Here is a 57671-nt window from a genome sequence, read left to right on the forward strand (position 1 = left end):
CAAGGAAGAGTTCGACTTGCGCTCGACGCCTTCTGCCACCCGAAATTCACGTCAAGTCTCACTCGTTCAACCGGAGGGAACAGGCAAAAAGCGCTCATTGAACCCGACTCTGCTCGTTCCGAGGATTAGTAACGACAAACGCGTTTAGCGGCAGTAACTCGCTGGGCCGACCTTGCATGCCAGGACTGCCGCGGTGGAAATGACGTGGAGTGGAAAGCATGGAAAGCCATAAAACCGGCTTCCCACCCTTTCCACTCCTCTTGGAAATCCCTTCGGGATTCCCACATTCCCACCGCATCGACGACGGGATCGAGATTTCAAAACAGTTGCAAAAGCAGGAGATTGATTGGAGTCCCCAACACCGCAAGGGGCTTGTAACGGATGTCTCAGGTCCACAACGTAACGCATGTCCCGGTAGACTCACCCCTGAGCGAAGGTCTGTCTACCTTATTTCTGCGCGTCAGCGCAGGGTATTCTCAGGGGCGGCGTTGCGGGCAGGACACGAGACTGTTAACTCTGAGCTTGGACGCAGTTCATCGCTGGCGCAGATTTGGAAGTGCCAACAGCCCGACTCAAACACGCGATTTGACCTTCAGCCCGTCTGGATACGTGCCAAGCCCTGAACGCGTCAATTGAGATTCTGTTTTGCTCGGCATCATCCTGCACAGGCGAATTGCCCTCACGTCAAGCATCGGCGTCCTGCCGTACTTTGTGAGAACAGCCCGTATTTCAAGCTATTGTTGGTTGCGTTACCGTCATCTTTTTCGCATCAGGGCATACGAAGCCGTCAGCCAGAGAAATGCCAGATGCTACGTTACAAGTTGCTGCCGGTGCACGCGAGATACTATGCGCCGTGGTTTCCGGAGGGGCAGGCCAGCATTCCTAGCCGGTCAGCTGAACCAGGTACTTGAGACGCGCCGGGACCTCCGCAACCTGACACGTCTCTGATTACGAGGTCAGACATTTGCTCGCGCGTGATCATACAAGGCGCTTTCGTGTCTCAGTAAGAATCTCCTGAGCGAACTCGTTATCATTGACAGCTCGGGCAAGAATGAGAGCCCCAACCATCGAGGCAAACATATGGATCGCATCTCCGCGCGCGGAACGACGAGAGCGCCAGGGGAAGCGGGTCGCGAATTTGTGGATGAAAGCTTTTAGGTTGTCCGTGAAGGCGCCTTGAACATGCTTTTCCTGGCGAACCTCAGACGCCAGAGCGGCAACGGGACATCCTCCACCGCAATCCGTTATATGCTTTGTACTCAAGTAGTCGTCCACGTATCGAGCTTTGCCTCGCTGAGTAGGAGGCAATTTATCCAAGTCGCCCCTGGCTCGCTCCATCTCACGTGTGAGAGCTTCCGACATAAGAGATTCTTTGGAGGCGAAGTGGTTGTAAAAGGGACCATGTGTCAAGCCGGCCGCGCTCATCAGCTCGCTGACACTGACTCCTGAAAACCCCCTTTCTAGAAAAAGGCGTATCGACTCATCGAGGATCTGCTGATGTTTTTTTGCGGTATCCGCTGCCGAGTATCCCATGTGCTTCTCCATTTTTTGATCAACGAGATCAACTCAAAGCCGAGTTCTCCGAGATGCACGAAGAATTTCGAGAATTTTGTGAATCCCTGCGTTGCCTATCAGCATGATATATATCATGCTGAATGGAGGAAGACGAGACCTATTATGAAGATTCGTGATTCAGTCGCATTCGTAACCGGCGCAGACCGGGGAATCGGTTTGGTATTTGCACAAGAACTGCTCGCTGCAGGGGCACGAAAAGTCTATGCCGCAGCGCGCAATCAAGAACGTATTCCGGTTGATGGAGTAACGCGGATACACCTGGACGAGACGGATCTCAACACCGTCGCTTCTGCCAAGACTTTGCAAACAGAATCCAGCAAATGCTACGTATCCAAATCCAAGATGCTGCCTGTGCTTGGCGCTCTGATAGTGCTGCTATTTGCGGCCCAGCCGCTTCCCGTATTGGCGCAATCAGCGGGTAAGGTACTTATCATCATGTCGAGCGCACGACAACTCGTCCTGAATGACGGCAAGGTATACAACACAGGCTATTACTTGCCAGAGCTTGCCGATCCCCTCCGCAAACTTCTCGATGCTGGATACACCCCGGTCTTTGCCAATCCGAAGGGGGATGCACCGAATTTCGACCCCGTTTCAAATGACAAGTTCTACTTTGGAAACAGTGATCAAGCTCGCGCGTCCGCTGTTGCTCTGGTCGAGTCGATGCAAGGTCTGAAACATCCCATGACACTTGCCCAGGTACTTGAGGAGGGAACCGATGGCTATGTTGGAATCTTCATCCCAGGTGGGCACGCCCCGATGCAGGACCTGATGCAAGACAAGACTCTGGGACAAATACTGCTCGCATTTCACTCGAATGGTCGCCCGACCGCCCTTATCTGCCATGGTCCAATGGCGCTCTTGTCGACGGTCTCGGACCCAGTGGCGTTCCGGGCCGCACTCGCAAAGAGAGACTACGTCACAGCCGCCACCATCGCCAAGGACTGGCCGTACGCTGGTTATAGGCTGACGGTCTTCTCCTCCGCCGAGGAGCATATGCTGGAGGGTTCTTCCGGTCAGCTTGGTGGCCAAGTGCAATTCTACCCTCCCGATGGTTTAGCCCAGGCTGGCGCGCATGTAGACCATGTTGGCTTGTGGCAACCGAATGTCATTGAGGACCGAGAAGTGATTACCGGCCAACAGCCAGGCTCGTCCGAACTCTTCGGGGATGCCCTCGTAGCTAAGCTCAGAGATGCCCGTCATTGAACGCGAAGGTCCTCGATAACTGTCGGTGCCTGGCACTTATCGCTAGCAAACGCTCGTGCGCCACACAACATAGGCAAATAACGCCCGAAGAAATTGTGACAGGGGCCACTGACACACCAGTGAAGCTTAATAAAAAGGAGATTTACCATGAAAATTCGTGATTCAGTCGTATTCGTAACAGGTGCAAACCGGGGAATCGGTTTGGTATTTGCACAAGAGCTGCTCGCTGCAGGGGCACGAAAAGTCTATGCCGCAGCGCAATCCAGAAAGCATCCCTCTCGATGGAGTGGAACGTCTACGCCTGGATGTAACAGATCCGAAAGCCGTCGCTGCTGCCGCGAGAGAGTATGGGGATGTGAACCTTCTCATCAACAACGCTGGGATTGCGCGTTGGACAGGATTTCTCGAGCCCAATTCCGTGGAAGCCGCCAGGGCAGAAATGGAGACCAACTACTTTGGGCCGCTCTTCCTCAGTCGTGCCTTTGCTCCGGTTCTGGCGAAGAACGGCGGAGGTGCCATCATCAACGTTCTCTCCATCCTGAGTTGGATTGCAGTTCCCAGTGCCGGAACGTATAGCGCGTCCAAGGCCGCCGCCTGGGCGTTGCCATCTACGACAACGGTTGATCCGGTGACAAAATCCGAAGCGCGGGACGCAGAAACACAGCTGCGCCGGCGCATTCGTCTGGATGACCCCAACGACCGGCCGGGGTCCGTGCGACGACCTCCTGGTGCGCAGGCGTGGCCTTCACAACATCGGTCAGGTCGGTTTCAATGAATCCTGGTGCGAGCGCATTCACCTGGATGTTGAAGGGCGCCAGTTCGATTGCCATCGATTTAGTCAGCTGCACCAACGCCCCTTTAGTTGCGCTGTAGGAGGGAGCAAGTGCGGCGCCGAAAATGACATACATGCTGGCGATGTTGATGATTTTTCCTCGTTGCTGCTTGACCATTGACGCCGCCGCAAGCTTCGAGAGCAAAAAGCAGGCATTGAGGTTGGTTTCGATCACCCGATCCCAGTCCTGGCGGGAATGTTTCGAGAACGCCCTTTCCAAAGGCGGCAATTCCGGCGTTGTTGACCAAAACGCTCACCGGCCCGAGCGTCTGCTCGACTTGCTGCAGGGCCGGCTGCAGTTGCCCCTCAGCAGTGACATCGACGCTGAGTGCCAAGGCCGTACTACCTACCGCCTTTAGCTCGCCGAGGACGGTTTTGTTCTTTTCCTCGTTTCGCGCCAGAACTGCAACGGCAGCTCCCGCTTGCGCCAGACCCAGGGCGATGCTACGGCCAATGCCGCCGTTGCCGCCAGTGACCACTGCGACATGCCCGCTCAGGTCAAACAGATTTGCTAGTGACATGGTTTACCTCCTGACAAAAAGCTTTGGATGCGCGCGTAAGCGTTCATCCACGTCGGAGGTCGGTGAGACCCGCTTATTTCTGCCACGATCTCGCTCCCCGAGGCGGATGCCGAGTCATCCGAAGCCGAGTGCAAAAATAGCTTTTGCGACTTCAGCATCGGTTGAATCTGTCGAGGCTCAACGTACTCTTAAAATCTACTCTATCGCGTTCTCCCTACTTTCATGAACAGATAATCGGATCTCGTCCGAAAGCCACCCAGAATCGAGCGACGTTTGATCGGATTGCGGGGGCTTCTGAAAAATAACCCATAATTTGGCCAAATGGCCAGCTTATGGGTTATTTATTCCGCTGCGGTAGATAGTTAGATCAGCGAAATTTAGATTGCCAAATAGTAGCTCATTCGAGAGGGAAGCTCACTCTCCGATTAGCCGGTTTATCGGCCTCTTGGCAAAGAGATAAATAGCTCTAAATAGCTCAATGAGCGCTTTGGCCTGTTATCGCCAACTGAGCGGCGAACGCACGGAAAAACCGACTTTACAGGCAATTTGACAGCCGGTCCTGATAGCCTTCTAAGGCCTGCGGAGTGCTTGTCACGTTGTTGAATTCTGCTCCAACGGACCCGACCGGTAGAAAACTGTCATTAGGGTCTCCAAAGAGTCATGATCAATCCGCCAACGACGATAAAGGCTCCGCCAATGTAAATCGGCTTCGTCGGTGATTGATGAAATTGCAGCTTCGCCATGATTTGAGCGACGAGAAAGAACAGCACAACATAGACGCCAAGGAGTTTTGCGAAACCCACTTTCGAGGTGTTCAGAAATAGGCTGTAGCATACGAGCACTGCCGCGCCTGCAAGAAACCACCCGAAGTGTCTCATTCCTGAGGCATGGTAAAGGCCAGATTGAAAACAGGCATCGCCCTGGACCTCGAGATCTGCTGCGAGGACAAGAGCGGCGAAGATCCCGGCCGGGGTGGAGACAATCTGGGTAAGTTGATTCATTCTGGTCCTTAGAGACCGTACTTCGACGTCTCTCTATTGTCTGCATGCGATCACAGAGACAAACAACTTGCCTTTTTCCATCTCCTGTGGCATCCGAAAGTGTCCCTAAGACTTCTGGTTCGTTAGTCTTCACGGAAGCGATAGCCAATATGGCTCTCGGTCAAGATATAAACGGGGTGAGCAGGGTCGTCTTCAATTTTCTTTCGCAGTTGATTGATGACAACACGTAAGTATTCACGTTCGTTGCTATAAAGCGGTCCCCAAATGGATCGCAGCAGATTTTCGTGCCTCACGGGTCTACCAGCATGTTCCATCAAACAACGGAGGGTCTCGTATTCTTTTGGAGCGAGGCGTACCTGTTCACCCTTTTTCTCTACAAGGCGGCGATTGGCGTCGAGCGTGATGTCGCCCACTATGCTAATCACATCTGGTTCTCCAGTCGGGGCATGGCGACGCCGGATGACTGATCGTAACCTTGCGGTGAGCTCACGGATCTGAAACGGCTTCGTGACATAGTCAAATGCCCCCGCATCTAACGATTCGACGATATCCTCTTCATCGTCACGAACAGTGAGCATAATGATCGGCAATCCGGGGAAGGTTTGACAGATTCGTCGACACGTCTCCTTGCCCCCCATACCCGGCATGTTGATATCGAGAAGGACCGCGTCATAGTTAACCATGCGCAGTTGCACAAGGGCTTCTTCTCCATTGCGAGCCTCCCCTACCGCAAATCCAAGTGCGCCCAATGTCTCGAACAGGCTCTGGCGGATTCCTTCATCATCTTCAACAACCAACACCTTTCTCTTCTGACTCACACTTTCTCCTTTGCAGTGCGGGGTAATGCGATTACGAACGTCGTCCCATTTACTTGATCGCTCTCAACCCACGTTCGCCCGTTGTGCGCTTCAGCGATCCGCCTGACCACCGAGAGACCGATCCCGGTGCCGGAAATCGACTTTACCGATCCAGAGCAACGATAAAAACGTTGAAATACCTTTTCTTTTTCGTCATCTGGAATGAACGAACCTTCGTTTTTGACCCTAATGACCAGTTCCGCGTCTTCCTCCTGAACCGCGATGACAACCTGAGAGCTGGGACGGCTGTACTTTGCAGCATTGTCGAGGACTTGGAAAAGAGCCATTTGAAGGAGCTTTCCATCCGCATATACAGCGTCGTTCGCCGAACTCACTTGGACGTCAATAGAATGCCCATCCAGTTCCTGTGATGATTCCGTAATGGTGCGTTGTATCAACCGAGCCACGTCGACTTGCTCGCGCTTGACTTTCAGATCGCCGCTATCCAGCTTTGCAGTAAGGAGAAGATGATTGGCGAGGTCGCTAAGATGCCCCGCATGGCGATCAATCAAGCCAACTAGCTTTTCTTCAGTGCCCGATAGGGTGTTCATCGCAAGAAGGCCGGAGCTTGAGGCTCTGATCGTCGTAAGTGGGCTCTTGAAAGCGTGTGCGAGGCCGTCCAATATGGCGGAGCGCAGTTGCTCACTTTGTTTTGCCGCTTCCGCATTCGCTTCGGTCGAAAAGGAGCGTGCCCTTTCGATTGCAACTGCAGTAAGCGAGGAGGCTGCATTGATCGAGGCTGAGTCGAGCGAATGCCCGCAGAGGAAGAGAGATCCAATTGGCCGGGTTCCGAGCCGAAGGACACGCCGGGAAACACCCGAGCTCAAGTCATCGTCATTTGTTTCGAGAAAGTATGAGGAGCGTACCTCGTCATCGGAGAAATCACAATCTCCACTCTTGTACTGATGCATCTCATAGGCATTCCAAAGGGCAACCCCTTTCACTCGCAGGCTGGAACGTATGAGATCGACGAGCTGCTGATCGGCCGCCGCTTCCCGATTGAGGAGCAGAATGTGCTGGCTGAGCTCGTAGAGTTTCTGTTGTTGAGCTTGACGTCGCTCTAGCTCGCGAGCGTGGTGACTCACTCGGTCTGAGAGGCTGCTGACGATCAAGGCAGTTGCTTCAAAGACCAGGAGAGCGATCCAATCGTGCGAATCTGTGATGTAGAACTGGAACAAAGGTTGGGTAAAGAAGTAGTCGAGGCAAGCAACAGACAGAATTGAAACGAGGCTCGCTTCGAATAACCCCCAGCGAAGAGCGATGACTACTACCAGAAAGAGGTGGATAGAGGTCGCGGCAGAGAGATTAAAGTGAAGGCGGTAGGAGAGAAGCGTCAACAGCGTTCCAGCGGCACAGCCGCCGGCAATCCTGCGTAGGACCACGTGGATTGGTTTGGCAATCATTCGGATGACCGATGCCAGAACTATAGCGATTTAGGCATAAACAAACCGTTAAGAAGGAGCTTATGCATTGCTAACGGCGTTCGCGATTCACTGAAAGTGTCGGTCTTTTCCGGCATATGAGGCGATTCGACATGAACTTACTTAGAGGCCTTCTTTCACTAGACACAGCAGCACGCACGTCCCTTGTAGAGGATACGGCCGTGTCGCTTCAACAGACGCAGAACCGGCTTCAGCAAACTCATGGGCGGCAAGGGCGGAGCGTTCTGAGACGTATTTTATACAGCGTCGCCTCCGTGATTATTTGCTGTCTGTTGTTTGCCGCGGGGGCGTTCGCCCATGCCCAATCGACGTTTGGGAGCGTCAGAGGCACCATACAGGACGCTAGCGGCTCGGCGATTCCAGGTGCGCAGATTGTGCTGCATAGTACAGATGAAAATACAGAGCGCACAGTCGACGCCGATAGTTCAGGCGCCTTCATCTTTGAAAATGTAAAGGCTGGTAAGTACTCGTTGCGCGCCCATCGCGATGGCTTTGCCGACACCGTTGTATCGGGGATCTCAGTCGAGGCACGACAGGACTTGAGACTTGAGGCTACGCTCAACGTTGCGGCACAGATGACAACCGTGGAAGTATCGGGAGCAGCCGACCAGATCAATACGGAAAATGGAACGATCAGCGATTCGAAGACGAATATCGAAATGACGCAGTTACCCCTGAATAACCGCGCGACCACGACCAGTCCGCTAGGCGCCCTTGGCCTGTCTCCCAACGTTCAGACAGATAGTTCCGGCAATATCGCCCTCGGCGGAGCGAGTTCCTCGATGGTGAATTTCTCCGTCGATGGCATTTCAACTGCCAACGTGCGACAGAATGGAGCGCTGCAGGACGCCTATCCATCGCAGGAGGGAATTGCTGCGGTTAAAGTGACCGCATTCAACAATAGTGCGGAGTTTTCCCAGGTCGGCGATGTGACATTTACAACCAAGAACGGGACAAGCGAGTATCACGGAAGTGTCTTCGAGTATTTGCAAAACCAGGCGCTGGATGCCAATCCGTATGGCTCTAGCGGAAAAGCCCCCAAGAAATTCAATACGTTTGGCTTCTCGTTGAGCGGGCCGATTGTGATTCCACACCTCTATGATGGGCACAACAAGACGTTTTTCTTTGCGGACTATGAGGGCAACCGACGTAGCACTGCGGTGTTCCAGCAATATGTAGTTCCGACCGTGGCGGACAGGAACGGCAACCTTTCTGATATCGGTGGGCCTACGATTCCATCTGCCCAGATCAGCCAGACAGCAAAGGCGCTGCTCGCCTATTACCCATTGCCGAATGTGGCTGGCGCCATTAACCAGACGCAGGCCATCAACTATCAGAATTTTCAAGCAACTCCGGCACGCACCGACGGTGCGGACATCCGGGTCGATCAGACGATCTCGTCCAAGCAATCGGCTTACGCGCGCTTTAGCCGCAAGAACATCACCACGGACTTCGCGAACCTCTTTCTGCCGGATGATTCGGATTCCATTCACAATCGGAGCCTGCTGATTTCGCATACCTACACGATTACCCCAAGGCTGCTGAATGAGTTTCGCTACGGCTTCACGAACGTGACGACCAACGTCAACTTCCCGATTCAAGGTTCCACCGCGTTGAGTCAGTTGAATCTGACTGGTGTCGATATCAGCCAGCATCCGTTAACCCACGCATTCCCCACCTTCAATTTCAGCGCGGGCACCCCGTTCCCAGTCATTGGAAGAGACAAGGCAGGCGTCACCCAGTCGAAGACGACGCAGTTCAGTGATAACCTGACTTACACCTTCGGCAAGCACACGGTGAAGGGCGGGATCGATGTCCGTCGCGTTCGGTACTTCGACCTGGAGAGCTTTGCCCCACAGTTCGCCTCAGACGACTTCGGGGCCTTCATATTTCAACCATCTTACGGAAACGCCCCGGGCGATCAGTTTACGGGCAATGCCTTTGGCGACTTCCTCGAAGGCGCACCCACCACGCTTTACTTCGCTGTCTCCAGCCCAGATGTTGGAGGAACCGCCACGCAATATAGTTTTTTCGCACAGGACGAATTCCAGGTCAACAGTCGTTTGACGCTCAGCTACGGTCTTCGCTGGCAGATTCTCCCCGGCTTTCAGGAGGACGGCGGTAATCTGGCAAACTTCGATCAACGGAATAACTCGATTGTCGTTCCTGATGCTTTGGCGGGATACCTCACCAGCCAGAACATCACTTCTTCCAACGTCGCCTTCCAGCAGTCCTTCAATGCGTGCCCGTCCGGTATGGCTGGCGGATCGAACGTTCACGGGTTACCGTGCACCGGATATATCACGGCCAGCCAGGATGGATTGCCGCAGAGTCTGCGCCAGACTTATAAAGGAGACTTCCAGCCGCGCTTCTCGATTGCCTATCGTCCGTTCAACGACACCAAGACGGTGGTGCGTGCCGGATTTGGCATCTATACGATGACCAACTTGGGACCGCTTTCGTTCAACAACAGCGGCAATCCAACCTCGAATCTGCACACGTATTCCAACTCCAACAGTGCTGGGCCGAACACGCCACAGATCGTCTTTCCGAAAACTTCTCCAGCCACCTCCGGCGGTCCAACCTTCGGTGGTGGCGGACTGGATCAGGGAGTTGATCCCCACTTCTGCGATCCCCAATCAAACCAGTGGAACGTGACCGTAGAGCGCCAGTTCACGAACGCAACATCGCTTCGCGCGAGCTATGTCGGCATGCACACCTACCGGCTGAGCATCACCGAGGATCTAAACCAGATTCCCGCCAGCACGATTCCGTACAACACGGGAGCAACGGCTGGAGTTTTTGTGGATTCTCGCGCGCCATATCAGAACTGGACGACGCTCCTCAGTACGTTCAATGCAGGTGAGGCAAACTATCACGCATTCGAGGTCCAGGCGACGCATCGTTTGGAGCATGGGCTCTACGTGGATGCAAATTACACCTACGCTAAGAGTGTGGCCGACAATCAGGGTGATGCGCCGAGCGCGTTCGCCGGTGAGGTCAATTACGGACTTCCCGTCGCCGATCGGTTTCACATCAAACAAAACCTCGGCAATGTTTCCGGTACTCGTCGCAACCGCATGCTGCTCATGGGGGTATATCAGCTTCCTTTCGGCAAGGGACGTCAGTACATGAATACCAGGACAGCTACGGATATGTTTCTCGGCGGCTGGGATCTGACAACCATCACGCTGCTGGAGACGGGCCCCTGGCTTACCCCCAGCATCAGCGGCTCTGCCGATCAGTCGAACACGAACGTCGTCAATCGTAGTGCCGTGCTGCGTCCGGATATGGTGCCGAAGGGTACTGCCGGAGCTGTAACATACAACAACCTGTCCTTCCTGGCGACACCCGCAGGAGCAGGTCGCTTCGGGAATGCAGGAGTTGGGAACATTCAGGGTCCTGGGACGGCCACAGTGAGCCTTGGTGTGGCAAAGCGGTTCGCTATCACCGAGAAGGTGCATGCACGGTTCGAGACGACCTTTACCAACGTTCTGAACCACACCAACTTTGCGCCTCCTGTGACGGCGATCGACAATTCGCTGTTCGGGCGGCTGACTGGACCGCAAACGGCGGAGAATGCGGGAAATCGGACGGGACAGGCGGCGCTCAGAATCGACTTCTAATTCGATTGCCCGCTTTCGGAAGGCGAGGAGATCTCCTTCTCGCCTCCCTTTTTCCCTATCTCAGTATGCGGGAGCCCCTATGGGTTTTGCGAAAGATGAAATCGAAGGCTGATCGCTTCCTGCTCATTTCTGATAGCGCTGGTTGTACTTGTGACCAGTGTGTTTAGCCATCTTTCAGCTAGTGGAACACGGATCGTCGCCAAAGGGAGTGGGCACTATATCCAGACTGACCGACCGGATGTCGTGATTCAGGCAGTACATGAGATGGTTGAACGGGTGTGGCGGAAGTAATCTCAGGTTTTCGACTATTCACCGGAGTGGCATCGAGATGAGCGATACTTCAGTGTCGCCAAACACTCTCCGCATCAGTGGATCTTCGAGTTGTCGGCGAACGCGAAATCGGCAGTTGTTTTTTCAATTGGCGATAAATCGCCAATTCCCTCATCGACAATGGAATGCGAGCCACATGGCCGAATAGTCGCCAAACCGGAACTTATCCAGTTGGCCGAATAGTCGGCTTGTCGGACAAGTGCCATAATTCCTTCGGCTTGGATCTCTGGCTTATACGAATTATCCCACCCCAACGTGAGAACAGGTGAGCTCACGCTTGAATGCATTGAACGGTTGGTGTAATGTGAGCGCGAGTCTGGGAGGAGTAATGGAACGACCGACCCGAGCACTCACTCAGTCCTCACGGGCCGCGAAGTAGGCACTAGATGCGCCGAACCCCACAACATCCTCGCTCCCCATCTGCTGTGCAAGCTTGAAATCCCAAAACAGAACGTGGGGACAATTCCCAAGACTCGGTTCAAATCCAAGACTGGAGGATAAATATATGTGCTGGTTCTCAGCTGAGCATGCAACGCATATAGAGGAGGCCAAGGCGGGACAGCGTCTTGCCATTAGGACCATGAATTGGCACGCGAACTGGGTAGTTCGAGAGCAAGAACTCGAGGCTCCGAGGCCTTGTCCGGTTTGCCTCGTGGATCAGACCAGAGTCTTATTCCGGCTCTCCGAAAATCAGCAAGCCTCTCTTCACGTCGGCCCAGAGGTCGAGGCGGTTTTCAAAATGCTTAAACAGCCTAAACTGGACATCTTTGAGTTCGCAGACGGCAGGCAAGTCATGTTACGCGAGCTGCCCCCCGGACTAATTTTGGACGTCCTTGTTGTTCCAGGTCGTGAGGAACTCTCAGCCATTCTGGAGAAGGAGCGAACCATTCAAGAGCAAGAGGACGAAAGAGAGAGCGAGCCGTTCTTTACCCGGCTGCTGGCACGTTTGTAAAAGCATCAGCAAAAGCAGGGTTGCTCTTACGCTGCGATTCAAACGTAAGACTGGTCACCTCTTTGTCGTGAGAAGGGGGTGGAGGTCCTCCACCCTCGCCTCCGACAGTGTTCTAGTGGGCCTCAAGTTCCAGTCCACCGACTATTGTTCCGGTGGATTTTGATAACGAGACGTTCTCCCCTTTGGGACCGCCGCCGTCAAACGACAGGCTTGGCATCGAACCCGGGTGAGCTGTTCCGTCCGCAACTGGACGTGTAGCCGGTTTTTCGTCCAAATGGACTGGATTTGTAAAATCCTGAGAAGGGTTATACGGCATCGAATAGACTGGTTGTTTACCAAGATGGAAACTCAGAACACGCGCGATCATCTGCTTCAGATCGGACTTCGTCGCATTCATGCCACGGGCTATGCATCGACGGGCGTGAAAGAGATTTTGGACGACGCCGGCGTGCCAAAGGGATCGTTCTATCACTATTTTCCCAGCAAGGAAGCCTTCGCGATCGAAGTACTGAAACTCTATGTTCAGGGGGAAAATCAACGGGCCGAGCAGACTCTTCGAACCGGCAAAGCTGCGCCCCTGAAACGCCTGAGGCAACATTTTGAGGAATTGATTAAGGTCTACGGACCAAGCGCAACGGTGTCCGGTTGTATGATGGGTAACCTCAGTCTTGAGATGGCAGACCACAGCGACTCGATTCAGTCCCTCCTGCGAAGCTCCTTCGCCAACTGGCAGGCTTCCATTGCCGGCGTTCTCGAAGAAGCGATCGAAGGCGGAGATCTCCCCAAATCAACGAAGCAGGAGAAACTGGCCGCCTTCCTCTTGAATAGCTATGAAGGCGCGCTCCTACGGTCAAAAGCCGATCGGTCGAATGCTCCATTAGAAAACTTCCTCGATATCGCTTTCAACGTTCTGCTCGATCATTAAATCTAATGGGTCAGAAAACAGAGCTGCTGGACCAGCGGACATCAACCTATTACCGTCGCCGAAATCTCCGCTGATGAACATAAGTTTTAAGACGGCTCTCGAAGGCAATAGTCTGGCGCACGAAGTTGGAGAGTTTGGGAGGGAAGCTCTTAATTATTCGCTTGCCGGGCAGGGAGCTAACTTCATAGTTCAGTCGATGGAGTTCGCAAAGCACTCCCCGGTCCCTGGACATCACCTAGAGGTTCACCAATGCAGGCTACCGGCAAATAGCAGAGGGAAGCGCAATAATTCCGACTCATACGGCGACTGGACAATGGCTTCCCGAACTTCAGGATCGCCATGGACGCATCGTTGAGCTGGCTAAAGGGAGCAAGGATGTTCTCGGAAAGCTGGCGAATCTCTCTTCTTTAGTGGTCGCAACGGCGCACATTATCGCTTCCATTGACACGTTACGGCGGTTAAAGCGGATCGAAGGCAAGTTGGATGACCTACTTGCAGGAAGAAAAAACGATCAGCTAGCCATGCTGGAGCGTCTTTATGTGAGATCCGGAGAAGTTCTTCATAGGCTCCCATATGGCGAGACGAGCCCAGAATTGCGTCGCTACCGTGACGAACTCTATGACCTGCGCAGCGGATGGCGTAGGGACATCGAGCGGATTCTCGAAACGGCGAAGGATCCGGCCGTGAACTCGTGGTGGAATCATCAAATTCTAAAATTAGGGTTCAAGTGGAGCCCTGAGCGCTTGGTGATCGATTTCTTTGAAGATAAGGTTCGAGCGTCACGAGAAAAAGAACTCTTGAGCATTTAGTGCCGTTAGCGGACGTTGTTCGATGTATCTGGCTAGCCTTTCTCATCGATGTCTACATCGCTCAATGGTGTGGTTCTCTTGATCTGCTTTTTTCGCATACACTGCGCAATGAAGCCGAGTCGTGGGAAGGCATCGCACAGCAGATCGATGAACTCGTGGAAGAGTTCCAGCACGAAGAAAGTACTTCTCGAAATTCACACGATCACTTCAATCGGCGAGGCCATTCGAGCATACGTAGTTGCGCTTACGGGGCAGGTGGAATACCAAACCGGAAAAATTCCGGCATGAACCATCAGGGCTTAAGGAGTTCGCCCTTGGGATTGTCTGAATTCATGCGAGAGGTGTCGAGGTAGAGGGACTGACGCAGAGAAGGGAAGCGGAGCGGCAGATGTTTGTGGCTGGGTAGGCGCCACCGGGAGACTCTCCAGGTGGCCTTACTGCTGGGGATAGCTAGAGCGTAAGCCAGATTCTCTGCGGAGATGAAGACTCTCACGATCAACGATCTGAAAGTAATGGCGAGGATGCTGGCCTTTAATTTTTTACCCGTAATCCGCTCGTTTCTCAATGAGTTGCAAACTCTTTCATCTAGCCGGGGTACACAGGAGAGAAGCAATGTGTGAGCCGTCTTGTGAGCAGTCTGAAAGGATTCGTAGATGCATTGCGACTTAGCCACCGGACCGCGACCGAGCCTTGAGATCAAACCGAAACCCTATAGAGCTTCACGTACGGAAGCCAAATGAGACAATAACTCGCGAGCGCTTCGGGCGGACAGTCGTGAAATGCCTCTTTTCCAAACAGGAGCAAGCGATTTGTCGAGTCTCGCTAAGCACTGGAGCCCTGCTTTGGTAATCAAACATATGACCTTCCTCCTATCGCCGTCGGGACGCTTTCGCATCACGAGCCCCTTCTTCTCCAATTTGTCCAAGAGGCGAGTGATGCCCGGTTCACGACGGATTGTTCTCTTGGGGATTTCCAGAGTCGGCAGTCCGTGTTCGCCCGCCCCTCGCAGGATTCGTAGGACGTTATATTGCTCCATGTTGAGCCCCTCGACCTTGGCGACAGCATTGACTGCTCGGTAAAGTGCATCCGCCGTTCTCAGAAGCGCTACGGTGACCTCCTGTTCGATTGCCGGGAAGGGGCGGTTCTGTTTGAGCTCCTGCTCGAGTTTTGGCATAGAAACCATTCTATCTATGCCTATGCGGAGCGGGATTTCGGACTCAGGTGAGGTGTCGCGGCAAGGTTAGCGAGCTCGCTAGAGCCCTTCAATTCCATGATTGGTTGTCGCCTTTGGCGTTTGCTTGCAAACTCGGTTGCGAATCAATGAGACCATCAACCTTTGATCAATGTGCTGTGGTTACGCTGAGCTTTGTGGACGACTGGTTAATCTCGTATGTTGCGAAATTTCGAGGAACTGTCAGAGTGTTCAGCGATCGGTACATAAGGTGTTCGGAGCGGCCCCGCCTGAAGCGCATGCGACGATGTCATTCTCGTCCTACACCTCGTCGGGCTTCGCCTGATTGCCTCTTCCTCCAATATCCCTACTTGGCTATTAGCCTGACCGAGATCCCGCAAGGATCGGTGCAAGTTGCGATCTCGTCCGACACTTTTTGAGGATTCCAGTCTCCCCGCTGTAAGCTTTGGAAGGCGTCCGCCATCGCGGTTCGGTTTGGCAGCTCCAGCTCCCAATAGAGCAAGCGAGCTTCGTACGGAGAGGCAATAGGGGAGCCTGCGGCCCAATTGTTGAGCCCGAGCTGGTGATGGTAGCCTCCGACGGATGTAAACAACGCTCCTGGGTAGTTCCAGGTCATGATCGTGAAGCCAAGACTCTCGTGATAGAAGCGCTTCGCCTGTCGCAGATCGCCAATGTAGAAATGCACGTGGCCAACGCGAGTCTCGGCAGGGACTCCGTACCAGTCCGGAGTCCCTGATCTGGCCAACCCGACCAGATCGACGGGATCTGTAGCGCTCATCAACTCACCGTTGCGATACGTCCACGTGTCGCGGGGTCGATCCGCATACACTTCGACCGTGAGCCCGTCAGGATCTGCCAGATATAGTGCCTCGCTGTAAAGGTGATCCCCAGCTCCGAAGGGAATCTGGCGTCGATTGAGGTACTGTAGGAAACTCCCAAGCGCTTGGCGATGGGGGAGGAGAAACGCGGTGTGATAAAGCCCGAGGCGCGTCTTTTTCGCGATCGGATGTAACCCCGGCTGCTCTTGCAGTTCTAGAAGAACAACGCCATTTGCTCCCAAGCGTGCGAGGTTCCCCTGTTGAGAGAGAATATTCAACCCAACGACAGAGTTGTAGAACTCAATCGACCGGCCCAGGTTTGAAACAGCCAAGCGAACACATCGTATGCGTGCGGAATCAGGTAACCGGTATGCGGGTGGCTGGATTCCTGCGAGATGATGCGAAGAGTTTGTCAACAATTTGACTCCGGGTTGAAGGGCTCTCTCGTACTGGATTCCAGAGATACTTGACACAACAATACTTGACATCACAACTATTCACAAACTACTATTAAAAACCGACCGGTCTACTCTAAGAAGTGTGAGGGTTTATTTCGCAAGTTATCCCAATAATGAATGGAGCGCGTTCATGACAGCGACGAAAAGTGCAGGTCCCCGGATTGTTGTTGAAGGTGGTTACAAGATAACCCCAGGGAGGGAAACAGATTTTCTGGCTTTCTATGAAAAATTTGCGCCTGTTGCGATACAGCAGTACGGCTTCGGTGCGGTCTACGGCGGCCCGGTCTTGAACTCAACCTGGCTGCATTTCGGGGTGCGCTTTGACAGTGAAGAACAAATGAACGCTTGGTACCATCATCCGCAACATCGAGCAGTGCAGAAAGCTGCGTACGAGAAGTGGTGGACTGACCTATACATCAGAAAATGGATTGAGCCGGCTGCAGGTGAAGCGCTTGGCGATCGTCTGATGTCGGAAACACGGCTGTTTGTCGATGCCCCACTCAGCGACGCGCAGATGGAGGTCGTGCAAGAGGCGCTGGATGGCCTCCCCGGGCTCGGAGCGAAGATGTTCGAAACACGTAGTGGTGAATATGAGTCGCAAGCCTATCACTTCGTTGGGCCTCTCGGCATGTTGCCGGCAGCGGACAAAGTGATCTATTCGCTGGTCACGCATTGGTCTTCCGCCGATCGCCTCAATGCATGGAAGGCATCTGGTTCGTATCGCGCGTTGCAAGGGCTGGGCGAGGTATCTAGCGAGCTTTTCATAGCATTGAAGGAGACCCGACCGCGCGAACATCTGCGTGATGACAAACTGCAGAGGGATTGGCACCTCGAGGGTTCTCGCTAGACTGCGGTCGTCGAGAAGTACTCCATTCAGCCAGCGCTCCGAGCACTACGTTGCAGTTGGGTGAATGACGACACTACTGCGAAACACAGAAGGGTGTTTGTCCCGCATATCCACCGTTAAGTTGGCCGTTCATCGAAATACTCCATCGTCCGTCTGCAAAGCCTTTATTTAGTGCCGGGGCGAATCTCCTGGAGCGGTAACTCTTGAACAACTTGCGGTTTGGGCACGAACCAGTGCCTTTCGAACGTACCGCCGGGATTCCAACACGATCTTACGCAGCCGTTTCGCTCTTGTACCCCTTTGGGCCCTGAACCCTCAGGTACCGTTCCGCAATTCTGCTTCTCTGGCACCTTTCGTACGACAGAAACTGCGATCGCAAGACTTCGACCGTCACTGAAAGGCAACCAGACACCACAGCAGAAAGGGATTCCAGGCTGATCGTTGTCGAGTGGTTGTAAGGAGAGGTAGAGATGAGTTCAGTTTCGCTGACGTTGCGGTTCACGGCACGGCTAGGGGCGGCGCTATTGCTGGGCTCCGCTGTGGGGTTGGAGCGTGAGTGGCGGCAGCGCATGGCGGGGACTCGGACCAATGCGCTGGTGTCCGCGGGAGCGGCAGCGTTTGTAATGTCGGCGATACTCGGAGACGGTGACCCTGCGGCGCCAGGACGGATCGCCTCATATGTCGTCTCGGGTGTCGGATTCCTGGGTGCGGGCGTCATCTTCAAGGATGGCGCGAATATACGTGGGCTAAATACGGCGGCGACCGTCTGGTGTTCAGCGGCGATTGGGGTTCTGGCTGGATATGGAGCGCCGCATCTGTCTTTACTGCTCGCGGTAGCGGTGTTGCTTACGAATACTGCGCTGCGTCCGTTGGCCTATCGTCTGCATCCAGTGCTTCCGGAAGCGACACCGGTCGAAACTGTGTACGAGATCAGCCTTACCTGCCGTATCAACGACGAGGCGCAGCTTCGGACATTGCTATTGACTACCATCACCCAGTCCGCCATGGCGTTACAGTCGATTCACAGCCAGGATATTGAATCCATCGACAGAATGCTGATTCGCGCTCTGCTGAGTACATACGGGCGACGCAATGAGGTAGCCGAGGAAATTGTCCGGCGGCTGTTGTTTGAACCGGGAGTTTCGGCGGTCAGTTGGAGGGTTGCGACTGCAAATGTTGAAAGCGAAATCGACGAACATCTGCTCGATCAGTAAAAAACTTCAAACATGTTGTGTAAATTCTGCAACTATAGACCGACCGGTCGACTCTAAGAAAGTGGGAGTTTTTGTTTCGCAAGCTATCTCAAATCAGGAGCCATGCAATGAGCAACCCAGCCTACGTTCAGGAATACAACGCCATCGTTGAAGTGATGAACAAGTACAACGAAGGCCTCGCAAAGGCCGACAGCGCCATCATGAAACCGGCCTTCAGCGAGAAAGCCAGCATGTTCAGTGTCGACGGCAACAGCAAATTGACTGGCGAGCCGGTTCAGCAGGGCCTGTTCGACGTCGTCGACAGCAAGTTCCGTCCTTCTCCGGAGGCGAAGGCGGTGTTCGCCTTTATTGATATCGTAGGCACGGCCGCCAGCGTGCGTATTGACACCAATGACCTCTCGGGCTTCTGCTTCACCGATTTCTTCCATCTACTGAAGGTAGAGGGGAAATGGACCGTGGTCAGCAAGATCTTCTACACCCACGTGGCTGCCTGAGCCATTGCCGCGTCGGGGCTGGCGATGGCTAAATCGTGCCATCCCCGACGGCATGCAGTTACTCGATGGCGTCTTCGTCTGCTGGGTGGCTTTCCACTTGGGCGAATAGTCGGCAAATCGTCCATTTGCCTTGGAGGAAAGCCGGTTTATCGGCCTCTTGGCAAAGAGATAAATCGCTCTGAATAGCTCAATGACCGCTTTGGCCTGAAGTAATCAATTGAAAGCGAAGCTTCCCGTTTGCCGGTCATACGACTAGAATCCGGCCGAGACCTCGTTGCAGAGGTTCATCCGCGCAAACGTCCGATTGCGTCGTGTGACGAAAAATTTCGAGAGCCTCCGCCGTATCTCAGGCTCCCTCGCACAGGGAGGACACATGAGATTCACCAAAAAACCCGGCCGATTCGCGGGCTTGCTATACGTACTCACGTCAATAGTTGGCTTCTTCGCCATGGGCTATGTCCCCGACAAGCTGATCGTCCACGGAGACTCAGCCGCGACGGCCAACAACATCACGGCCTCCGAGACGCTCTTTCGGCTCGGCATCGCGGGCGAACTCGTTGGCATGGCTGGTTTCATCTTCGTCGCCCTGGCTCTGTACGATCTGCTCAAGGGGGTCAACCGGCGGCAAGCCGCGCTCATGGTGATATTGATTGTGGTCTCGATCCCGATAGCATTTCTGAATGAGCTGAACTCATTCGCTGCCCTCACTCTCGTGCGAGGAACTGACTTCCTGTCCATATTCGACAAGCCCGAGCGGGATGCTCTGGCTATGCTGTTCCTGAATCTGCATGGTCGGGGATTTGTCGTCGCCGAAATCTTCTGGGGTCTTTGCCTGTTTCCACTCGCGCTGCTTGTGTACAAGTCGCGATTCCTGCCGCGGTTCCTGGGCGTTTGGCTCGCCCTCGCAGGCCTCGCCTGGGTGATCCTGAGCCTTACGGGCATACTGTTGCCGCAGTATCAGGACAAGGTGAATACCTATCTTCAGCCCGCTTTCTTCGGGGAGATTGTGTTCATGTTGTGGCTGCTGATCAAGGGCGCCAAGCCGCAAGCGGCGGACGCCAGAGCGCCATCGTCCGCAATTGCCTAGGCTGCATTCCTGACGCTTGCTCGAATCAAGCTGCTCAGCGAGTGCGAAATCGCCGATGCTTGAATCCACCCGGTCCCGTTCTGGAAACGCGCTAAGCCCTGTTAGCGAGTTGAAATTACTTCGGTTTGACCGTCATCCGGGAGGAAATAACGAAGAATGGAAGGTACAGCCAGTCATTCTGGCAGCACGTCGGCAAACACAAATCCGTCGCGCTCGACCACCTCCCCCACACGTACTGCGATCGGGCGTGAGAACACCGGCGCATCACAAGCGAACGTGTGAAATTCCCCATTTTCGCCGCACGGGTCGATTTCGGGGGGCAGGTCCTCGAGCAGGCGCAGGTCATAATCACGACCGGCAAAGGATCTCGCGAGCTTCGAGGGGTCGACGCAGGTAATCTTTGCTTTCACGCCCGCTGCGATCATCTCCCGGCCCAATTGTTCCGTGGGCATTTGCCAGACCGGAAACAGCGGTTCGAGCCCGCTCCCCTGTAATAGCCGTATCCGGTAGTCGCGAATGTCGTGAAGAAACAGGTCTCCGAATGAGATAGCGGTGATTCCCTCCGTCGTTGCCCGTTGGCACACAGCGCGCATCCGCTCTTCGTATTCCAGGTTAGAACAGGGCCATGGCAGTTCCGCTGCCCAGAGCGGGAGCCCAGTTCGCTCCGCCTGTGCTTCCACCAACGCACGCCGGACTGCATGCATCGCCACGCGGTCCGCTGCGGAGTTAAAAGTTGTGAGCAGCGCGGCCACCTGGATGTCCGGCTGTTGCCGAAGGAGATGCAGCGTCCAGGCGCTGTCTTTGCCGCTGCTCCACGATAAGAGAACCTTCCTCAAGTCCGGCTCACGAGAATCTGCGGCACGTCGCTCGCCGCCTGCCCTTCGATCCATCGCCAATGCACTCCCGCAGTTCCGAATGAGACACCATGGAGGATTTCGGTGATGATCTCTGCCGTTTGAGAGATCGTCATTCCGGAACGGTTGAAGAATAGATTACCGTCCGCAAATGCGACGTTGCCTTTGCGTACTGCCTGAAGCTCCCGCCACCATGGATATTGTTCCAGTATGGCTAGTTCGCGCAGGCTCCGCTCCAGGTTGTATCCGCAGGGCGCGACAATCAGGTATTCCGGATCCGCAGCACGAAGCTGCTCGCCAGAAATGGTGACGGAGTATTCTCCTTTTCGTCCAAGTAGAAGCTTGCTGTTCGCGATTTCCACCAGCTCCGGACCCCAGTTTCCCATCGCAAATACGGGATCCGTCCACTCAAGCATGACCACGGTTGGCGGGGTGAAACGCGCAACCTCCTTCCTGACCGTGTCGAGGCGCTGTCGTTCGCGGCGGACAAGGACCTCTCCCTGCTCCTCGAGATCCAGCGCTTGCGAGATCCGTCGAATACTTTGAAAGATTTCTTCCAAAGACGCGGCGGACAACGCCATTTGCTGCGCTGTGAGCGAACAAGCACTACTTCGCTGCACATCGCCGGGGGCCACAGCGCACACTTCGCAGTGCGCTTGCGTGATCAGCAGATCGGGACGTAACTCTCGAATCAATTCTCCGTGGACGTGATACAGCGGTTCTCCTGACCGGAGCCGGCGACGAACCTCTGTATCGATTTCTCTGCTCGAAACAGACACGTCAAAGGCGGGTTCGCTGCAGGCAGGGAGGCGTCGCACCCAGTCCGGGTTATCGCACTCATGCGACCGTCCTACCAGCATTTCGCCAGCCCCTAAGGCACAGACGATTTCCGTGGCACTCGCGAGGAGAGAAACTATGCGCATGCTATGCATGCCTGATCCATCGGTTGGCAATAACGGCTGAGAGCCGCATAGCCACCGAGTACCGCACCGATGGCCGTCACCGGAGCGAAGTTCCACGGATGGGGAAGTAGCCGCGCACATGCACCCAGGAACACCATCCCTATCCATATGCGTCTCTGAATTCCCATCGTTGATCCCTGCCGTTATTCTAGCGCGCTGTTCGCATAGGTGGGCGTACTCGGCATTTCGGGTCGAGCCACCACGCGATGAACTTCAGGATGGTCGGCAAGCCCGAAGTTATGCTCAGTGGATCATTCTGAGCTGACGCAAAATCGCCAAGTATTAAATCCGGCGGCAGCTGGAAGAGTGGCTCGCTCTGCTATCGCCAGTCGACTCTAGAGCGCTGATCCGCCCGAAATCGGAAGCAGGCAAAGACAGTGCATCTAAGAGTTGTTATGCTTCGCGGAGTTGTTATGCTTCGCGACTCTAGGTGTTACCGTTCTCCGGCAGGGTGAACCTATGGAAGAGCAGGTTCTCAGGATGCTTCGCGACCAGGTTGGCACCATTATGTTGGGGACGGTGTTTCTGTTCCTCGGCTTGGTTGCGTGTGGTATCTCTGCCATCCGGGGTCGCAGGGAAGGTCGCATCCTCGTATGGTTTGGCCTGCTGAACGTGATGTGGGGCGCACGCATCCTGGCCTATGCGCCCGCGGTGTTTAGCGTGCTGCCGCGATCCTTCCGGGCCAGCCGCCTTGACGTGATAGCAATTCTCTCCTACATAACCGTCGTTCCCCGACTACTTTTCTTTCTGGAAATGAGCCGTGGAATCCTGCGCCGATTCTTGCAAGTCATATTGATCGCGCAGCTGGCGATCTGCGCAGCCGGAGTTGGTGCAGTTCTCTTTACTGAATCGCCGTACAGATTCATACACATTAAGCAATGTGGTGGTGATTTTATTCGTTCTGCTTGTCGCGCTCGTGGTTGCCCTTCCCGCCACTGCGAAGAGATTTGGGATCCAGCGCCACCGGATTTCCACGATCGGCTTACTGGTTGCGGGGGTTGCGTCCCTCTATGCCAATCTCAGGGAGTTCTTCGGCTTTCCCGAATATCGTGTACTCGAGCCGCTAGCCTTTGCCGTGTTGATCTTCTCCTTTGGATACGTCGTGGCAGAGAGAATCTTCAGCGATGGGCGTCGCTTGATCGCCATTGAAAACGAGCTTGCCATAGCCCGCGAGATACAAACGTCCATTCTTCCCAACGGCATTCCGGAGATCAATGGTCTACACATCAGCGCCGCCTATTGTCCGATGACCGCTGTTGCCGGCGACTTTTATGAATTCATCCCCGTCGATCAGCACCGGGTAGGCCTCCTCGTGGCCGACGTCTCCGGGCATGGCGTCCCGGCCGCACTCATCGCTGCCATGATAAAGGTGGCGATGCAGTCGCTGGTGCACTGCGCCCATCAGCCGGCCGAGCTACTGAGCGGCTTGAACCGCATTCTGTCCGGTCAACTGCGGACTCAGCTCGTTTCTGCCGCCTACCTGTGGCTCGACATGGAAAGTGCTCGCGCGCTGTACTCGGGTGCCGGCCATCCACCCCTTCTCTGTTGGCGGCAGGGGAGGCTGGACCGTATCGAAAGCAATGGCCTCCTGATCGGTCATGCCGGATTCCAACTATCCAGTTTGCGAGATACCTCTCAGTTTGGGAGACAGATTCCTGCTCTACACCGACGGTCTCGTTGAACCCGAGAACGCCTCAGGCGATCCATTTGGCGATTACGAGCTTGAAGACATTGTCCGCAGGAATCAGTCGCGGTCACCCTCGGATCTGTCGGACGACCTGCTCACAAACGTCCGCCGCTGGCAACCGGCATCAGTGACTCAGCAGGATGACATCACGCTCCTCGTCATCGACATTGCCCAGTCTCCCTGGAATGCGGGTCCCAAGATCGTGGAAACAAGCCAGGCGTCGTTCCGACGATAATCAGTGTGTTTTCAGCGGACCCGGAAGTTACCGGTTTTCAATTGATGCATTATCGCCAATTCACTCATCGACAATGGAATGCGAGCCACATGGCCGAATAGTCGGCATCTCGGACAAGTGGCCCTCTCTTTTCAACTGCTGCTAACAGATCGATGCGCTCACCGAAGGGAACGCGAGGTCTTTCAGGTAGCTCTGCGAGCGAATGTTCAAACCCAAAACGAGTAACTAAAGAAGGAAGGGAATTGGCGCTAGATTGCGGTAGATTCATACTGCAATTGCAGTACTGGACGGATGTAAAAACGCAACGACTTCGGTCCGTGCTCCCTCTCTCTCACGAAGGACGTTTGCAATTGCTGTTCAGAGGACAATTCCATTTACCTTTGGATATTCTCGCCCAATCAAATAAGGGCCGTAAGCTCTGCGCATTTAGTCGATACCGCCTATACCGACCGTGTTTTAGGACCGCCACAATACCGACCTTGTGCAGCACTCGAAGGGGCATCGTAAACTTAACGGCGATCGGTGCAGCATCAGTGCAGGAAAGCAGAGAGCGGCTTACATGGCCAGCTATGGAAGGAGAGCCGCGATGGCGGTCTTGTTCCAGAGGTGAAACGCTTGCTTGAGTAGCCGCCGATGGCGGGCTGCGGAGAGGAGATGTCGGCGCAAGCGAAAGGGGGCGTTGATCGACTCGAACACACAGAGAAAACGTTGAGCGTGCTCTGAAGATTGAAAGCGCTTCACCTGCCTTTCTCGCATGCGAGTCGGCTGATGCGAGTTCTCGGCCCGATTATTCAGATAACGGCTCCGCCGGTGTTCCACGTCAGGTAAAATCAACTTTTGCTGCAGCATAGCTCCGTAGCTTGTCTGTGATGATGACGCGCGGTGCTCTCTCTGCCGTATGGAGTAACTTGCGAAAGAAACGCAAAGCCGCCCAACGGTCCTGGCGGGGCTGCACCAAGATATCGATGACCGCTCCGTTCTGGTCCACGGCCCGCCACAAGTAATGCTGGATCCCATTCATCTTGATAAAGACTTCGTCCAGGTGCCACTTCGCTCCGAACCGAGCTCGCTTCGTTTTCAGCCGGGCAGCATAGGCGGAGCCGAACTTGTGGCACCATTCCCGGACTGTTTCATACGTCACCGGGACACCTCGCTTCGCCATCATCTCCTCGATGTTCCGATAGCTTAAGGCAAAGCGAAAGTACAGCCATACGCATTGCTCCACCACTTCGATTGGGAAACGGTGCCGACGGTATCTGCTCTCACGCGTATCGATTCATCGCAATCGAGCTGACCGTCCATGGGAGTTGAAGCAGAATGATGCCAGGGTGGTGGAACACCTGGCGAGAGCTAGTTCCGTCGACTAGAGGTTGCCCAAGAGTCGGGCATCCTGCTTCCGCTCTAGTGGTGTGGAGAGCACCATGCTCGTCGTAGGATTTCCATACGGAAGGAGCTTCTCTATCAAGTCTTCCAGTTGCCCGACTGAAGAGAGGACTATTTTCAGGAGGAAAGCGTCGCCTCCAGTCAGGTGGTGACATTCCTGTACTGCATCAAGAGTGGGTAGAAATTTCAGAAAAGGTCTGTAATGGTTACCGTCGCAGGTGAGCCGCACAAATGCCGTGATCGGGAACCCGAGCGCTTGCAGGTTTATCTCTGCCCGGTAACCTCTGATGAGTTCAAGGCTTTCGAGCTGACGGACGCGTTCGGCGGCTGCAGACGGAGAGAGTCCGACTCTCCGGCCCAACTCTGCGAATGGGATGCGCGCGTCGGATGTGAGTTCCTGAAGTATTTTCTTGTCGATGAGATCAATTTCGCTGGATTGAACCATTTGCTCACCTCCGATTTTGCTGCCGATGGGCTAAATACTATGGCTTGCACTGTGGGGAGGTATTTGCCGTGGTTTCGCCGAGTATAGACGAAAAGTACCATCGATCCAAGCGCGGATAGCATTAACAACAGTGGAATGTGCATTCTCTTAGTGAATCATTTTCCTTACCATCGGCACATGGTTTATCTGGATGGTGCTGGCCTCACGATTGAAGATGTTGTTGTAGTAGCCAAAAGAGCAGAGCCGGTGCAAATCTCTGCTGCCGCCGTTGAAAGAATGAACGTTTCGCGTGAGAGAGTTGATGGTGCACTGGGTGGGGCAAAGCCTGTGTACGCGCTCAATACGGGTGTCGGCCTGTTGGCAAACATTCGACTCGACGAGTCCGAGATCGAAGCAATGCAGGTAAACCTGATTCGTTCGCACTGTTGCGGTGTAGGTCCTCCCTTGTCCGTGCCTGTCGTGCGGGGCATGATGCTGATCCGCGCCAACGTTCTGGCGAAGGGGCTTTCCGGTATACGGCCCATCGTTGGTGAGCGTATTTGCGATTTACTCAATCATAAGATCACTCCGATCATCCCATCGCGTGGGAGCGTTGGCGCAAGCGGTGATCTGGCTCCTCTTGCTCATATGGCACTTGTGCTGCTAGGCGAGGGTCATGCGGAGTATCAGGGTGAGGTGCTGCCTGGCGGAGTCTGCCTTGAGCGCGCCGGATTGAAGCCATTAGCGCTTATGGGCAAAGAGGGCATATCACTCCTGAATGGCACGCAGGCAATGCTTTCTATGGGCTGTTTGCGAATGAGTGAACTTGAAAGCCTGTTCTATTCTGCCCAGACTACGGCAGCATTCACCATAGAAGCCCTTCGTGGAACCGCCGCAGCACTCGACCCGCGCTTGCATGCGGCGCGGCCTCATCCGGGGCAGATGTTGAGCGCGGCCCATCTTGCCAATCTGCTGAGGGGTAGTTCGATCCCAAGGACGCATGGAGAGGGCAGTCGAATTCAGGACGCATACTGCCTCCGTTGCATCCCTCAGGTGCATGGGGCTGTCTGGGATACGTTGGCGGAGGCTCGCAGAGTCTTCGAGATTGAACTGAACAGTGCCACGGACAATCCACTGGTATTCGAGGATGCGATTGTCTCCGGCGGAAACTTTCACGGCGCTCCGTTGGCGCTCGCTCTGGACTATCTGGCGATTGCCCTGTGCCAGCTTGCGGGCATATCGGAACGAAGGACGGAGCGACTGCTGAATCCTAGTCTGAACGAGGGCCTTCCCGCATTTCTCGCATCGAGCCCTGGTATCGAGTCCGGATTGATGATGGCCCAGGTAACCGCTGCGGCGCTGGTTGCGGAGTTAAGAGTGCTGGCCTCTCCGGCATCGACGGGGTCTATTCCTACAAGCGGCAATCAAGAGGACTTTGTCAGCATGGGCATGACTTCGGCGCTCAAACTGGAGCAGGCGGTAACGCTCGCTAGGATGGTCGTTGCGATAGAGCTGTTGGCAGCAACTCGCGCGCTCGACCTCCGCGCGGACACCAGTACCCCGGCACTCGAAGATGCGCGCGCACGCTTCCGAGCGCGTATTCCAGCGTGGCGTGATGACTGCGTCCTCTCTGTCTGGATGGAAGAAGCGTCGAGTTTTTTGGCAGATGCTGCACTGCAGAACATCGAAAGCGTCGAGACCGTGGAGGCGATGAAGTGACAAAAGCCTATTCGCCAATCCGGGCTCCCCGCGGCAATACCAGAACGGCTCATGGTTGGATTCAGGAAGCAGCCAAACGGATGCTGATGAACAATCTTGATCCGGATGTGGCCGAAAAGCCTGAAGAATTAATCGTTTATGGAGGACGAGGTAAGGCGGCGCGCAACTGGGAGTGCTATCACAAGATCGTTGAAACACTCGACCGGCTCGAGAATAACCAGACACTGCTGGTGCAGTCCGGGAAAGCTGTCGCCGTGCTCGAGACACACCGGCTGGCACCGCGGATCTTGATTGCAAACTCCAATCTAGTGCCGCGTTGGGCGACGTGGGAAGAGTTCGATAAGCTGGATGCCGCCGGGCTGATGATGTATGGTCAGATGACTGCCGGTTCGTGGATCTACATTGGTACTCAGGGCATTCTGCAGGGTACTTACGAGACATTTCGAGGGGCGGCACAACGCCATTTCAACGACACCCTTGCAGGAACCATCACTGTCACCGCCGGCCTTGGTGGCATGGGAGGTGCCCAGCCACTTGCCATCAAGCTGGCTGGAGGTGTGAGCATCTGCATTGAAGTTGATCCGACTCGCATTCAGCGCCGCTTGGAGACGCGCTATCTCGACAAGACGACCAACTCCCTGGATGAAGCGATCCAGTTGGCCCAACTGGCCAAGCGGCGACGCGAGGCGGTGTCTATCGGCCTGATGGGCAATGCGGCGGAGTTGCTGCCTAAGATGGTGCAGCTTGGATTCACTCCTGACCTCGTTACGGACCAGACGAGCTCCCACGATCCGATGTGGGGCTATCTGCCATCGGCTCGTGCGGACGAGGATCTGAACTCGCTGCGGGCCCAGAACCCCAAAGTGTACATCGAGCGCGTACAGTCCTCGATTGCACAGCATGTACAGGCGATTCTGGAGATGCAGCGGCGAGGTTCCGTTGCATTCGACTACGGGAACAACTTACGCACACAGGCGGAGCTTGCCGGTGTAAGCGACGCTTTTTCTTATCCAGGATTCGTCCCGGCCTTCATCCGTGATTCTTTTTGCGAGGGGCGTGGACCTTTCCGCTGGGTTGCGCTGTCCGGCGATCCATCCGATATTGCAAAGACAGATCAGGCGCTGCTGGATCTCTTCCCGGAAGATAAGAGATTGAATGATTGGCTGACCTTCGCATCGACCCAAATTGTCTTTCAAGGACTACCGGCGCGCATCTGTTGGCTCGGCTATCGCGAGCGTGATCGCGCTGGATTGCTCTTCAATCAAATGGTGCGTGATGGACGGCTGAAGGCGCCTATCGTGATTGGGCGAGATCATCTTGATGCAGGTTCCGTAGCCAGTCCTTTCCGTGAGACGGAGGGAATGCTGGATGGTTCGGATGTGGTCTCCGATTGGGCATTGCTCAACTTCGCGACCGGAATTGCAAGCGGAGCAGCGTGGATGAGCTTTCATCACGGTGGGGGAGTTGGTATGGGGTACAGCCAGCACGCGGGATTGGTTGCAGTTGCCGACGGGAGCGATGAGGCTGACGAACGCCTAAGATTGTGCCTGAGGAATGACCCCGCAATGGGAGTCATCCGCCATGCCGATGCTGGATACGAAAAAGCCTTGACCACAGCAAAAGACCGCGGCCTAGATCTACCGAGCATTCCATGAACGCTGACCTGCTGATCACCGGAATCTCGCAACTCGTCACGGCTAAAGGAAGTGGTGCAAAGCACGGGCCAGCTATGCGTGAGTTGCATATAACGGAACGCGCCGCGATCGCCATTTGTAATGGCGGAATCATCTGGACGGGAAAAGAGCACGACTGGAGTGGTGTGGCTCAAGCGTCGGTCAATGTAGGAAATCGGGCGGTTGTCCCTGGATTGATTGATCCCCATACCCATGCAGTATGGGCTGGAGACAGGCTGGCTGACTTCGATGCACGGACATCGGGTGAAACCTACGAAACAATCCTGGCTGCTGGTGGTGGGATACGGAGAACAATCCGTGCCACGGCCGCGGCCACGAAGGACGAGCTGTTCTCGCTTGCAGAAATACGCATTCATGCGCTGCTGCGATCCGGTGCGACCATCATCGAGGTGAAGTCCGGTTATGGATTCACCCCTGCGGCTGAGATTGCGATGCTCGAAGTGATCCAGGCACTTGCTGCAAGGACTCCTGCTCGCCTTCTGCCAACCCTATTGATTCACATCCCCCCGTCGGATACGGAAGACCGCACCAGATATATCGCCGAGATCTGCACCGAGCTCATCCCTGAAGTTGCGAGGCGAAAGCTGGCTACGGCAGTCGACATCTTTGTTGAAAGAGAAGCGTGGCATGTGGACGAAGCAGCCTTGGTCGTGCAAAGTGCAAAGCAGCATGACCTCGCGATAAAGTTGCACACGGAGCAGTTTCAGCGCATCGGAGGGTTGGAGCTTGGCGTACGGATGCGTGCGTTGAGTGTCGATCACCTTGAAGCATGCGGCCCAGATCAGCTTGCGATGCTCGCTGCCAGTTCTACGATCGCAACGATTCTTCCCGGGGTCTCTCTACATCTTGGGATTCCTGCAGCACCAGGACGGCAGTTGGTAGACGCTGGTGCTGCGGTAGCAATTGGGACTGACCTGAACCCCGGATCGAGTCCGTTATTCTCTACTGCAGCAGCTCTTGCCCTTGCGGTGCGTTTAAATGGTCTGACTGCTCAGGAGGCTCTGGTTGCCGGTACAGTAAATGCCGCTTGTGCACTCGGACTTGCGGATGCCGGTCGGCTTGAGGTGGGATTGCAGGCTGACTTTCTAGTGTTGGAGGGAAGTGACTGGCGGAATCTGGCTTACGCGCTCGGAAGTAATCCTGTGCGTGAAGTGTGGATTCGTGGAGAAAGGCTCCAGGCATGACCGCCAGCACTCAAAAGAGCTTTCGTGACCTTGGTAGAGTGCGTTGAACCAGATTCCGACGAGGATGCTCGATGAATACCTTTTACCTTCCGCAGTTGCTCTATTCCGACGGCACATTCATCTCGAATAGAGGGCTTCTGGTGGATGAATCCGGCAAGGTAATAAAACTGGCCGCAAACCCGGACAGCCCTCTCGACAAGGTGATTGAGTTGCCCGGTAAAGCGCTCATGCCGGGCTTCGTGAATACTCACTCTCATTCCTTCCAACGCCTCATCCGCGGCAAGTCCGAATCACGGATAGTGAGCGGAAAGGACTTCTGGAGCTGGCGGGGGACGATGTACTATGCTGCAGCCCAACTGAATCCCCAAGAAATCTACGATGTGGCAAGGATGGCATTTCTTGAGATGGTGCTTGCAGGGACCACAACAGTTGGGGAGTTTCACTACCTCCATACCAGTGCAGACGGTCGGCCATATGAAGACCCCAATCTGCTCAGTAAGCAGGTGATCGCGGCGGCACAATCTGTAGGAGTGCGCATCGTTCTGCTTCGGACCGCATACTTGAGATCAGGATATGAGCTGCCCCGTGATCCAGGTCAGACGCGATTCCTTGAATCGACGCGCGACTTCCTGCTCAACATGGACGCTCTCGTGGAAGGGTTTCCGGCGAACTCAGCGGAGGTTCGTTTTGGTGTCGCTCCTCACAGCATTCGGGCTGTGCCGCTACCTGATCTGGAGGAGATTGTCGCGTGGACCCGTGCAAGAACGCTGCCTCTCCATATGCATGTAGCAGAACAGATTGCGGAGAATACGGCATGTGTCCGCGAATACGGCTACACCCCGGTAGAACTCCTAAGCCGGAACCGCGTTCTCGGGCCCGACTTTACTGCAGTGCATTCGATTCACATCAGCTCCAGTGAGATTGAGATGCTCTCTCAGGCAGAGGCCACCATCTGCTCCTGTCCCACGACCGAACGCAATCTTGGGGATGGTGTGATTGCTGCCGACCTCGTGATGAGAGCAGGCATTCGCGTAGCGCTCGGGTCAGATAGCCAGGCGCAGATCGACCCGCTGGAGGACGCACGCGAGCTTGACTATCATCTGCGGCTCCGCGATCAAGAGCGTGCAATCCTGGATCAGATAAAGGGAGAGACTCTCGCATCGCACCTCTTTAGGTGTGCCACCGTGAACGGTGCCCGCGCGCTATCTGTCCCAACTGGAGAGTTTAGCCCCGGCTCATTCGCTGATTGCTTTACCGTCGATCTTGATGATCTGTCCATAGCTGGACACTCCGCCGATGATCTGTTGCCCCTTACCGTGTTTTCCCTCAATCGATCCGCGGTTCGGGACGTAATCGTGAATGGCAAATTCATAGTTTGCAATGAACGGCATCCACTCCAGAACGAAATCGTTGCTCGTTACAAAGAGATTCATGGGAAGGTCTGGCAGAACAACGCAGTTGAAAGCGCGCACCGATGACAACAGTCGTTGAGCACTTGGAAAATCTAATTCGTATTCCGTCAGTTTCCTCCCTCTCTAATCGTCCAGTCGCGGAGTATGCGGTCCGGGTCCTGAACGATGCTCACTGGAACACTCGATTGATGACGTACGTAGACCCGGCGGGCCTGGAAAAGGTCAATCTGATTGCGGCTCCTCACAGACAAGATCCCGAAGATCCGGAAGCGGATCTGGTCTTCATGTGCCACACCGACACGGTTCCGTACGCAGCGGACTGGGCGAGAGCTCTTGACCCATTTGTTCTGGATGGCCTTTTATATGGCTGTGGCGCCTGCGACGTGAAGGGGTTTCTCGCTTGTCTCCTGACGGCTATCAGCGAAAGTCACATGGCAGAGTTGGGGAGCGGATTGCGTTTAGTCTTGACGGCGGACGAGGAGATCGGCTGTCTAGGCGTCAAACGCTTCATTGCTGCCGATCTCATTAAGCCAAGGCGCGTCGTCATTGGCGAGCCCACTTCGTTACACCCTGCGCGGGCAGGGAAGGGATACTGTTTAGCTGAGGTGACCATTTTGGGAGAGGAAGCACACAGCGCACATCCTCACCAGGGCAAGTCGGCTATCTACGGTGCAGCTCGATTCATCACCGCAATTGAGGAGCATTCCACGCAACTTGCAGCAGAACAGAATGATTTTTTCATACCTGGATATACCACTATCAATGTCGGAACGATCATGGGCGGTACTGCGAAAAATATCGTTCCAGGGCAATGTAAGTTTCAGGTTGAATGGCGACCGCTTCCAGGAGCATCCGGCAATTCCGTTCTTCAATCGATCACAAGAATCGCTGAACGGATGAAAGTTGCTGATCCGAGCTTCAAGTCTGAGATCAAGGTATTGCGTCAGCAAGCTGGCTTCGAGACCGCCGAAGACTCTCACCTCGTGCGATCCATTGAGACGCTTACTCAGAGATCGGCCACATCGATTCCATTCGGTTCAGAAGCTAGCGTGCTCGCATCAGTTGCGAACGAGGTTGTCGTGTTTGGCCCGGGAGATATGCGTACCGCGCATAGCCGGCGAGAATGCGTCCCGCTGTCTGAGTTGCACGAAGCTGTCTGTTGCATCAAGTCGCTGATGCAGAACGTGTATGAGATCCGATAACGAGAGTTCGGATGGTCGCCGCCCCCCTTGGCAACCGGAGTTCGCTTCTTCGAGCAAGTGCAGCATGCGTTCTGCATATTGCGAACAAAATATAGTGAGATTTCCGCCTAACGGTATGTAACGTTGATCGGCTGTGAGTTAGGAGAGATCAACAAATTATGCTTGACGAAGTCCAAGGTTGAGTTACCGTGTGTGCTTGGAGGGAGCGGATGATGATGAAGACTTCTGTTCGTCGTGGGTGCATATTGATCTGCTTCTTGCTATTTGTCGCTAATCGATGTGTGCCTCATGCACTCCAAGGAGCCGGGAAGCCACGAGGACCCGATATAGTCGCCCTCACAGGTGGTCGTGAATATTGGCCCAAACTGCGCGATATCTCCTGCCACGAATCGCGTGGAATTCGCTACCCGATTTGGATGAATTTGAAAGGTTCTGCCCGGGCCATTGATGTTTTTGCCGAGACTAGTATCAGCACAACTTGTGAGGTTCCAGCATGAATGACATCGCAACCCGCATTGAATCAAAACCAGGGCATAATGTGTGGCAGTGAATATGAACACGTGTCGAGAATTCTTAGATGCCCCACCGAATGAAATACCCGTTCGTGGGTTTTTGCATCCCTTTTGTTCCAAAGGTGAACTGCAGCCACTGTTGATATTCCACATCGATCAGACGGATTTTCAGATTGTCGCCGAGCATAAGATCCATCCCTGCGCCCGGCGCGATAACGAAGTACCGTCCTCGTGCCGTGCCGTAGGGAAACTCGAAGTGGCTTAGACCGACTAGTGTCTTGACGTAGGGGGTGTAGGGCCCACGATGAAATTGGACTCGAGGTCCGATCACGTAAGTCGGATATAGGGTGACTGGCTTTGTTTCATCCATCGTCCCTCCGCTTCAAGACCAGCCCGTCGGATCGGATTGATGTCGATGTACACTCCTGTACCTAGGACCTTTTGTTGCCAGTAGCCGGAATCAAAGAGGGAGTAAGTACCTACTGAGATATAGGCGCCAAGTGCGGTTGCGGTGGGCGCCGCCTGGGCGTTGCTGTGTCGGCAGCAGCCGAAAAGGCACGCGAAGGTGGCGAGAATGATGTACTTCGCTTTGTGCATTGGACCGGGCGCTCATTAGCCTTGGTTTAATCGACACGCCGGAGAAGGCACTTGATGCAGCCCATCGGTGCAGGCGGGAAGATGTTGACGGTTCGAGTCCGGATAATAGAGATTCGCAATCCCACCGCCGGGCAAGATCGCCGCCGATGCCCGAGTAGTTGAACTGCCGCGAAGACATCATTCAGCGCAGGCAAGTTGAAGGCAGCATTGAGGCACGTCTGGCGGAATTTGAGCGTTCCCTCCGGCAACAAACTAAGTCCGAATATGAAATGGCTGTTGCAGGAGATTAAGCAGGACTCCTTCTGTTGCTAGCTGAGCCTCCGGAAGAGTTGCTTGGCGACGGTTTCGATGTGTTCTGTAAATGGCTCACTTATCTAATTCAGATGCAGAATCCATATCAAGGTAGAGAGTCACATTGGGATGGGTGCGGAGAATTGTTGCCGGACAATCGGTTGAGATTGGTTCTTCGAGAGCGCGTCGACTAATGTTAGCTTTGCGGGGGCCGGGTACAGTCGCAATCAGTTTTGGCACTCGAAGCAGGGTTGGAATGGTCAGTGTCATCGCCCGCTCTGGAACGTCTTGATAGGTCGTGAACCACCCCTCGGCTGCTTGCTGTTGCCGGCAGACGGTATCCGAGTTCACGATCTTCATATCCAAAGGATCATTGAAATCGGCTTCGGCGGGATCGTTGAAGGCCAAATGTCCGTTTTCCCCCACCCCTAGCAAACATAATTGCGGATCAGCAGAGCGGAGCTTCTCGGCATAGTTTCGGCATACCTGCAGCGGGTCTGGGGCAGTTCCATCGATCGCAGAGAATTCCTTCATTCGCGTTTGTTGCGGCAGGTTCTCCCACAGATAGTGGTGGAACGACGACGGATGATCGGCCAGGTATGCCGATATATTCGTCCATGTGAAAGCCGCGGACTTTATGCCAGGGTAGATCCTCGATCGCGCTCAGTGCATGAAGAGTATCCAGCTGTGAAGCTCCCGTTGCGAAGATAACCCCGATTGTCTCCCGTAAAGCGGCTAACTGCTGTAGCGCTTGGGCCGCTGCTTGCGCTGCCGCTTGTCCTGCGGCCTTGCCGTTGGGAGATAATTTTCCCATTTGACAAGAAAATATCCTGACTAACGGCTTGTCGTCCAAAAACACGAAGAAAATGTTGAACACCGAATCGTGTAGTTAATGTTATCCAGATGTAGACCCTACCTGTTTCCAAGATATTATCGGTCGCAAAATGCGTCATGTTGGCATCCGCAACACAGCCCTTCTCCTGTAGGGAGAATCCTTCGCATTTGTGAGAGAAAATCTTGAAATTTGTGAAATTTTTCTGTTGACAGCCATTCGTTCGGGGAACTACTGTGACCCGTAAGTCTTCAGAACAAGTTCACAAATTTCAAGCAGGCGGATTTCCCCGTGAGCTTAGGAAAGGAAATTTTGTCAAGCAATTCGCCACAGTCAAGCGTGAACCTCCCCGTACAATCTCGGAAATCCGGGCGGACTCGGTGGTGGATTGTGTGGACACTCTTTTTTTCAACCGCCATCAACTACATTAGCCGGCAGACATTCTCAGTTTTGTCGCCGGTGATTGCAGCGCAGTCTCACCTCAGCCACGCGGATCTCTCTAAGATCTTTAGTGCGTTTCAGATCTCCTATGCACTTACTTGGCTTCTGGGGGGGATTTTCCTGGACGCTGTTGGAACTCGGATCGGGTTGACCGTTGCGGTGATCTTCTGGTCCGCGGTGAACATCTTAACGGGCCTCGCTAGCTCCGTGTTAGGGTTTGCCATATTTCGATTCATGTTGGGGATTGGAGAAGGCTTCAACTGGCCAGGAGCTAGTAAAGCAGTAGCAGAGTGGTTTCCAAAGCAAGAGCGCGGCCTTGCTGTGGGGATCTTCGACAGCGGTTCAAGTGTGGGCGGGGCTCTGGCTGCTTTGGCCATTCCCTGGATTGCGCTGGCTTTCGGCTGGCGCTGGGCATTTGTCTTTTCAGGAATGCTTGGATTTCTTTGGTTAATCGCGTGGTTGCGCATCTACCATCCGCTCCACCGTCACCCGCGAGTGACACCGGGGGAGGTTGCTCTTATCCAAGCAGGTAGCACGACCTCAAAGTCTGAAAAACAAGGACTTCAGCGGTGGCTTGATCTGGCCAAAAATCGGAACGTGTGGGGTATCGCGCTCGGCCGCGCACTCACGGATCCTATTTGGTGGTTCTACGTATTCTGGCTGCCGCAGTATCTAAGCGATGCTCGAGGATTCAGCCTGCAGCGAATTGCTTTATTTGCCTGGATACCCTTTGTTGCCGCTGATCTCGGCAACATAACCGGTGGTCTTATTTCTGGCTATTGCATTCGGAAAGGGATTGCAGTGATCCGAGCCAGGAAATGGGTGTGCGCGATTAGCTGTCTGCCTATCCTCGCCGGCATCCCCGCCGCTCGAGTGCATAGCCCTTCCTTAGCGCTCGCCCTGATTTGCGTGGCCTTGTGGGGCTACGCTAACTGGGCCACCATGGGGCTCACTTTGCCCTCCGACCTCTTCCCGAATGATGTAGTTGCCACTGTCACGGGATTCAGTGGACTAGCGGCGGGTCTTGCGGGCGCAGCGTTTACGTTCGCAGTCGGGATATCAGTCGATTGGTTTTCATACCGGCCCGCGTTTCTGGCTGCCGGGCTGCTCCCCCTCTTGGCGACTGCTTGCGTATTTCTGTTGATCCGTCCGCCGACGGAAAACCCGGAGAAGATGCCGTCGCCGAAATTCATTGGCGTCTCCACCGGAGACTGATCAGGAAAAGAATCGAGCCGTTTCTGTCCTAGCCCATCTTCAAAGATGCAAGAAGGAGTGTTGCATGCATTTGGTTATAGCCCGAACCAATCTCACTGCGCGGCTGAAGCGCTATGCGGTCAGTAGCATATTTCTCCTGTTCTTTTTCGCATTCGGCCTGGCAAGAGGATGGTCGCAGCTTGACACGGGGACAATTATAGGTGCCGTGCACGATGGACAAGGTGCCGCAGTTGTCGGAGCCTCTGTCACTATCCGCAATGTTGCCACAGGCGTGGCCGCCACAACGAGGACGAACAACGACGGAACGTATCAAGTACTATCGCTTATCCCGGGTACCTACTCTGTCGTAGCAACGGCGCAAGGGTTCACTCCGGCGAGAAATCCGTCGGTCGAGATCCATGTTCAGAGCCGCGCCCAGGTCGATTTCACGCTGGGCGTTGTCGCTGTGCAAGAGCAGATTGAGGTAAATGCCAGTGGGGTCGAATTGCAGACGCAGTCGGCTGAGGCAGGTCTTGTCGTTGGAGCGCAACAAATAAACGACCTCCCTCTGAACAGTCGGCGCTATGCGGATCTTGCGCTGTTGTCGCCGGGCATCTTCAAGAATCCGTCGGTGGCGAATTCAGCCCCGGACCGCTTCAGCTCGAATGGTAATTCAGAGACGCAGAACTATTTTGCACTGGATGGTGTGGACAACAACTCTGGGTCGACAAATCTGCAGGAGGGATCAGTGCAGAACGTGCAGCCTCCGCCGGATGCGATTCAGGAGTTCCGGCTGCAGACGAGGACGTATTCCACGGAGTTTGGAACGTCGGCCGGTGCAGTAGTGAACGCTTCGGTGAAGAGCGGCACAAACCAGTTCCATGGGGATGTGTTTGAGTTTGCGCGAAACAGCGTGTTGGATTCGAACACATATTTCAATCGTCAAAAGGGAATTCGTAAGGGAACGTTCAGCCAGAATCAGTTTGGCGGCACGATCGGTGGGCCCATCTTCCGTGACCATACCTTCTTCTTCGGCGACTACCAGGGGCTTCGAAGTTCCACTGATGTAACAGCGTTTTCCGTGGTGCCTTCGGCGAAGATGAAGACGGGCGATTTCACGGAGCTTGCGGTGGACAGCAATGGCAAGCCAACGAATGACCCCAACAAATACGCCTACAAACTTCAGAGTCTCGCAACTGGCCAAACAGGTTGCATTGACTATCACGTCAGCATGGTGATCTCACCATCGTGCCTTGATCCGGTAGGAGTGAAACTCGCCTCTCTCTATCCTGATCCAAACGATCCGAATGTTCCAGTGTGGACAGGGGCCCCGAATTACAACTACGTATTTCGCTCACCGGCTCAAAACAACTCCGCCGATCTTCGTATCGATCACAAACTCCGCGAGAACGATATGATTTTCGGTCGCTACAGCTTTCTGCAGCAACATCGACAGAATCCATTGTGGACTTCAAATCCAATTGCCGGTAACGGAAATTCCGGAGCAGACTATGCCATCCGAAACCAGGGGCTTGCGCTAGGATGGACCCATGTCCTTTCCGCGACCGCGGTCAACCAGGCTCGTTTCGGCTTTCTTCGCGACAATGCCCATAGCAATCCCATAGGGCTCACCTTAGGAGCCTCCAACGCGCCCGACTATGGGTTGACTGGAATCCCCGCATCGCCCTATACAGCCGGGGTCCCGCCAATCTGGATCTCTGACTTCGTCAACCTTGGTGTATCCCGTTACCGGCCTCAGTTCCAGGTGTCGCAGGTCTTTCAATTCATCGACAACTTTACCAAGCTGATTGGCCAACATAGCCTAATGTTCGGCTATCAATATCACCGCAATTCGGACAACTTCCTGGATCTGCAGGCACCACAGGGCTTTATGCAGTCCACTGGAATCTATGCCAATAAGCAAGGGTTCGGATTTGCCGACTTTCTGCTGGGTGATATCGCCTCAACCATCTACAACACGCCGCTTGATGTGCATCAGTTTTTGCCCGGTCATTCTTTTTTCGCGGAAGACACATGGCGTGTTGCAAAAAACCTGACCGTAAACTACGGCCTGCGATATGAACTCTATGCACCAATGTTGAATCGGACAAATGCGGTTGCCAATTTTTCTCCGGCGAACGGAGGGTCTCTCGTTACCGCGGCAGCCGGAGCTCAGAGTTGGCAGGACCGCTCGCTTATCAAGCCTGACAAAAATAGTTTTGCCCCACGGTTTGGATTTAGCTACCAGCCGGCCGGGAATATTGTTTTCCGTGGCGGATACGGTGTGTTCTATCAGTTCATCAACCGTATCGGCTCTGAAGCTCAGCTGTCGCTAAATCAACCGTTCCTGAAGGCGGTACAAGTAACGCAGAGCAGTGGCAGTGTGACGCCGGTCTTTCAGTTGAAGAACGGTTTTCCGGGAGCGACATATGCAGGCTCGGTGGTTCCTCTGTATCTGCAGAAGAACAACTGGCAGGATCCGAACCAGCGGACCAGCTACGTGCAGCAGGCTAGCTTCGGACCACAAGTGCAGGTGTCCTCGAATACGGTGATGGAACTGACTTGGGTCGGAAACTGGGGCAGGAAGATGAATCGCCTGCGTAACGCCAATCAGGGCCAGGTGATCGGATATAACTCCCCGAAGCAGGCGATCGTTCAGTTTCCATATGCGAATCTCAACACGGCGACGACTGTGATCGCCGGGGCCGGGCAGCATTCGTTCCTGGAGTACGCCACCAACGATGGCAATACGAGCTATCACGCGCTGGAGGCGAGCCTGAGGCGCCAGTATATGAGGGGGTTGGGCTATCAGATCAGTTACACGTGGGCCCACAATATGTCTGACTTTGTCGACAACCTGACGGGAAATTCGACTCCGCAGAATGCTTATGACTATGCGCATGAGAAGAGCAATTCGCCCTTTGACCAGAAGCACCGCTTTGTTGCGAGCGGGCTGTGGAAACTGCCGTTCGGCAAGGATGGGCTGATTATGGCGAATGACTCGAAAGCTGCGCGCTTGCTGGGGAACTGGCAGTTGAATGGGATTCTGACACTCCAGACCGGACTTCCGATGAACATTACAGCTCCCGATAGCAGCCAAACCGGAGGCAATCATGCTGCCTATGCCAATTGTGTTGCGAATCCTTTTGCCGGGACGACGACGAATCGCGCAGCGATCTCGACGCCGTCGCCCGCTCCGGGTGTATTCATCAGTCCCAGCGGTTTTTCTATCCCGACTGCGGGGACGTTTGGAACATGCCGCCCTCGGCTTTTCCATGGACCAGGGGCTAGGAACGTCGATCTCAGCTTGTTCAAGCAGTTTCCGCTGGGAGACGAGCGGAAGTTCGAGTTGCGTTTTGAGTTCTTCAACGCATTCAACCATGCCAACTTTGCCAATCCCGCGACGAACATGAGCAACACAGCGACTTTCGGGAAGGTGACCTCGACGATCAACGATCCGCGTCAGATTCAGCTTGCGGGCAAGTTTTACTTCTAACAAACCCAACGAAATACCCTGATCGTGTAGAAGCGGGAGGGCCCGCAGGAGAGGACGAACAATGTTCTTTCGTTTAAGTACCTTACTGAAGGTCGAAATAGCACTTACGGTTCTTAGTGTCTCGTGTTTTGGCCAGGTTGCTGCAACTACGAAGCCAATAGCAGATGGGCGTCTGGAGTCGTGGGAGCTTAGAGAGGAAGCTCCAGCCGACGCGAACCCGCTTCCTGTCGATCGCGGAGCTGCGGCTTTGTGGCAATCTCTTCGCAAGCTGCACACGCGCGCGAGCATGCTGATGGTTACCGCACATCCGGACGATGAGGACGGGGCGACGCTCACGTACGAATCACGTGGCGAAGGCGCACGCGTAGCGCTGCTCACGCTGAATCGTGGCGAGAGCGGCGCCAACGTGATGTCGCCGGATCTCTTCGACGCGCTCGGCCTGGTACGAACAGAGGAATTGTTGGCGGCCGATCGTTACTACGGTGTCGATCAATATTGGACGCGTGTCATCAACGACGGATTCTCCAAGACCAAAGAGGAGTCGATGAGCCATTGGACACGCGACCGCGTGCTTGCCGATGCCGTACGAGTCGTACGTTTGACCCGCCCGCTTGTGATCTCCTCCGTCTTCATCGGTGGGCCAAGCGATGGACATGGCAATCACCAGGTGGCCGGAGAGATGGCGCAGGAGGTGTTCCGTTATGCCGGAGATCCAAAGATGTTTCCGGAACAGATTCGAGCCGGTTTGCGCCCATGGTCGCCTCTAAAAGAATACGCAGAGGTACCGCGAGCTCGTGTCACCGAACAAGGTGTCTATGATTACGCTACACACCATTGGGCGCCCGCACGAGCGTTCGACTACATCCATGAGCAATGGCAGCCCTGGCCACTGGACGCGAATGTCATCGTTCCTACAGGTCGGCAGGATCCTATACTCGGTGTTTCATACGCGCAGTTATCTCGCGAGGGTCTTGGCTTCCAAAGATCACAGAATGGTGGGTCGAGCATTCCAGCCTCTGGCGAAATGTTTAGCAAGTACCATCGTTTCGCTTCTTTGTCTCCTGCTGGAGACAAAGAAGGTTCTTTCTTCGATGGCATCGATATATCCCTCATGGGAATTGCTAGCCTGGTGAAGAAGGGTGATCCTACTTTCCTGCGCCAGCATCTGCTGGAGATTAACGAATTTGTCGAACAAGCTATGAAAGAGTTTGACTCTCGTCATCCGGAGAAGACGGCGCCGCTACTGGCTTCCGGGTTGAAGGCTACAACGGCGCTCATCGCAGAGGTCAGCGCGAGCAATCTCTCCGATGACGAGAAATACGATGTAAACCATGAACTGCGTGTCAAAGAAGCGCAGTTCGAGAAAGCGCTGGGGGAATCGTTTGAGCTATCCATTATGCCCACAGTCGCGTCGAATCACGAATCTGACCCACCCATAGCCGGATTCGGTGAAACTCCAGAATCATTCCTGATGGCTATCCCAGGCCAGCAGTTTGCCGTTAATGTTCATATCGATAATCCGAACTCTACACCTGTCGAATTGGAAAAGGTTGAGTTGTTGACGCGCGAGGATGAGCGCTGGAACGTAACACCGACAGAGATCGCCTCATCTATCCTGGTCAACAACAAGCCGGAGAATCACCGTTTTCAGGTAACGGTGCCTCAGGATGCATCCTTTACACGCCCTTATTTCAGCCGCACGAATGTGGAACAGCCCTACTATGACATTGATGATCAGCAATTTCTGAACCGACCCCTGGCCCCCTATCCACTAACCGCCTGGGCCACGTTCCGCTATCAAAATGTGGTCTTTAACCTGGGCCGTGTAGTGCAATCCGTCCACCGCATCACGGGGCTCGGAACTGTGATGGAGCCGCTCGTTACCGGTCCGGCGCTCTCGGTTTCAGTAAGTTCATCCAGAGGCATTCTGCCGCTTACGGCGCAATCCTTTCCTATTGAGGCCAACATACACAGCAATGTGAAGGGTCCGGCGAAAGGAACTGTGCGGTTGGAATTACCACCAGGATGGACGAGTTCGCCCGCATCGACCGAGTTCTCCACTGACAAAGATGGAGATGATCGATTGGTGCTGTTCAGCGTCACCCCCTCGCATGTTCGCGAGGAGCCGTACGACGTGACTGTCGTGGCTGAATACAATGGTCATCAGTATCGAGAGGGCTATCAGACTGCAGGGTATCGCGGGCTACGCCCCTACAACTTGTACCGGCCTTCGACGTACCGCGTTACCGGCGTCGATGTAAAGATCGCTCCCAAGTTGAATGTTGGTTACGTTATGGGCAGCGGAGATAAAGTGCCGCAGGCTCTCGAAAGCCTCGGGGTCAACCTTACGTTCCTTGCTGCGCCCGATCTGGCAAGCGGCAACCTTAGTAAATACGACGTGATTCTCTTGGGCGTTCGTACCTATGCGGTGCGAGATGATCTGAGAGCCAATAACAGCCGGCTGCTGGATTACGTGAAAGATGGCGGCGTTGTAGTCGTCCAATACAACACTCCAGAGTTCGACAAGAACTACGGGCCGTATCCGTACACTATGACGAATGACCCCGAAGAGGTGACTGATGAGGCCTCGAAAGTAGAGATTCTGGATCCGGATAATCCAGTTTTTCAATGGCCCAATAAGATCGGAGCAAAAGACTTCGAAGGTTGGGTAGCAGAGCGCGGATCGAAATTTATGAGTAAATGGGATCCGCGCTATCAGCCACTCCTCGAAACCCACGACCCGGAACAGGATCCGCAAAAAGGAGGTCTGCTCTATGCGCGTTATGGCAAGGGCGCATATGTCTATAACGCGTATGCGTTTTACCGGCAGTTACCGGAAGGCGTGCCCGGAGCTTTTCGCATTTTGGCAAATCTTGTTTCATTGTCGAAGAATCCGCAATTCAACTCTTCGATGCGCAGTATGAACACCACTAAAGGACAGTGACAATGATGGATCGACGCAGCTTTGTGAAAGCAATGGCGGGGACCTCCGCGCTCGCGATGAACGCCCGCGCCTACGCTAAAATTCTCGGCGCCAATGACCGTATACGTATAGGTCAGCTCGGTTGCGGAGCCCGTAGTCACGGCCATGTCCATATGGTGCAACTTGCTTCGGCGCGTACGCAAGTAGAAACAGTCGCGGTTTGCGATTTATGGAGCCATGCGCGTGAGCGTCGTGCCGAACAGGTTCGCAACGTGTTCGGTGGTCAGCCACTTACTTACAAATACTCCGAAGAAATGTTGATGCGAAAAGATATCGACGGCGTGATGATCGCGACCGGCGATTTCCAGCATGCGAAGCTTTGTGCCGAGGTGGTCCGTGCGGGTAAGGATTGTTATGTCGAAAAGCCATTCGCAAATACGCTTGAAGACGCCAAGGAAGCCCGGGCCGCGGTTAAGGCCTCGAAGCAGGTTGTGCAGATGGGGACACAGCATCGCAGCCAACCCTATCAACGTGAAGTTCGCGACATCATTCGCTCCGGTCGCATCGGAAAAGTCGTCAAGATTGCCCAAGAATGGAATGTCAACATGCAGCGATGGGGGAAACGCCCGGAGGTAAATGAACTGCGCCAAGAGGATACCGACTGGCAACGCTGGCTGCTCGGAAAACCGTATCAGCCTTTCGATCCGCGCGTGTATCTGGAGTTTCGCTTGTATCGCAAGTTTTCTTCAGGCATCTTCGATCAGTGGATGAGCCACGCCAGCGACCTTGTGCATCTTTGGACGGACGAAACGCACCCAACCAGCGCAGCGTCGAATGGCGGTATCTATGTCTGGAATGATGGCCGCGAGAATCCGGACACCTGCACGGTAGCATTTAACTATCCGCAAGGATTTCTACACACTTTTGCCACTACGTTCGGGAACAGCTATCGCAGTTTCACGCGTATTCAAGGGACCAAAGGCACCATCGATAATTTCGGTGGAGAAGGTGCATCCCTTTTCATGGTGACCCGCGAAGGCGGGCCTCACGAACCCGACCCCGCGGGCGATGTGGCGCAGCCGCGGTATACAACCCCTCCAGGTATGGGACCGGCAAGCGATGGTGCCGAGATTGTGCGGGTAACCGGAGCGCCTCAAGCCGATTCAATTGGACCGGACGACGACGATTCGTATCACGTGGAAAACTGGCTGCAGGCAATGCGTTCTCGCGGCGAGACAAATGCCAATGTAGACCACGGGTTCTCCCATTCTGTCGCGTGCATGATGGCCTCGCGCTCCTACTGGAGCGGCAAGCGCGTCTACTGGGATCCGCAGCGAGAGGAAATTGTCGATGAGCCGGTATGAAGGCGACGGGTTTGCTTTACAACGCTACAGGCCGTTGCGTGCTTTTCTTGAGTCGCCACAGAGACTAGGAAAAAGAGGGAACCAGCCCGCAACAAAGGTGCATCTACCGCTCACGGACGTCGTGAGGGCGGAGCGATGGTGAATCATAAGCGGTATTGAAATCAATTACTGGCGCCAGATGAACGCGTAGCCGTAGAAGAAATTTCGGCTTATGCGTCAACCCACAGTTCCTGACACCGGAATGAGTCTCATGATTCCAGGGAGAACACCTTTCCTCCAATGCGCAATTACTTATGACGCTGAGATAGGTAACAGGACGCGCTTCCGTCCATTGTATTTTCCGCGGATCGTCAACGAGCGCATCATCGCCAATGCGCTCACCGACAATGGAACGCGAGCCACATGTCTGTATAGTCGGCATTCCGGACAGATGTTTTCCCGCGGGTTCGTTGAATGTAGTTTTGGCCAAGTTGTGCTTCATTTTCGTAGTTTTGGCCACATTATGCTTCAGGAGTCTAGCCAATGTCTTCACATGCAGACTGAAAGCAAAGCTGTTACCGCGACCATTCTATGCTTCATTTGGTCAGACTATGGTTCAACTGACAACTTCAACGCAGGACCTGTCTCGGATGCTAGGTCACAAGTCGCTGCGGGTGCCCGAGAAGCACTATGCGCCGTGGGTTGCTGAGAGGCAGGCCCAGCATTCCTAGCCGGTTAGCTGATCCAAGTACATGAGGCGTGCCTGGACCAGCTTTGACTTTGCCGGCTCAATGACACGGATGACGTTCGCACCTTTCGAGATAAGGATGCGATATGGTTGGTGCAGGCGCCCGGTCGCGCCAAGCGAAGAAATCAAGACGTTTTGCCCGTTCAAGAAATCCTCGCAGAGCTTTCAATCCGTTCACTGCTTGAAGCGGGTTCGTACCGAATCATCCTCTAGGCGAATACAAAGCGAATGTGCCACAATGGCGGAGACACTGTTTTGAGGGAGTCCCGCGGTGGTTCGTTTTTCAGAGGCAGCCTTTGAAGAGATTCTCGACTCGTTATGGACAGCCGAAGACGACCCTCCCTGTTCAGAAGGCACACGGCTCCTCCACGCATTCGCCGAGGCTCGATTTACGGACTTTGGGTTCCTGAAACCCCAAGACAAGGTCGATCTCCGAAACTGCGCATTCATCGGCATTCCCGAGTGGGACGCATTCGCGGATCATTTCTCCATCTGTCCAGACTGCAATGAGCGTAATGAAGTGTCATGAGCGTGCCGATCTCAACCTCGGCGAACCCTGTCGCGAGTTCTGCCCAGCTTCGCAAGATTGTTCACGTTGATATGGACGCGTTCTATGCCTCCGTCGAACAGAGAGACGATCCGACGCTTCGCGGTAAACCGGTTGTTGTAGCTTGGCCAGGCAAACGTTCCGTCGTCTGTGCCGCATCCTACGAAGCCCGACGTTTTGGAGTGCGTTCGGCGCTTCCGGCTTTGACTGCAGAACGTCTGTGCCCGGAGGCAACCTTCGTCAAACCGGACTTCGTTCGCTACAAGGCGGTCTCTCTCGCTGTGCGTGAGATCTTCCAGCGTCATACCGATTTGATTGAACCGCTGTCTCTCGACGAAGCCTATCTGGACGTGACCCAGAACAAGATGCAACTCCCGACAGCGACGCGCGTCGCGAAGATGATCCGTGAGCAGATACGCGAGGAGTTGAACCTCACGGCCTCCGCCGGCGTAGCGCCGAACAAATTCCTGGCGAAGATCGCTTCCGATTGGAAGAAGCCGAACGGCCTGTTTGTCATTCAGCCGCACGAAGTACAGAGCTTTCTTCTCCCGCTGCCGGTGGGTCGCATTCCCGGAGTGGGACAAGTCACGGAGAGCCGCATGAAGGCAGTCGGAATTGCAACGGTCGGCGATCTCTATACGCTGGAGTTGTCCACCCTTGAAAGTCACTTCGGAAGCTATGGCCTGCGCCTCTATCAACTCGCCCGCGGTATCGACCACAATCCCGTCGTGCCGAACCGAGTCAGCAAGTCCATCTCAGCCGAAGATACCTTTCGCGAAGACGTTCCGCTAGCGGAGACTGAGTTACAGATTCGTCACCTAGCTGAGAAAGTTTGGAAATCCTCGCATGGCAATGCGCGGGCTGCGAAGACGGTGGTTCTGAAGCTCAAGACGAAAGAGTTTAGTAGTCTCACACGAAGTCTCACGCTTCCGGCTCCGCCCACATCGTGCGACGAGCTTACAGGTATCGCACTCGCTCTACGCGAACGGGTTGAGATGGGGCCGAAACAGTTGTTCCGTTTGGTGGGGGTCGGCCTCAGCAACTTTCAAGCCGCCGAGGAGCGAGCTTCGCCTCTATTTGATGAGGAGCCTGTCGAAGAGCTATGAGCAAGCAGGATTTTAATGCGCGATTCGATTCCGACTCAAATGTGTCTAATTCGCTAGCGTGATGCGCGTTTTCGGTACTAATCGATCTAGCAGAAGGAGAACGAGCGAGGTTCAATCCGAAAGTCGAAGCGTGTTGATCAGGGCGGCAAGAGCAGCAGGCTGATTCCGACGGCTTGGATAGTAAAGAAAATAGCCGGGGAAGGTTGGACACCAGTCCCTCAGGACCTGGACCAAGCGCCCTTTTGCGATCATCTCCGATAGAGGTTGTTCCACTGTCGTTGCGATACCTACACCGTTCAACACTGCTTGGACAACCAAGTCTGGATCGTCGAACGTCACTGGACCCTGCGGATTGACGGTTAGTGCCTTACGGCCTTTCTCAAACTCCCATCGGTAGATGCCACTGCTAAAGCGAAAGCCTATGCAGGCATGATCTTTCAGATCTCGAGGCGTTCGGGGAATCTTGCGGGTCTTGAAATATTCCGGCGAGCCGACAACTGCGAGGCGCAGGTCCTTGCTGACACGGACTGCGATCATGTCACGTTGGATGAACTCACCGATCTGCACGCCAGCATCGTACTCTCCGGCTACGAGATCGACCGGGTCATTCGAGGACGTGACCTCCAAGACGATTTCAGGGTAGGTGCGTGCAAGCCGGGCCAATTTCGGTAGAAGCACCATATACGTGGCTGTTCGCGGAATGATCAGACGAATCCGGCCTGTCGGACTCTTTCTTCGTTTTCGTGCTTCGGCCAACGATCGCTCGATACGTTCCAGAGCGGGGGTGAGATCTTGAAGGAGTGCGGTACCGGCGGCTGTGGGTGATACGCTTCGCGTCGTTCGGGCGAGGAGCTGGAGACCTAACCTCTTTTCCAAGCCTCGCATGGAATGGCTGAGTGCGGATTGAGAGATACCAAGCCGGGCGGCGGCGCGGGTAAAGCTTCGTTCTTCAGCAACAACCGCGAATGCGGCAAGTTCGCCAAGACCATTCTTCATGATTCATGAATTTCACTCATAACTGCATCCGATACCAATGGTCTAGTCTCATAAACGATTCGAGCCTAGGCATAAGTTCAGTCACGGCGGCTCCATCGCGTGGCGACGGAAGCGTCTTCCAACGTGGGTTCGATCGGTATAGACGGTGCTGGCAGCCGAGCACGGACAGTCGGCACGATTTCGGAAAGGACAACAATGCAAAAACGCATATTAGGAAAGACCGGACTTGAGGTATCAACGTTGGGCTTTGGCTGCATGGGGTTGAGCTTCGGCCTTGGTCCAGCGACGGAGAAAGAAGAAGCTATCAAGGTAATTCGCGCTGCGGTAGAGGGTGGTGTCACCTTTTTCGATACGGCCGAGGTCTATGGTCCTCTGGTGAATGAAGAACTGGTCGGCGAAGCTCTAGCACCGTTTCGTGGTCAGGTTGTGATCGCGACCAAGTTTGGCTTCAAGGCCAATCCAGCCGACGGCGGCAAGTGGAATGCCCTCGACAGCCGCCCCGAGCACATCAAGGAGGTGGCCGAGGCATCGCTCAAGCGTTTGAAAGTCGATGCTCTGGATCTCTTCTATCAGCATCGCGTTGACCTGGAAGTTCCAATCGAAGACGTTGCCGGCGCGGTAAAGGAACTTATCCGGAAAGGCAAGGTCAAGCACTTTGGTATGTCCGAGGCGGGTGCGAAGACGAGCCGCCGTGCCCATGCAGTTCAACCCGTCGCCGCACTCCAGAGCGAGTATTCCCTGTGGTGGCGAGAACCGGAGAAGGAAATTCTGCCAACGCTGGAGGAACTTGGGATTGGCTTTGTTCCGTTCAGCCCACTGGGCAAAGGTTTCCTTACCGGCGCGATTAATGAGAGCACAACTTTCCCAGGCAACGACATTCGGAACAGCGTTCCACGTTTCAATGCCGAAGCGCGCAAGGCGAACAAGCAGGTGGTTGACACTCTAGGCAAGATCGCGGAGTCGAAGAAAGCGACGCGGGCACAGATTGCCCTGGCATGGTTGCTCGCGCAGAAGCCGTGGATTGTGCCGATCCCAGGCACGACCAAGCTTCATCGTCTGGAAGAGAACCTCGGAGCGACGGATGTGGAACTCTCTGCAGAGAATCTCAAGGAGATCGAGAGCGCTTTTTCCGGCATTGAGGTCCAGGGGGAGCGATATCCAGAAGCGCTGCAAAGACTGGTCGGTCGATAAACCTTGGCGTAAAAAGGGGTGTCCTCATGAGGACACCCCTTTTTATACGGAGGATGGTTTGGCAGCGATGGAGCGGCTTTCGGAAGCTGACTTGGTCCAGACAAAGGGTTTGGGGTCATTGTTATGCTCTTTGATGTAACGGGTGATGGCGTTTTGGAGGTCGGAGACGGACTTGAAGGCACCGCGGCGGATATCGACGTATTGAAGAAGACTAAAAGACGGCCTCGTCATTCGGAGTGATCTGAGTGGCAGATCGAAGCATGTCGAGTATTTTCTCTCCGATTCGCTGGGCTTCGCCGTATTGCATCTGATCAGCGCAGCAGGGAGCATCTACCCTACGGAACCAACACGCCAGATTAGCTACCTCTCTCCGAAGCCAAGGGGGTTTGTATCGAGGTCGTATCCTGATGAGCGTACGGCCAATATCCTCGATCACAGCTGTTCTTCGAACTTGCTTCTATTCGGTGTGATCTCTCGATGTGCTAGAAATCTTCCGAGTCTGGAAGAATGGCTGCGGCTTTGATTCTAAAGAGAAGGCGCGGAATCCTAACTGATGAAAAGTGCAGGTAAACAGTTAGGAAGATAGCTTACATTTCCAGTAAAGAGACAAATTACCGAGGAGACAATTCCTATGAAACTAACATGGCACGGCAACAAAGGATGGAGCGGCTACCTTGCAGGCAAGAACTCGACACAGGGAGGTGACCGATGAAGGCGATCGTGGTGACTGATCAGGCTGCGGGAACGGCCGGGGTGAAGCTGGTGGAGCGGCCCGAGCCGCAGGCAGCGATAAACGACGTCGTTGTTCAGATTCATGCGTCGGGATTCACCGGGGATGAGCTGTCGTGGCCCTCGACCTGGACCGATCGCCTCGGCCGTGACCGGACGCCTTCAATCCCCGGACACGAGCTGGCCGGAGTGGTCACCGCTCTCGGCTATGGCACGACGGGGCTGTCGATTGGACAGCGGGTGTTCGGCCTCACGGACTGGTATCGCGACGGCACGCTGGCGGAGTATGTGGCCGTCGAGGCACGCAACCTTGCGCCGCTGCCGGGCGACGTTGACTTCACGGCGGGCGCGGCCCTCGTGATGCCGGGCCTGACCGCGTGGCAGGGGCTATTCGAGCACGGCCGCCTTCAGGCGGGGCAGAGCGTCCTCGTGCACGGTGCGGCCGGCATAGTCGGTTCGATGGCGACGCAGCTCGCACGTGAGTTCGGCGCGCACGTCATCGCCACCGGCCGCGCGGCCGGCCGTCAGACGGCTCTCGACTTCGGCGCGCAGGAGTTCGTCGACCTCGACAACGACGCCCTGGAAGACGTCGGCGAAGTCGATCTGGTGTTCGATGTCATCGGCGGCGACATCGCGAAGCGGTCTGCGGGCGTGATTCGCGCCGGGGGAACGCTGGTGACCATCACCGGCCCGACCGAGGCGCGGCCCGCCGACGGCCTGGCGGTCGACTTTGTTGTCGTGTCCGATCGCGCCCAACTGAGTGAGATCGTCCGGCGGGTGCGCGACGGACGGCTGCGGACGAACATCGGCAACGTCTCGACCCTCGACGACGCCGTCGCCGCCTTCAATCGGACCGAGCGACGCAAGGGGAAGACGATCATCCGCGTTCGTCCGTGAGGACTCGGGGATTGCCCAACGCCCACGCCGTATACTTTCCATAGCTTCGCGAATGGTGCTTGAGCATCGACGATGCTTAAGCACCGCGCTTCAGTGGGCCCAGCCGAGCTTCAGTGGGCAGCACCCTCATTCAGGAAACGCCAGGTGTCCGCCAATCCTATTCTTGTGTTGCGCTCCGGCGGCCACTGCTTATCGGTGATATGTAAGACACACAACATGTCTACTGTTCGCCTCTATCTATGGCTGCCTTTCTCGGCTGGCTCGAATCCCTGCGCTAAAGCAGCCGAAATTCAGGGCGGTGTCTACCCGGGGACATGTTGATCTGCTAATTGGCCCCGGAATTCCCTTCATTGTGGAGTTTAAAATTCAGACCCCCCTAGAAAAAGTGATCATTCTGTGCGTTACCGCACAGACAACTCCATCGCGTTCTTTTTATCTTATGCCCCAAATATGTAAAACGTGGCCCGACGCGATCGTGGCGACGGATCAGGCCGCGGGAACGGCCAGGATGAAGCTTGGTGGAGCGGCCCGAGCCGCAGGGTTCGGGCGAGAACTACGGCGATGTCGTTGTTCAGGTTCATGCGTCGGGATTCACGGGGATGAGCTGTCGTGTCCCTCGACCATCTCTTTTACTTAGTTCGTGAATTCTCCCCTATACTTGCTGCACTTTAATCCCCATCTCTCATCGGATTCCGCCGTGTATCGTGCGTACTCGGAGGAAGTCACCAAAACTCCACGACGAGATTGTAGCAACGACGTTTTGCAAGGTCTAAAAGGAGGAACACCATGATGGACTTTCGCTTGGCGATGGTCTCTCTGATGTTTGTCGCACTGACCACCGCCCATTTACAAACGGAACCGCAGAGCAAAAGTACGTTCAACGGATTTGATCTTGTCGATAAGGCTGGCAATATCGGCAAGCCCAAGGACTTCCGAGACAGGTATCCGACCCTTGGAACTTACACGGTCCTCGATCCAAAAGGAAATCAGATGCACATCACGTACTCTTCGCCTGGCGCAGCTGAATACTATCGCAAGAACGGCAAGTTCGCTGACGGCACAGTTTTGGTGAAGGAGGTCTTCGGAACTGAACATGCCCAGATGACAACCGGAGATGCGAATTGGGCTTCGGGAACAAAAGTGTGGTTCGTCATGGTGAAGGACGAAAAAGGGCACTTCCCCGGTAACCCTCTTTGGGGCAATGGTTGGGGCTGGGCTCTTTATAAATCTGATGCGCCAGACAAGCAAGTGGCCACCGACTTCAAGAAGGACTGCTTAGGTTGCCACATCCCCGCTAAAGGCACGGACTGGATCTACGTCCAAGGATATCCAGTTCTAGGCGCAAAGTAACAGGGCTTCTCGCTCCGCATGATGTTGAGCGTAAACCGAAAGGAAAACGGCAATGAAGAAATACCTGATCGTACTCGCTGTGAGTGTTTTGATCGCCGGATATACCGCCTTTGTTCGTGGAAAGGTATTTGCTCACCAAGCGCCACAACAATCAAGCGCGGAGTTTACTTCCGACGGCAAGCTCAAACTGCCCGTCGGATTTCGCAAATGGGTCTTCGTTGGTGCTCCCCTGACGCCGAATGCGCTTAATGGCGGAGCGGCCAATTTTCCGGAATTCCATCATGTATACGTTGAGGCAAAGAATCTTGATGCTTATATGAAGACAGGCACATTTCCCGAAGGCACGGTATTTGTGAAAGAACTGACACGCGTACTCAATCCGACCTTCCCTGACGGTTCGCGAACTGAGCCCTCCGGAAGAGGCTTCTTCAACGGCGAACTCAATGGTATCGACGCAACTGTAAAGGACAGCAAGCGCTTTGCCAAAACTAACAACTGGGGATTTTTCACATTCGGACATCATCCCATGCCTTATGCGGAGACGGCAGCAGAATCTTCAGTCTCTGAGTGTGCATGGTGCCACATTGCTAATGTCGCCAAGACCGACATGACCTGGGTCCAGTTTTACCCAATACTTCGCGACAAAGTGAAGTGAAACACTGCAGTGTGCGGAACGCCCGTGGGTCGATCGGACGGGAAGACCTCAATTCTGCGAAGGCAAGGATAAAGGGTGGATAAGTCATGACTGCTATGGCGAAGTTAGCAATCGCAGCACTATTGATCACGACCATTGCCGCGGATCCACAGCCAGACAAAAAGGGTGGGGCGGCATTTACGAAAGATGGGGATTTAGTTCTGCCGACCGGCTATCGGTCCTGGGTCTTTATAGGAGGGCCAATCACGCCCAATGGCCTCAATGACGGCAAGGCACAGTTCCCCGAGTTCCACAGTGTCTACGTCCAAAAGGAGAACTTTCAGTATTACCAGAAGAACGGTAAATTCCCCGACGGAACCGTAATGGTGAAGGAGCTATCACTGGTGCAAACCGGCGGCCACGCGGACGGATCCTTGGACTCGGCATCAGGGCGAGGTTATTTCCAGAGTTCGCTAAGCGGTCTTGATGTGATGGTGAAAGACGCTAAACGCTTTGGCAATACAAACGACTGGGGGTTCTTCACATTCGGTCATCATGCCCCACCGTACGAACCTGTGGCCAAAGAGCGTTCGAGCAAAGAATGCGCCTCTTGTCATATTGCGTTTGTTTCCAAAACGGATATGGTCTGGGTCCAGTATTACCCACTACTTAAGGCGAACATCGAGTGAGTTCTTCAGCGAAAGCTCGTCTCCGGCGCTCTTGATTGGAACGGACGACTGAAGGCGGGTTGCTTAAGCTTTGTATAGGTCGAGACCTAAACATTTCTGTAGGGAGTCGCGTGTTATCGCGGCTTATTCTCTTGAAGGTGCGATTCACGCGCCGAAGGAGAGTTTGGATGTCGAACACAATCAGGCCGACCGTTTTCTATCGCACGCTTAACGTGGAGGGGCTGGAAATCTTCTATCGCGAAGCCGGTCCCCGGGATGCTCCCACCGTTTTGCTCTTGCACGGCTTTCCGTCGTCTTCTCATATGTTCCGCAATCTGATTCCCATGCTTGCGGATAAATATCATGTCATTGCCCCAGACTTCCCTGGATATGGCGAAAGCTCAGCACCGTCGGTCAAAGATTTCGACTATTCCTTCGAGCGGTTCGCGACTGTGACCGAAAAGTTCACCGAAAAGCTGAATCTTTCTTCATATGCGCTATACCTCTCGGACATAGGTGCATCGGTTGGCTTCCATTTAGCTGTCATGCATCCCGAACGCGTGACCGCTATGATCATCCAAAACGCGGACGCCCATGTTGAAGCCATAAATAAGGAGTTCTTAAAAACGGGATTATCTGACTATTGGGAAGATCGGACCGAAAAGAACACTCAAGTTCTACTCGACTGGCTTCTGACGATTGAAGGAACCAAATGGCATTATCTGCATGGTGTCAGCGATCCGTCGAAGATCAGCCCTGACAATTGGGTGATCGACCAGGCTTATCAGGACCGACCGGGAAACAAGGATATTCAACTTTCACTCCTCTTCAACGCAAAAAGGAATCTGGATGCCTATGCCGTTTGGCAGGAGTATTTCCGTAAACAACAGCCCCCCACGCTGATCACTTGGGGCAAAAACGATGGAATCTTTACGGTCGAGGGCGCTGAGCTATATAAACGAGAGCTTCCCAACGCAGAGCTCCATCTTCTTGACACGGGCCACTTCGCGTTGGAAGAAGAAGTGGATCGGATTGGATCGTTGATGCGTGAGTTTCTCGGCCGAACAATAAACAAGAAATAAGTATTGAAAGGGCGTTGCCAAGAGATCTCTTTTGATTTCGGGTCCTCTCCATTGGATATGCAATGGAAGGACCCGGAATCGAAAGTTAGACCTTTGACGAAGGCGACCTTGGGTGTGTCTGCCGAAAAGAACGGACCTTTTCGTCCAACCCGTAACCTCCTCTTGTCTTCGATCTAGAGGGTTGGAGGCGCTGGTATGCGGCCGCCCTCGCTGGCCCAGTCCGGAGCGACTGATTGCGCAATCGCTGTGCATGTTGTACGACCCATCCAAGATCGAGAGCGTTGAATTGAAGATTGAACCTATAGTCCGCATATCCCAAACTGACCTCAACAGTCTCATGAGCACGTTGGAGGTCAACGTAGTAGCACTATCGGAGTGCCTTGTAAGCCGCGGCAGCCGACTAGAAATGGGTGCGGCTACCGTCACCGGACTGCATTACAACCTCAAAGGCTTCGGCAAAATGTTCGTCCCTGGATTTCCGCCGATTGAACTCAAGCCCCATACGCTCATCATTCTTCCCGCGAATATGCCGTTCCGAATCGAGACATCGGCCTTCCCCGGAAAGTCGATGCTGCCTCCCGATCCAAACCGGTTCAGCACGGAATCGTCCGGCCCAATTCGCCGTTTTGTCGCTGGGGATAGCGAGCCTGAAGTAGTTCTGATCTGCGGATTCTTTAATGCGTTCTACGGATCATCAACCGATGTGTTTTCTTCTCTGAGCGAGCCTATTGTGGAGCAATTCGACGAAACCGACCGGCTTGATGGAACTCTCAAACTCGCTATCTCAGAGTTGATCAAAGAGGAAGTAGGTTCCGCCGCGATGAGTGCCGCCGTGCTCAAGCAGGTCATTATCAATATCCTTCGCCGATCCCTGACCTCCGTGAATCTTTGGGTTGAACGATTTGCAATGCTTAGTGATCCGCAGATATGTAGAGCATTTGCAGAGATGGCTGCGCATCCCGGGTCGAATCATACAGTTGTTTCGCTTGCGGACACGGCATGTCTGAGTCGCTCCAGCTTTATGGCCCGTTTTGCGGAGATTGTAGGCGAGTCTCCGATGACCATCCTCCGTCATCTGCGTATGAGACAGGCCGGCAAACAGTTGGCCTCCAGCCAGATGTCGGTCGATCAGATCGCTCGTTCTGCCGGCTATGACAGTAGGAGCAGCTTTATCAAGGCATTCCGAAAGTCCTTCGAATGCGATCCGACTGAGTATCGCATCCAGGCGAAAACCGATGCCTTCTTGAAACGGCCGTCCAGCCAGTGTCTTGCTACGACGTCGAAAGCGGAAGCAGACGAGTAGCTCATTCCCGATCATCTTGCGGAGAACTCGATACAAAAGTCACGTTGCAAGCCGTTTTGAATATTGCATCCACTGAACCCCAAGATCATGTCTACAAGATCACCGTGCCGGCACTTTACGTTGTCAACGAAGGCAACCCCTTCAATGTCGCCCCAGATGTCCATCGCAAAGTCCTCGATCGCATGGGGGAAGAACGCCGAATTCGAGTTGATCAATCGCGTGCCCAGTGGAGATCGCGGGAACGGTTGGCGGTTGGCGTGGGGTATCAGATCGGCTGGTTGAAGAAGATTCTCTAGTCAGAGCCCCAAAAGCAAAGGCCCTGAAGTTCAACTTTAGGGCCTTCGCGCTTTCGCGTGTGTTCCGGGCTGTCACATGCCAGATACGTCGGGAATGTCGATCTCGACGTCAGCCATATTGTTCAAAAAGTTGGTCAGGGTGTACCGGGCCGCCAATGCTGTGAGTTCGACGATCTGCCCATCGGAATACCCGGCTGCCCGGACCGCCGCGAGATCAGCATCGCTCACCTTTCCATGTGTGTCGATGATTCGTTTTGCGAATGCAGCAGCAGCCGCTCTCTTCGGATCACTGGACTTTCCTTCGAGATTGAGTGTGATCTCGTCGGGCGCTGTTTGAGAATTGGCACGAGTGATGAAGCAGTGGGTGGCAACGCAGTAATTGCAACCGTTGGCCCTCGAAACAGCCAGCGCGACCGCTTCTTGCGTCTTCGAGTCGAGTGCATGCGACATCGCGGTCTGGAGACCAACGAAAGCCTGCAAGGCACTCGGGCTCAAGGAGAGCAACCGAAGTCCATTTGGAAGGAATCCCAAACGCTGTTGCATTGCGTCGAGAATTTCGTGGGTTTCGGCGGGAGCCTGCTCTCGCGTGGGAAGTTCGATTCGTGCCATGGCTCGGAAATCTCCTGTGAGGTCAATGTATGGCGCTAAGAGCTCGCCATATGTAGCCTAGAAACCCACGAGGGACCTGGAGTCCGTGTGTTGCGTCCTAAAGTCTTCTTCGGTCCTCACTGATCCGCCTCAGGATCGATTAGCTTCGAATCGACGACCGCGCAGCTTCCCGAGGTTGGAGCCTTCCATCGCTCCAGATAAGTTGAGATCGGTTCAACATGGATAATTTCTGGTTGCGCAACAAACCTCCAGGCCCCGCCGGTGCCCTCTTTCTATAGAACACATCAGGTTGTGAAGAGAAGACCTAAAGAAAAAGTCAGGCACTAGGCTGACAACATTGACGGTGTATCGCGTTGGCATAAATCGAACAATACGATGGACGCCGTGACACACAAACCGGACTTTCGGGTGAATCCCTTCGATAGGTTGGAAGTGCCGTGAGGGATCACGACACACCAGCTATCGCATGACTGCCCTGAACCCTCAATTCGTTGCCGACAATCCCGAGACGAAAGCTCGGAACCCGAAGATTTCAAGAAGGCTACGTTCGAGATTTCGAAGACCACACCAGCGGGCACCTTGGTCAGCAGTCGAAGAGCTCTTCCCGATCAACCTGAAAGGGCGAATATACCCATGCCTAAGACTCAAGCATTTAGGGCACTTCATTCAAAAGCGGATCAACCTTTGCTCCTTCCGAATGTCTGGGATGTTGGAGGAGCCAGGCTTGCTGAGTTACTCGGAGCGAAGGCCGTCGCAACGACAAGCGCGGGTGTGGCCTGGTCCTTGGGCTATCCCGATGGCAACAAGTTGCCGCTCGAGCGACAGGCCCAACTGGCAAGCGATTTGGTCAAGGCTGTAAAGGTGCCGGTGTCCATCGATATGGAAGCAGGCTACTCAGACGATCCCGAACTCGTTAGCGAAAATCTCAAACGCGTCCTGGATGC

General features: G+C 54.5%; 43 protein-coding genes and 5 pseudogenes (1 of these 48 running past the window's edge). 30 read left to right on the forward strand and 18 right to left on the reverse strand.

Annotation, left to right across the window (positions count from 1 at the left end; translation table 11 throughout):
- Positions 1-978 precede the first annotated feature (978 nt).
- Positions 979-1533, reverse strand: coding sequence for a TetR/AcrR family transcriptional regulator (locus OHL16_RS19110; RefSeq protein ID WP_263368808.1), 555 nt, complete (start codon positions 1531-1533; stop codon positions 979-981).
- Positions 1534-1677: 144 nt separating this feature from the next.
- On the opposite strand from OHL16_RS19110, the gene OHL16_RS19115 reads away from it, so the two are divergent.
- Together OHL16_RS19115 and OHL16_RS19120 are read left to right on the forward strand one after the other, a co-directional pair.
- Positions 1678-2781 carry a DJ-1/PfpI family protein gene (locus OHL16_RS19115; protein ID WP_263368809.1) on the forward strand — a complete coding sequence of 368 codons (1104 nt, stop codon included), beginning with the start codon at positions 1678-1680 and terminating at the stop codon, positions 2779-2781.
- Positions 2782-3028: 247 nt separating this feature from the next.
- On the forward strand, positions 3029-3556 hold the full coding sequence (locus OHL16_RS19120) for an SDR family NAD(P)-dependent oxidoreductase (protein WP_263368810.1): 528 nt from the start codon (positions 3029-3031) through the stop codon (positions 3554-3556).
- Here the strand turns inward: OHL16_RS19120 and OHL16_RS20430 are convergent.
- The 5 genes and pseudogenes from OHL16_RS20430 to OHL16_RS19140 all read right to left on the reverse strand — a co-directional run.
- A pseudogene (locus tag OHL16_RS20430) lies at positions 3495-3788 on the reverse strand (SDR family NAD(P)-dependent oxidoreductase); the annotation flags it as partial. The gene OHL16_RS19120 and the pseudogene OHL16_RS20430 sit on opposite strands and share 62 nt — an antisense overlap.
- Positions 3789-3825: 37 nt before the next feature.
- Positions 3826-4134 (reverse strand): annotated as a pseudogene (locus tag OHL16_RS20435) (SDR family NAD(P)-dependent oxidoreductase); the annotation flags it as partial.
- Positions 4135-4775: 641 nt separating this feature from the next.
- The gene (locus OHL16_RS19130) at positions 4776-5135 is read right to left on the reverse strand and encodes a hypothetical protein (RefSeq protein ID WP_263368812.1); all 360 of its coding nucleotides are present in this window, start codon (positions 5133-5135) and stop codon (positions 4776-4778) included.
- A gap of 122 nt (positions 5136-5257) precedes the next feature.
- Positions 5258-5953, reverse strand: a complete 696-nt coding sequence (locus tag OHL16_RS19135) for a response regulator transcription factor (RefSeq protein WP_263368813.1) — start codon at positions 5951-5953, stop codon at positions 5258-5260.
- On the reverse strand, positions 5950-7395 hold the full coding sequence (locus OHL16_RS19140; RefSeq protein WP_263368814.1) for a sensor histidine kinase: 1446 nt from the start codon (positions 7393-7395) through the stop codon (positions 5950-5952). Before OHL16_RS19140 ends, OHL16_RS19135 begins: the two co-directional genes overlap by 4 nt.
- A gap of 131 nt (positions 7396-7526) precedes the next feature.
- Between OHL16_RS19140 and OHL16_RS19145 the strand changes: the two genes are divergently transcribed.
- From OHL16_RS19145 to OHL16_RS19160, 4 genes are all read left to right on the forward strand, one after another.
- Positions 7527-11060 (forward strand): carboxypeptidase regulatory-like domain-containing protein, encoded by a 3534-nt coding sequence (locus OHL16_RS19145; RefSeq protein WP_263368815.1) that lies wholly within the window; start codon positions 7527-7529, stop codon positions 11058-11060.
- Between the two features lie 835 nt (positions 11061-11895).
- The gene (locus tag OHL16_RS19150) at positions 11896-12342 is read left to right on the forward strand and encodes a hypothetical protein (protein ID WP_263368816.1); all 447 of its coding nucleotides are present in this window, start codon (positions 11896-11898) and stop codon (positions 12340-12342) included.
- A 328-nt stretch (positions 12343-12670) separates the two neighbouring features.
- Entirely contained in the window at positions 12671-13267 is a 597-nt protein-coding gene (locus OHL16_RS19155) for a TetR/AcrR family transcriptional regulator (protein ID WP_263368817.1), read from the forward strand.
- Between the two features lie 479 nt (positions 13268-13746).
- A complete protein-coding gene (locus tag OHL16_RS19160) occupies positions 13747-14076 on the forward strand; it encodes a hypothetical protein (RefSeq protein WP_263368818.1) in 330 nt (109 codons plus the stop codon).
- Positions 14077-14108: 32 nt separating this feature from the next.
- Here OHL16_RS19160 and OHL16_RS19165 read toward each other — a convergent pair whose 3' ends face one another.
- The 3 genes from OHL16_RS19165 to OHL16_RS19175 all read right to left on the reverse strand — a co-directional run bounded on the left by OHL16_RS19165 (position 14109) and on the right by OHL16_RS19175 (position 16418).
- On the reverse strand, positions 14109-14249 hold the full coding sequence (locus OHL16_RS19165) for a hypothetical protein (RefSeq protein WP_263368819.1): 141 nt from the start codon (positions 14247-14249) through the stop codon (positions 14109-14111).
- 536 nt (positions 14250-14785) lie between these two features.
- A complete protein-coding gene (locus OHL16_RS19170) occupies positions 14786-15250 on the reverse strand; it encodes a MarR family winged helix-turn-helix transcriptional regulator (RefSeq protein ID WP_263368820.1) in 465 nt (154 codons plus the stop codon).
- Between the two features lie 364 nt (positions 15251-15614).
- Positions 15615-16418 carry a VOC family protein gene (locus tag OHL16_RS19175; protein ID WP_263368821.1) on the reverse strand — a complete coding sequence of 268 codons (804 nt, stop codon included), beginning with the start codon at positions 16416-16418 and terminating at the stop codon, positions 15615-15617.
- Between the two features lie 256 nt (positions 16419-16674).
- On the opposite strand from OHL16_RS19175, the gene OHL16_RS19180 reads away from it, so the two are divergent.
- The 4 genes from OHL16_RS19180 (at position 16675) to OHL16_RS19195 (ending at position 20186) form a co-directional block, all read left to right on the forward strand.
- Entirely contained in the window at positions 16675-17391 is a 717-nt protein-coding gene (locus tag OHL16_RS19180; protein ID WP_263368822.1) for an antibiotic biosynthesis monooxygenase family protein, read from the forward strand.
- Positions 17392-17861: 470 nt separating this feature from the next.
- Positions 17862-18605, forward strand: a complete 744-nt coding sequence (locus tag OHL16_RS19185; protein ID WP_263368823.1) for an MgtC/SapB family protein — start codon at positions 17862-17864, stop codon at positions 18603-18605.
- A gap of 107 nt (positions 18606-18712) precedes the next feature.
- Positions 18713-19099, forward strand: coding sequence for a nuclear transport factor 2 family protein (locus OHL16_RS19190; RefSeq protein ID WP_263368824.1), 387 nt, complete (start codon positions 18713-18715; stop codon positions 19097-19099).
- A gap of 373 nt (positions 19100-19472) precedes the next feature.
- A complete protein-coding gene (locus OHL16_RS19195) occupies positions 19473-20186 on the forward strand; it encodes a DUF4386 domain-containing protein (protein WP_263368825.1) in 714 nt (237 codons plus the stop codon).
- Positions 20187-20359: 173 nt separating this feature from the next.
- Here the strand turns inward: OHL16_RS19195 and OHL16_RS19200 are convergent, their stop codons facing one another.
- Together OHL16_RS19200 and OHL16_RS19205 are read right to left on the reverse strand one after the other, a co-directional pair.
- Positions 20360-21022: an adenine nucleotide alpha hydrolase gene (locus OHL16_RS19200; RefSeq protein ID WP_263368826.1), complete on the reverse strand. Its 663-nt coding sequence runs from the start codon at positions 21020-21022 to the stop codon at positions 20360-20362.
- Positions 21019-22110, reverse strand: a complete 1092-nt coding sequence (locus OHL16_RS19205) for an ABC transporter substrate-binding protein (protein WP_317891101.1) — start codon at positions 22108-22110, stop codon at positions 21019-21021. Before OHL16_RS19205 ends, OHL16_RS19200 begins: the two co-directional genes overlap by 4 nt.
- A gap of 1138 nt (positions 22111-23248) precedes the next feature.
- Here OHL16_RS19205 and OHL16_RS19210 point away from each other — a divergent pair.
- Positions 23249-23924 (forward strand): annotated as a pseudogene (locus tag OHL16_RS19210) (PP2C family protein-serine/threonine phosphatase).
- 567 nt (positions 23925-24491) lie between these two features.
- Here the strand turns inward: OHL16_RS19210 and OHL16_RS19215 are convergent.
- Together OHL16_RS19215 and OHL16_RS19220 are read right to left on the reverse strand one after the other, a co-directional pair.
- Positions 24492-25200 (reverse strand): annotated as a pseudogene (locus OHL16_RS19215) (IS6 family transposase).
- 87 nt (positions 25201-25287) lie between these two features.
- The gene (locus tag OHL16_RS19220) at positions 25288-25752 is read right to left on the reverse strand and encodes an Lrp/AsnC family transcriptional regulator (RefSeq protein WP_263368827.1); all 465 of its coding nucleotides are present in this window, start codon (positions 25750-25752) and stop codon (positions 25288-25290) included.
- 177 nt (positions 25753-25929) lie between these two features.
- On the opposite strand from OHL16_RS19220, the gene hutH reads away from it, so the two are divergent.
- The 5 genes from hutH to argE all read left to right on the forward strand — a co-directional run bounded on the left by hutH (position 25930) and on the right by argE (position 32942).
- A complete protein-coding gene (gene hutH, locus OHL16_RS19225; protein ID WP_263368828.1) occupies positions 25930-27450 on the forward strand; it encodes a histidine ammonia-lyase in 1521 nt (506 codons plus the stop codon).
- Positions 27447-29105 carry a urocanate hydratase gene (gene hutU / locus OHL16_RS19230; RefSeq protein ID WP_263368829.1) on the forward strand — a complete coding sequence of 553 codons (1659 nt, stop codon included), beginning with the start codon at positions 27447-27449 and terminating at the stop codon, positions 29103-29105. The genes hutH and hutU overlap by 4 nt, the downstream gene beginning before the upstream one ends.
- Complete coding sequence (gene hutI / locus OHL16_RS19235) at positions 29102-30328, forward strand: imidazolonepropionase (RefSeq protein ID WP_263368830.1); 1227 nt, start codon at positions 29102-29104, stop codon at positions 30326-30328. The genes hutU and hutI overlap by 4 nt, the downstream gene beginning before the upstream one ends.
- Positions 30329-30399: 71 nt before the next feature.
- Positions 30400-31806, forward strand: a complete 1407-nt coding sequence (locus OHL16_RS19240) for a formimidoylglutamate deiminase (protein ID WP_263368831.1) — start codon at positions 30400-30402, stop codon at positions 31804-31806.
- Positions 31803-32942: an acetylornithine deacetylase gene (gene argE / locus OHL16_RS19245; RefSeq protein ID WP_263368832.1), complete on the forward strand. Its 1140-nt coding sequence runs from the start codon at positions 31803-31805 to the stop codon at positions 32940-32942. The genes OHL16_RS19240 and argE overlap by 4 nt, the downstream gene beginning before the upstream one ends.
- 573 nt (positions 32943-33515) lie before the next feature.
- Here argE and OHL16_RS19250 read toward each other — a convergent pair.
- Both OHL16_RS19250 and OHL16_RS19255 read right to left on the reverse strand, forming a co-directional pair.
- Positions 33516-33824, reverse strand: coding sequence for a hypothetical protein (locus OHL16_RS19250; RefSeq protein WP_263368833.1), 309 nt, complete (start codon positions 33822-33824; stop codon positions 33516-33518).
- A 593-nt stretch (positions 33825-34417) separates the two neighbouring features.
- A complete protein-coding gene (locus tag OHL16_RS19255; protein WP_263368834.1) occupies positions 34418-34876 on the reverse strand; it encodes a 6-phosphogluconolactonase in 459 nt (152 codons plus the stop codon).
- Between the two features lie 688 nt (positions 34877-35564).
- Here OHL16_RS19255 and OHL16_RS19260 point away from each other — a divergent pair.
- The 5 genes from OHL16_RS19260 (at position 35565) to dinB (ending at position 46972) form a co-directional block, all read left to right on the forward strand.
- Complete coding sequence (locus OHL16_RS19260; RefSeq protein WP_263368835.1) at positions 35565-36830, forward strand: MFS transporter; 1266 nt, start codon at positions 35565-35567, stop codon at positions 36828-36830.
- Between the two features lie 64 nt (positions 36831-36894).
- Positions 36895-40305 (forward strand): TonB-dependent receptor, encoded by a 3411-nt coding sequence (locus tag OHL16_RS19265; protein ID WP_263368836.1) that lies wholly within the window; start codon positions 36895-36897, stop codon positions 40303-40305.
- A gap of 61 nt (positions 40306-40366) precedes the next feature.
- A complete protein-coding gene (locus OHL16_RS19270) occupies positions 40367-43249 on the forward strand; it encodes a PIG-L family deacetylase (protein ID WP_263368837.1) in 2883 nt (960 codons plus the stop codon).
- 2 nt (positions 43250-43251) lie between these two features.
- Positions 43252-44592, forward strand: coding sequence for a Gfo/Idh/MocA family protein (locus OHL16_RS19275; RefSeq protein WP_263368838.1), 1341 nt, complete (start codon positions 43252-43254; stop codon positions 44590-44592).
- A 1252-nt stretch (positions 44593-45844) separates the two neighbouring features.
- A complete protein-coding gene (gene dinB / locus OHL16_RS19280) occupies positions 45845-46972 on the forward strand; it encodes a DNA polymerase IV (protein ID WP_263368839.1) in 1128 nt (375 codons plus the stop codon).
- Between the two features lie 111 nt (positions 46973-47083).
- Here dinB and OHL16_RS19285 read toward each other — a convergent pair whose 3' ends face one another.
- Complete coding sequence (locus tag OHL16_RS19285; RefSeq protein ID WP_263368840.1) at positions 47084-47968, reverse strand: LysR family transcriptional regulator; 885 nt, start codon at positions 47966-47968, stop codon at positions 47084-47086.
- Between the two features lie 99 nt (positions 47969-48067).
- Between OHL16_RS19285 and OHL16_RS19290 the strand changes: the two genes are divergently transcribed.
- The gene (locus tag OHL16_RS19290) at positions 48068-49159 is read left to right on the forward strand and encodes an aldo/keto reductase (RefSeq protein WP_317891102.1); all 1092 of its coding nucleotides are present in this window, start codon (positions 48068-48070) and stop codon (positions 49157-49159) included.
- Positions 49160-49201: 42 nt separating this feature from the next.
- On the opposite strand, the pseudogene OHL16_RS19295 reads toward OHL16_RS19290, so the two are convergent.
- A pseudogene (locus OHL16_RS19295) lies at positions 49202-49354 on the reverse strand (IS630 family transposase); the annotation flags it as partial.
- 513 nt (positions 49355-49867) lie between these two features.
- Between OHL16_RS19295 and OHL16_RS19300 the strand changes: the two are divergent.
- The 7 genes from OHL16_RS19300 to OHL16_RS19330 all read left to right on the forward strand — a co-directional run bounded on the left by OHL16_RS19300 (position 49868) and on the right by OHL16_RS19330 (position 56118).
- A complete protein-coding gene (locus OHL16_RS19300) occupies positions 49868-50785 on the forward strand; it encodes an NADP-dependent oxidoreductase (RefSeq protein ID WP_263368841.1) in 918 nt (305 codons plus the stop codon).
- Between the two features lie 786 nt (positions 50786-51571).
- Positions 51572-52135, forward strand: coding sequence for a cytochrome P460 family protein (locus tag OHL16_RS19305; RefSeq protein WP_263368842.1), 564 nt, complete (start codon positions 51572-51574; stop codon positions 52133-52135).
- 52 nt (positions 52136-52187) lie between these two features.
- A complete protein-coding gene (locus OHL16_RS19310; protein WP_263368843.1) occupies positions 52188-52790 on the forward strand; it encodes a cytochrome P460 family protein in 603 nt (200 codons plus the stop codon).
- Between the two features lie 95 nt (positions 52791-52885).
- Entirely contained in the window at positions 52886-53458 is a 573-nt protein-coding gene (locus OHL16_RS19315) for a cytochrome P460 family protein (RefSeq protein ID WP_263368844.1), read from the forward strand.
- Between the two features lie 167 nt (positions 53459-53625).
- Positions 53626-54519: an alpha/beta fold hydrolase gene (locus OHL16_RS19320; protein ID WP_263368845.1), complete on the forward strand. Its 894-nt coding sequence runs from the start codon at positions 53626-53628 to the stop codon at positions 54517-54519.
- A 406-nt stretch (positions 54520-54925) separates the two neighbouring features.
- Positions 54926-55822 carry an AraC family transcriptional regulator gene (locus OHL16_RS19325; RefSeq protein WP_396127231.1) on the forward strand — a complete coding sequence of 299 codons (897 nt, stop codon included), beginning with the start codon at positions 54926-54928 and terminating at the stop codon, positions 55820-55822.
- A gap of 56 nt (positions 55823-55878) precedes the next feature.
- A complete protein-coding gene (locus tag OHL16_RS19330) occupies positions 55879-56118 on the forward strand; it encodes a hypothetical protein (protein WP_263368847.1) in 240 nt (79 codons plus the stop codon).
- Positions 56119-56190: 72 nt separating this feature from the next.
- On the opposite strand, the gene OHL16_RS19335 is transcribed toward OHL16_RS19330, so the two are convergent.
- Positions 56191-56727: a carboxymuconolactone decarboxylase family protein gene (locus tag OHL16_RS19335; protein ID WP_263368848.1), complete on the reverse strand. Its 537-nt coding sequence runs from the start codon at positions 56725-56727 to the stop codon at positions 56191-56193.
- Positions 56728-57360: 633 nt separating this feature from the next.
- Between OHL16_RS19335 and OHL16_RS19340 the strand changes: the two genes are divergently transcribed.
- Positions 57361-57671, forward strand: the 5' portion of a protein-coding gene (locus OHL16_RS19340; protein ID WP_263368849.1) for an isocitrate lyase/PEP mutase family protein. 499 nt of this gene lie beyond the right edge of the window; 311 of the gene's 810 nt are visible here — the first part of the coding sequence; the start codon lies at positions 57361-57363; the stop codon falls past the right edge of the window.

This window comes from Edaphobacter bradus (assembly GCF_025685645.1).
GTDB classification, from domain to species: domain Bacteria; phylum Acidobacteriota; class Terriglobia; order Terriglobales; family Acidobacteriaceae; genus Edaphobacter; species Edaphobacter bradus.

What these genes read in the sequence shown, in the direction of transcription:
- OHL16_RS19335 (WP_263368848.1), bottom strand. Translation starts at nt 56,727, where the DNA reads ATGGCACGAATCGAACTTCCCACGCGAGAGCAGGCTCCCGCCGAAACC.
- OHL16_RS19150 (WP_263368816.1), top strand. Translation starts at nt 11,896, where the DNA reads ATGTGCTGGTTCTCAGCTGAGCATGCAACGCATATAGAGGAGGCCAAG.
- dinB (WP_263368839.1), top strand. Translation starts at nt 45,845, where the DNA reads ATGAGCGTGCCGATCTCAACCTCGGCGAACCCTGTCGCGAGTTCTGCC.
- OHL16_RS19315 (WP_263368844.1), top strand. Translation starts at nt 52,886, where the DNA reads ATGGCGAAGTTAGCAATCGCAGCACTATTGATCACGACCATTGCCGCG.
- OHL16_RS19285 (WP_263368840.1), bottom strand. Translation starts at nt 47,968, where the DNA reads ATGAAGAATGGTCTTGGCGAACTTGCCGCATTCGCGGTTGTTGCTGAA.
- OHL16_RS19115 (WP_263368809.1), top strand. Translation starts at nt 1,678, where the DNA reads ATGAAGATTCGTGATTCAGTCGCATTCGTAACCGGCGCAGACCGGGGA.
- hutI (WP_263368830.1), top strand. Translation starts at nt 29,102, where the DNA reads ATGAACGCTGACCTGCTGATCACCGGAATCTCGCAACTCGTCACGGCT.
- OHL16_RS19325 (WP_396127231.1), top strand. Translation starts at nt 54,926, where the DNA reads ATGGGTGCGGCTACCGTCACCGGACTGCATTACAACCTCAAAGGCTTC.
- OHL16_RS19320 (WP_263368845.1), top strand. Translation starts at nt 53,626, where the DNA reads ATGTCGAACACAATCAGGCCGACCGTTTTCTATCGCACGCTTAACGTG.
- OHL16_RS19110 (WP_263368808.1), bottom strand. Translation starts at nt 1,533, where the DNA reads ATGGGATACTCGGCAGCGGATACCGCAAAAAAACATCAGCAGATCCTC.
- hutH (WP_263368828.1), top strand. Translation starts at nt 25,930, where the DNA reads ATGGTTTATCTGGATGGTGCTGGCCTCACGATTGAAGATGTTGTTGTA.
- OHL16_RS19220 (WP_263368827.1), bottom strand. Translation starts at nt 25,752, where the DNA reads ATGGTTCAATCCAGCGAAATTGATCTCATCGACAAGAAAATACTTCAG.
- OHL16_RS19240 (WP_263368831.1), top strand. Translation starts at nt 30,400, where the DNA reads ATGAATACCTTTTACCTTCCGCAGTTGCTCTATTCCGACGGCACATTC.
- OHL16_RS19145 (WP_263368815.1), top strand. Translation starts at nt 7,527, where the DNA reads ATGAACTTACTTAGAGGCCTTCTTTCACTAGACACAGCAGCACGCACG.
- OHL16_RS19195 (WP_263368825.1), top strand. Translation starts at nt 19,473, where the DNA reads ATGAGATTCACCAAAAAACCCGGCCGATTCGCGGGCTTGCTATACGTA.
- OHL16_RS19190 (WP_263368824.1), top strand. Translation starts at nt 18,713, where the DNA reads ATGAGCAACCCAGCCTACGTTCAGGAATACAACGCCATCGTTGAAGTG.
- OHL16_RS19265 (WP_263368836.1), top strand. Translation starts at nt 36,895, where the DNA reads ATGCATTTGGTTATAGCCCGAACCAATCTCACTGCGCGGCTGAAGCGC.
- OHL16_RS19300 (WP_263368841.1), top strand. Translation starts at nt 49,868, where the DNA reads ATGAAGGCGATCGTGGTGACTGATCAGGCTGCGGGAACGGCCGGGGTG.
- OHL16_RS19270 (WP_263368837.1), top strand. Translation starts at nt 40,367, where the DNA reads ATGTTCTTTCGTTTAAGTACCTTACTGAAGGTCGAAATAGCACTTACG.
- OHL16_RS19170 (WP_263368820.1), bottom strand. Translation starts at nt 15,250, where the DNA reads ATGCCAAAACTCGAGCAGGAGCTCAAACAGAACCGCCCCTTCCCGGCA.
- argE (WP_263368832.1), top strand. Translation starts at nt 31,803, where the DNA reads ATGACAACAGTCGTTGAGCACTTGGAAAATCTAATTCGTATTCCGTCA.
- OHL16_RS19120 (WP_263368810.1), top strand. Translation starts at nt 3,029, where the DNA reads ATGCCGCAGCGCAATCCAGAAAGCATCCCTCTCGATGGAGTGGAACGT.
- OHL16_RS19180 (WP_263368822.1), top strand. Translation starts at nt 16,675, where the DNA reads ATGACAGCGACGAAAAGTGCAGGTCCCCGGATTGTTGTTGAAGGTGGT.
- OHL16_RS19205 (WP_317891101.1), bottom strand. Translation starts at nt 22,110, where the DNA reads ATGGATAGGGATGGTGTTCCTGGGTGCATGTGCGCGGCTACTTCCCCA.
- OHL16_RS19255 (WP_263368834.1), bottom strand. Translation starts at nt 34,876, where the DNA reads ATGAAGGAATTCTCTGCGATCGATGGAACTGCCCCAGACCCGCTGCAG.
- OHL16_RS19275 (WP_263368838.1), top strand. Translation starts at nt 43,252, where the DNA reads ATGATGGATCGACGCAGCTTTGTGAAAGCAATGGCGGGGACCTCCGCG.
- OHL16_RS19130 (WP_263368812.1), bottom strand. Translation starts at nt 5,135, where the DNA reads ATGAATCAACTTACCCAGATTGTCTCCACCCCGGCCGGGATCTTCGCC.
- OHL16_RS19305 (WP_263368842.1), top strand. Translation starts at nt 51,572, where the DNA reads ATGATGGACTTTCGCTTGGCGATGGTCTCTCTGATGTTTGTCGCACTG.
- OHL16_RS19140 (WP_263368814.1), bottom strand. Translation starts at nt 7,395, where the DNA reads ATGATTGCCAAACCAATCCACGTGGTCCTACGCAGGATTGCCGGCGGC.
- OHL16_RS19310 (WP_263368843.1), top strand. Translation starts at nt 52,188, where the DNA reads ATGAAGAAATACCTGATCGTACTCGCTGTGAGTGTTTTGATCGCCGGA.
- OHL16_RS19185 (WP_263368823.1), top strand. Translation starts at nt 17,862, where the DNA reads ATGAGTTCAGTTTCGCTGACGTTGCGGTTCACGGCACGGCTAGGGGCG.
- OHL16_RS19250 (WP_263368833.1), bottom strand. Translation starts at nt 33,824, where the DNA reads ATGGATGAAACAAAGCCAGTCACCCTATATCCGACTTACGTGATCGGA.